The following is a 55443-nucleotide window of genomic DNA, read 5'->3' as shown; positions in this document are numbered from 1 at the left end:
TATTTATGGTTTTTACAGCACCTTGTTTATTATCATTACAACGTATCCCTGTAGGGGTTCTTGCTTCATGAGACCTGTTAGAGCCCTCTCTCAGTGCTTCATACTCATAATGATCAAGAATGTTTGAATGTTTGTATTTAGCCTCTTCAACTGCGGTGTTGATATCAACGCCTTTAGCGTTGGAAAATTTAGCATCCATTGCCGCATTTAATTTTTTTTCGTGCTCTCCAGATGTCCCATATAAATACTGTGATGAAACAACTTTAATGCTGTTGTTTGCCGACATTGCAACAAGATAAACAGACTCTGTTGCTTGAAACAGAGTGTCCATTTTGGTTTTTCTGAGTATTGAAGGGGTTATTTTAGGGAAGTCCAGTCTGGTCAATAGTTTGTTGATGCTTGCATGGGGGGAACTACCTATTTCAGAGTAAAGCTTTATCTGACCATCTTTACTATAGTAGGGGAAGAGAGGGCTGTTGCTATCACCATTTGCCATGCTTTTAGCTACATTTAACCAGCTTTCAATGAAGTCCTTTGCGTGTTTACTGAAACCAAGTGCGTTATCTTGCTCTTGGTGTTGAGCTCTACCTTTCACGGAATTCAGAATGTACTTTCCACCCTGCACCTCTTTGAAATTAACGTCTGAAATTTTCATCTTAGCTAAAGGCGTTGTATTCATTCCCGTAAACAAATAGCACAGCATCATTGCTATTTTTGTGATGGGGTTGTTTTTATGCCCTGAGCTGGGTTGTACTGCTCTTGAAAACGCAGCAAAATGGGCAACTCTGTCACTGCCTTTTATCCCTTTTTTTTGGGCTATTAGTTCTAGCAATTCTTTATCATAAAGCGGATGTTTTTCAGGCATTGTGCCAGCATTATAGTGTTCTAAAAGCTTAAAGTACGAGTTAAAAAACCTTTTTGTGATCGGTTTTAATTCTCTCTCAATATCAAGACTTTTGTGGGGTGTCGTGTGTCCTGAAACATTTGATATTTTAGGAAGTCTTTTGGTATCCTGCGTCCTATTTAATTGCTTTAAAAGCCATGAAATATTTGTTCTGTGCCTCCCCCAGACAGGTCGAGAAAGTAATCCCTTACTGTTTTGCCTCCCACACCATGTCATGAATCCATCAATTAGTTCCCAGTGAAACATGTCTTTATCGATTAATTCAGTGTCGTTACTATCATCCACCCACCTAACGTATTTTATTAGCGTTTCATATCTAGAGGCTGTGGTAGAGGTGACGTTCTCACTTAGCAAAGAGTATATTTGACGCACAAAACTGCTTCGTTTCATGTCAGTGAACTGACTAGTTTCAACCTTTCTGAAACCTCGAAACAATACTGGACAGGCTTTAAAAGCAAACCTTTCAAAACGAAGAATACTGCCGTTTACACATATAACCATATCGGCTAAATGTAAGGTTTTAACTTCGGCCTTGCCTTTTATTAAGTTTTTACCTGGAAGTAGATATTTTCTCTTTCTGGTATTATGTTTTGGCATTATTGGCTCTCCATACCACTTATATCAGCATCTTCAAATGCACCTATAAATTCAAGGATATCTTCATAAATTTCATCGCCTGTAGGTTCGTCTTGAGCGATTTTAAGGTATATTAACGTTACGGACTCTTCACCGTGCCCAAGGCACTCACTCACTAAAGCAAGTGCTTTGTCAGGAGTTACACGCCTCAAAAGGAGCCTAAAAAGTGATACCGCAAATGTAGCTCTAAGATTGTGTATAGTTGCTGTTAGGTTAAACCCAGACAATATATTTACAGTGGCTCTAATTTCATTCCATCTGGCGTTGGCCTCGGGAAGTTTAGTGAAAAGTGGGACACCAGTTTGGCTAATGAATAAATACTCTTTTGTATCATCTACTCCATCCTCCCCATCAAAGTATCCTAGTTCGCCTTTTTGACGCTTAAGTTCACAATGTTCTTTGAATTTCGAGATACGCTTCTTATATCTATCACTTCTAGTGTATTCGTACAAAAGGTGCATAATTCGGGTGGGGATGATTGTTTGCCTAGATTTATTACCTGATCCAGCGGTTTTTGTTAATGAGCCGTATTGACCGCCAACACCAAGCTTCATTGCTTTCTTATCTTCACCAGGCTTTGCCACTTGACCTTTGTGAAGGCTAGCCACTTCTTCCTTTCTAAGCCCTGTGTATCGTGCGACAAGAAAGAACAGGCAATATTCAATTGATAAGTTGGAAGTAGTTGTTTCACCAGCAACTTTTTTGATAACTCGACGTGTATTGGTGAGAATATCCTCTACGGCAAGCCATTCTTTATTTGTTAGGGGTTTTAAATCTCGTCTAGCTGATGATAGTGCGCCACCGTCATTACGTTTAGATTTTCCTAAATTCAACCGCAGATCTGTTGTGTGTATATCTTTACTCAAGTAGGCACCGATGCTTGTACTGCCTCCCTGATATTGTATAGAAACAACCTCGTGCTCAAAGGGAGGATTGTTAAACTTGTAGCCATTTCTAATGTGGAAAGAGTAAAACTTAACTACAGCACCCATATATGCAATTGCTGTAGTTCTGGCTATCGCATGGTTTGGGGTGTCAGGCTCAAGTACAGCCTTTATTAGAGCCTCTCGGTATTGGTACGTAGCTTTATCACTTTTTCTAAATGGGAATTTATCCCAGCTAGGTCTAGGCAGATCAATAAATTCTTCGTAAAGGTCTTCGTCGTATTCAGAGTCCCACAAGCGCTGTAATTCTAATAAGAATGAAAAGTAGTGAACTAAGCCTTTACTGTATTGTTCTGACTCTTGCTTATTGTCATTTAGGTGGTGTGCTAGTAAAAAGCGATTAACTTGTTCCATTGGTTCGTATGAGACTATATCGCCATTAGTGTTTCTACCAACCAAATTCAACAAAACAACCTTTTTAATATGCTTAGGTTGTTGTCGAGAGTATTTAATAGATAGTTCACCATTTTCATCAGGCGTAATTAGAGGGGTTCTATACGTGAATGGTTTTATTTCTGTTGTTTTGATCTCGTATACGATTGCCATGTGGTGATATCCAATTCATTCAGTCTGTAAACACAATAGTGGACATTCTCACATTGTCAAACGTGTATAGTTAGAGAGTGGAAGTAAAAGTGTATGGGTGATTGTTTGATAACACCACCACCGGTCGGCCACATAAATCAGGACGAAAGACCGTTTCGCAGGAGGCGTAAAAGCTATTAACATCGCAGAGCGCGAACATAATCAACTGACCGCTTTAATGATAAAGGTCACCACCCCGAATATGTCGAGCGTGTCTTCACTGCCGACAGGTATAGGTCGATAGGCGCCGTTCATGGGGATTAACTGCACTGTCGGGCGCAACTGCAACCGTTTTACGGTGAACTCTCCTTCAATTGCCGCAATTACAATGTCACCGTGGTCAGCGTTCCGTGAGCTATCCACCACCAGCAGGTCACCGTCGCTGATGCCTGCTTCAATCATTGAATCCCCCGAGGCTTTGACAAAATATGTTGAGCTGGGATGAGAAACGAGCAACTCATTAAGATCGATACGCTGCTCAATGTAGTCCGCCGCGGGGCTGGGGAATCCACACGGCACTAAGTAACTGAAAAATGGGAGAGGAATAATTTCGCGCAACTCTGTAGGTCTGAAAAATTCCATAATCCATACCTCGAATACTGTTTTTATATACAGTAGTGTTATTTGAACATGCGCGCAAGATACCGGAGTCGCTACGACTGTTTAAATCTTCGTCGCTTCGTTTGTAAGTTTCTCTCTCAGTTCAAATTATGGGTTTTGTAAATTTTCCGGTTGTATTGTCATGTGCGCATATTTAAGCCAGCCTGGAGGCCAGATTTTCTGTACAGCGTCGACAGTCCCGCAGCGTAAGTTATCGCCACGCGCCAGCGCGTTTCCCTCACAGCAATTAATCTTCTGCCCGGCGCCCATGTCTACAGGGGAACATGTCGGGCAACAGGCCGGGTGCGACGATGACCGAGGACGACGGCGTTAAGTCGCCGCGAGTGACATCAATATTAATCCAGATGGGGTACGGCGAAAGAGCGGGGCAGAAAACCAGGAGTTGACTTATGATCGAAAAGTAAAAATAACACCATCCCTGGCCCCCTCTTCTGGCAGAAAAAGCATAAGATGGCGATACGTTTTTCACGTAATATTCTAACAGAATATTCTAAGTGTATTCTAAGTGTGAGACTGATCGCTGAAAGAAGATGAGCTAAGTGTTTGAATTGTGGCGGAGAGAGGGGGATTTGAACCCCCGGTAGAGTTGCCCCTACTCCGGTTTTCGAGACCGGTCCGTTCAGCCGCTCCGGCATCTCTCCGTATATTGCAATGATGCCAGGTAATTTGGCATTTTAACAGACCCTATTCGGGTAATTTTGTTCAAGTGACGAGTTTACGAGCAAAACGATGATTAAGTGGCCCTGGAAAGCACAAGAAATAACCCAGAACGAAGACTGGCCGTGGGATGATGCGCTGGCTATACCTCTTCTGGTAAACCTCACCGCGCAAGAACAGGCTCGGCTTATTGCGCTAGCCGAACGTTTTTTGCAGCAGAAAAGACTGGTAGCGCTACAGGGATTTGAGCTCGACTCGTTAAAAAGTGCACGTATTGCGTTAATTTTTTGCTTACCGATCCTGGAGCTCGGTATTGAGTGGCTTGATGGTTTTCATGAAGTGCTCATTTATCCCGCGCCCTTTGTGGTAGATGATGAATGGGAAGATGACATAGGTCTGGTGCACAGCCAGCGTGTCGTACAGTCGGGGCAAAGCTGGCAACAAGGGCCCATTATTCTGAACTGGCTGGATATCCAGGACTCGTTCGATGCTTCGGGTTTCAATCTCATTATTCATGAAGTCGCGCACAAACTGGATATGCGTAATGGCGATCGCGCCAGCGGCATCCCTTTCATCCCGTTGCGCGATGTGGCTGGCTGGGAACACGATCTCCACGCGGCAATGAATAATATTCAGGATGAAATCGATCTTGTTGGCGAAAGCGCTGCCAGTATAGATGCCTATGCCGCCACCGACCCTGCTGAATGTTTTGCCGTGTTGTCAGAGTATTTTTTCAGCGCGCCAGAACTGTTTGCTCCACGTTTCCCGGCACTATGGCAGCGTTTTTGCCAGTTCTATCGCCAGGATCCTTCTCAGCGCTTACGGGTAAGCGCTGCCGAAGGCGACTACGGCGAGGAATCCGAACATTAATTCCTCACTTTGTGGGTTAATTAACCAATTGAATTGGCGCGTTAATTTTACTGTTGACACGTTATAGCCGGCCCAGTATTATGCGCCTCGTTGAAACAATTCCTCTGTAGTTCAGTCGGTAGAACGGCGGACTGTTAATCCGTATGTCACTGGTTCGAGTCCAGTCAGAGGAGCCAAATTTAGGGAAGCAGACGTTCACTGACGTCTGCTTTCTGCATTTATATCAACTGATTAACCCCTTCTTCAGGTTCACTCTCGTTTACTAAAAACCACTCGAAGCTATACCCTTTTGCTGGTAAAGCTGGTTCGATTTGCGTTTTACCAGCACGCGGAGGGAACCGTCATGTCACTGACTGATACTAAAGTAAAAAATGCCAGACCAGCGGAAAAGGCCGTCAAGCTCGCTGACGGGTTTGGCCTCTATCGATTCAAAATACTGGCAGTCAGGCTATCGCTTTAATGGCAAACAGAAGGTGTTTTCTATTGGGGTTTACCCTGCGGTTTCTCTTGCTGATGCCAGACAACGCCGTGACGAGGTCAAAAGGCTGCTGGATCAGGGGATTGACCCGAACGCAAAAAACAGGCTGATGAAAAAATCCTTCAGGAAAAGCGCGATAAAACCCGCTCGTCCCGTGTCGTCGCCAAAAGCTGATGCACCATAATTCTGCCTATGATATTGACGGAAAACTTTTCGCCTGCACCAGAAATTTATCTGCCATTTCCGCTACCGGCGTCAGACTGCCTGTATCAACCATTTTCACAAAATATTTCACGTCTAAAGTTCATTCTACTCCCTGCCCTTAATCTCTACGGCGTTATGTCTCAGAATTATTTGCCAAGTGCCTGCCAGTTTTTCACGTTTCATCAGACGCTGGTACATAGCCATTGCGGTAAGGTCACAGCATTTGACTTGTGCAATTACAGACAAAGTTGCGCCATGCCGGAGCAAAGTAGGAATTAGATCAAAACTTCAACGCTTTGTTGTTTTTGTCAGCAAACAAACGCGCAACCTTATTTCCCCCTTTGACAAGCCGATCGCACATCGTTACTATGCGCCCCGTTCACACGATTCCTCTGTAGTTCAGTCGGTAGAACGGCGGACTGTTAATCCGTATGTCACTGGTTCGAGTCCAGTCAGAGGAGCCAGATTTTAGTTTCGGGACATCCTGGCGAGTCCGGAGACGTTTAAAAAACAAGAAATTATCTTTACCCGGTTGATCTGATAAGGTTTGCCGGGTTTTTTTGACATCCATAGTTTTTGGGGCTTAATCGGGCCTCACGGTTCGTTGAGTAAATGGAGCCCCCTCCTATGGCATTAACCGATACCGCTGGCGGCACGCAGACCGATCCGGGTACAGGAAAACCGTCAGAAAATCCACCCGCCGCTCCCAATAAGCCCACTCCACCGAAAGAAGAAACGCCGCCCGGCGCGCCGGAGAAATACGCGTTCACCGCCCCTGAAGGTCAGGAACTCGATACCAGCGCGCTGGCGCAGTTCGAACCAGTGGCGCGTGAACTGAACCTGACGCAGGAGCAGGCGCAGAAGCTGGTGGACGTCTATCCGAAAGTGCTGGCGGGAGTGCAACAACAGCAAGCGGAGTCATGGCAGAAGCAAACAGAAGACTGGGCTGCGGCAGTTAAAGCCGATAAAGACATTGGCGGTGACAAGCTGGCGTCTAATCTTGGCGCAGCTCAGCGGGCTATCGACACGTTCGGTACCAAAGAACTGAAAGAGTATCTCGATGGTACCTGCGCCAGATCTCTGGTCAATGCTGCACCGTGACGGAAGCGATTCCACCCGGCACCTGTTACCACATCAGCGCCTTTTACTTTACGGGCTGCGGCCTGCAAAGACGTCCGGCTTTGCTGCCGCGTGACCGTCAATCTGCGCCAGAATCCGCGATCTTTCGCGCCCGGCACTCAACCGGTGCGTCACTTTCGTCGCGCAAAGCGACAAAGTGACGCACAACCACTACACCGCGCCATGCCCCTGTTTTCGGGGTTCCGGCGTTCATTCCCGAATCTGACACGCCTTTTTGGGGCCGCTGTCAGCAAGAAAGAAGAGAAAAAGATCGATACCGAGGGGGGGGCTGATGCCCCGGAGAATTTCTGCTCACGCAGGCAGCCTGTACCGCGTACAGTCTGAAACTCCCTATACCTCAACAAACTGCCACTCCGGCGTAAAGGTATCGTTCTGGCGCAGCCAAAGAGCATACGCCGGAGACTGTTCGTGTTCTCAAAATCACAGGAGAAGTGTATGGGCAAGTTAGGTGGTGAAATGAAGGCACTGGCAAAGCACTGTGGCGGTAGCCATAAAACGGTGAACGATTGCATTCATATCGTGCAGCGTTTCGATCACCACTTACGGGCTTTGAACGTCCATATCCAGCGGGTTGCGCAGATTAAGGTGCGCCACATTGAAAGCTATATTCATGAAAGGTTGGCGCAGGGGATCGGCAAACGCACGCTGCAAAATGAAATGGCCTCGCTGCGCGCTGTTCTGCAACAGGCCGGGCGTAAACAGGTGGCAGAGCATGAGTGGCTGACTAATAAATCGCTGGGTCTGGCTGGTGCATCGCGCAGCGGGACGCGACAGGCGATCACGCCGGAACATTATCATCATGTGCTGGAGACGGCCCGCATGAAAGCTCCGGGACTGGCGGCGGCGCTGGAACTGGCGAGGCTGATGGGCTTACGTTCACAGGAAGCGGTGCAGAGCGTGCAATGGATCTGGGGCATGGGGACGGGCGTGGGCGGTATGTGGCGCAGGTGTATGGGCAAATTTGACAGCTGGCTAAGAGCGAGCAGCGGATGGAGCAGGTTACCACCGTTCACAGTTAGTGAAAGACTGGGCGGAGGTGGTAAATATCAGGCTGCATTACCTTCCCCCTTACAGTCCAAACCTGAATCCGATAGAACGAATGTGGAAATTAATGAACGAACATGCCCGGAATAATCGCTACTTCAGCAGTACGCGAGAGTTCAGGGACGCAATATCTGTCTTTTTTAACCAGACGCTGCCGGATATAGCGGACTCACTGACATCCCGAATTAAAGATCACTTTCAGGTGCTCACTCCCGCATCTTGAGGTTTATTGGGTATATAATCGTTAATAATCATCAGCGCGTTATTATCAAATTAAAAACAACGCGCTCGTAATACTTAAATTATTCTTACTGGTAACTGAAGAAAACTCTCTCCTGCCAGAATATGCTCCTCGCATCCTTTACATTAACTCTTTGTTTCTATAGCATGAAATAAGTTTCAGGGGGTTATTATTCATACAAGGAGAACATCTTGAAGAAAATATTCATAACAATTATAGTTTCATTATATTGCGCGAATATATGTGCAAAACAATCCCCCAGTACAGAATCCAAACCCGTTAATTTCATCGCCCAAATTGAAAATATCGATTTTAATAAAACCGCCATTAGCAGTGACCTGAAACTTTTACTCGCCGACCGTTATTATTTTAAAGATAAAACACCCTGTAATACTAATACCCTTTCTGCGCGCGCAGAATCAATGGGACTGACGACAGAAGAATATATTAATAAAATACGCAGTTTAAGACCGGCTATTCTCGATGACCGTTATTTTTACCTGACGGTCGATCAGTGCGATGCTGGCGGCACGCCCATGCTGACTGGAATCGAGCTATGTACCGAAGCGCTGTGCGGTGCCGAATACATGAAAAGATCGTCTGACTTGTGGCTGGATGATGAACTGCAACCGACGGTTAAACGTCAGGCAACAACAGTAGTCCATATGCCCCTCCCCTATGACAAAGAGAAAAAATTATGGAAAGTCACCGGCTGGTATCTGGAATCCTCAGAAGAAACAGGGGAGGTGATGCAGAGTAAACAGATAGCCTTTGAAGGCTATACCAACGAAGAAAACTTCGCTAACCGACAACGTGTTTCTGTATTTAAATCTTTCTATGAAAGCGGCAATCTCAAAAGTATTTATCATTATAATGCGCAAAATAAGCGTGACGGAAAAGCTGAAACTTACTTTGATGAAAAAGACAAAATAGCGGAAACGCTGACGTTTAAAGATGGTCAACCCGAAGGGGAATACATCGTATACCATGAAAACGGAGCCGTTGAAAGTAAACGTTACTTTGCCCAAGGTAAAATTAAAGATGGCGAATGCCCACATTTTTATGATAACGGCGTTTTAAAACAAAAACACAGCTATTTAAATCAGAAACTGGAAGGCCCGGCATTTGAATATTTCCCTGATGGGAAAATAAAGGGGAAATATTCATACAGTAAAGGCACCATTGTCGGCACCAGTACGGAATATTATTCTACCGGTAAAATTCGTGGTGTTTACCACAGAAATAACCAAGGTGAAAACGACGGAACGTTCGAACAATACAGTGAAGAGGGCAAACTCCTTTCTAAAGCGACCTATAAAAATGGCAAACAGCTTTCTGCTCAGAGCTGGTATGAAAATGGGCATCCCAAAGAAGAATCCTCTTTTGATAGTGAAGGCCGTAAACATGGTGCGGTCAAAGAATGGTTCAGCAACGGAAAGCCTGCCTCATCCAAAATGTATAAACATGATGTGTTAGACGGGGATTTCGAAAAGTGGTACGAAAATGGTCACCGCGAATCAGTCTATCCCTATAAAAACGGTATGCTAAATGGGGACGCTAAGCACTGGAATGAACAGGGCAAACTCACCTATACCACCGAATATAAAGACGATAAAAAGCAGGGAGCCGATCGCCGCTGGAGCGAACGTACCGGTAAACTTGTTGAAGAGGTTATGTTTGCTAATGATGAAAGAAACGGCCTGAAAAGAGAGTTTAACGATCGTACGGGTAAGGTCTTAAGTGCGCTGCCCTATGTCGATGGCGACAAGGAAGGTACAGAAGAAGCCTATGATGAAGACGGCATAAAATACATCCGTTGTTACCACAACGATGAAGAGCTTTCAGAGCTATATGCGCCGACTGACGTCACCAATAAGGCAAAGCAGGGTGACAGCACTGCGCAATATCATTTAGGTAAGTATGAGTTTGAATGCACAAACTACGATGCGGCGATGAAATGGTTAACTCAGTCCGCAGAGCAAAATCATCCCGGCGCGCTTCTCTTTTTGGCCTATGCGTACAACGACGGTGATGGCGTAGCGCAAGACAGTAAAAAATATCTCTCCTATTTATTCAAAGCGGCAGAGCTTGGCGAAAGTGATGCGCAGTTAGAAGTGGGATATTTAAATCTTATCGGCGAAGGAATGCCGAAAAACCTGCCGGAAGCCTATAAGTGGATTAAAAAACCCGCTGACCAGGGAAATGCTCAGGCGCACTATAACCTTGGACTCATGTACAGGAATGGTGATGGCGTTGAGAAAGACCTCAACAAAGCCAAACTTCATCTTACAGCGGCGGTAAAAGGCGGCGTCAAACCTGCACTGGCAGCCTTAAAGGAATTAACGCCTCAAACTAAGTAAATATGACTTTGCTGTAAAGAGGCTATTCAAACGGAACTGAAAGGATACACGTTGCTATGAAATTTAAATTCGCCACATTACTCACAGCCGCCACGGTTTTTTACTCTTATCAGAGCGTTGCACAAAGTCAGCAATCGCCTGATGTCTGGTCAGTTGTCGAACAGAAACTGCAAAATGCCGTCCCTTTAAATGAAAACACCACTTTTAAATCGCAGGCAGCCTGGTTTGAATTACACAGGGAACTGTTTATGTACGGCCCGATGAGCCGTGCGGATGCATTACTGAAAAAGCTGGACACACAATCGAATGATGCGAAGTTTTCGCTAAACCATGAGGCCTCGTGGATCGCTGAAAATAATAGCCCGGATGCCGCGATGGTTTTCCTGTCCAAAATTGGTCTCGATAAACCGTCGAGCATTACCGCCTACGAGAGCTACGTTGATGGCTGGGTTAATCGCAAACAGCCTGAAAAAGCCTTAGCCCTTCTTAGCAAAAATGCCGACGCGAGGAATTTTTATTTAGCCACGGTTTTAGAATCCTGTCACTCAGAGCCTGATAAAACCGCCGCTATTTATAATGAAAATTAGGTAATGACTCCAACTTATTGATAGTGTTTTATGTTCAGATAATGCCCGATGACTTTGTCATGCAGCTCCACCGATTTTGAGAACGACAGCGACTTCCGTCCCAGCCGTGCCAGGTGCTGCCTCAGATTCAGGTTATGCCGCTCAATTCGCTGCGTATATCGCTTGCTGATTACGTGCAGCTTTCCCTTCAGGCGGGATTCATACAGCGGCCAGCCATCCGTCATCCATATCACCACGTCAAAGGGTGACAGCAGGCTCATAAGACGCCCCAGCGTCGCCATCGTGCGTTCACCGAATACGTGCGCAACAACCGTCTTCCGGAGCCTGTCATACGCGTAAAACAGCCAGCGCTGGCGCGATTTAGCCCCGACGTATCCCCACTGTTCGTCCATTTCCGCGCAGACGATGACGTCACTGCCCGGCTGTATGCGCGAGGTTACCGACTGCGGCCTGAGTTTTTTAAATGGCGGAAAATCGTGTTGAGGCCAACGCCCATAATGCGGGCGGTTGCCCGGCATCCAACGCCATTCATGGCCATATCAATGATTTTCTGGTGCGTACCGGGTTGAGAAGCGGTGTAAGTGAACTGCAGTTGCCATGTTTTACGGCAGTGAGAGCAGAGATAGCGCTGATGTCCGGCAGTGCTTTTGCCGTTACGCACCACCCCGTCAGTAGCTGAACAGGAGGGACAGCTGATAGAAACAGAAGCCACTGGAGCACCTCAAAAACACCATCATACACTAAATCAGTAAGTTGGCAGCATCACCGAAAATTACGCTGATAAAATTGTTGTTCCTTATACTCAGCTAAAAATGCTGCTTATTATTGCGAAGCAGTACCATGCCAAGGGCGACACCGCAAAGGCGTTGGTTTACGCAGATAGCGCGCTGAAAATGTTTGATACGGCTATTGCTCAACAACCGAGTGCTGAAGCCTACCGTTATCAAGAGTATCTCGACCTGATGGAGATCTATTACGCCACGGGTAATAAAGAGAAGGCGATGGCGTTGTCTGCGAGATTGCGCAAAGCAACCGGCAATAAAGGAAGCTATTTCCAGTATTCATTACCGGGATTGCTCTCTTTTTATAAGAAAAACGAGCTGACACAGAATTATCAGGAGACGCTTTCAACCTGTGTGACGCAGGTCGATAAAATATTCAATTTTGCCCCTTCGCCGCGCATTGAAATGGAGCTGATTGATTTATTAAGCAAGCTTGATGATGTTGCGCTGATGAATAAGCGTATCGATTTGCTGATGAGCGCGCCGGAATATACCTGCTACGACGACAGGTATTGCTACGAGTACAAAATCAAAGCGCTGAAGAATCTCTTTCAGCATAAGCAGAATGCTGTGGCGGAAAAGCATATCGCAACCCTCTCCGCCGAGGCGCAAACCCTGACGTTCGCCGAATGGGAAGATGCAACAAATGAAATAAGTGAAGTACTCAAAGAAATTGGCCATCCTGAGGCAGCGCAAAAATTAGCCGTCAGCGCCGAGGCGATTTACCTCAGCCAAGCAAAAGCCTGGCCTGATGAAGATATGTCGCGTTCCTTTCAAAGACTTGCAGAGCTTTACGGCTATGGCAACGACACGGTGAATGCCAAACGGGTGTTACACCAGCACGTTCCCTCTCTCGAAGAGGAGGCGATGATCGACCACTACATGAATGCAAAACAGTGGAGTCAGGCAAGGGAATTGATGATTAACGCAGATAGGGTCGATAATAAAAACCTGATGCTGTTACGCCAGATTTGTTCTGAAAACACGCCCGAGTGTCAGGAACATATTACCTTTACGCTGAAAAAATTAACCACGCAGGCGTCGATTACCCGCCAGGACGACACCGGTAATCAGCAGCTTTATCAGATTGGGAATATTTTTCACAGATTGGGTATCATACCGGGAGCGGAACAGCAGGCGCTGATTCAGGCGTTGTATAACAAGGCCGCAGAGCCTAAAAAAGCCACGCCTTAATCGATTTACCCGCCCGGCCACCTTTCTCACATGCGGGAAGGCGGCGGGCGGGAAAAATCAATCGCGGAAGTTTTTGAACTGGAACGGCTGGCCCAGATTGCCGCCGCGCATCAGCACCATCGCTGCCTGCAGATCGTCGCGGGATTTACCGGTCACACGCACTAACGTAAATTCGAATCCAAACCCACAGAGATTACCGCAAGATATTAATGTTGACCCAACACCGCCTGCCGGAAGACCCGCGCTGGAACGCCCTGCACGAGGAGTTCAGCTTTGACGACGACGACAACCTGCTGGGCATGAACATGCCGCCCGAAGGTGGCGAGCATCAGGCGAAAGTCAAAGGCGACCGCCTGCTGCTACAGGGCAGACCACCACTATGAGTACGACGAGTTCGGCAATCCCATCGCTGACCGCTGGGGCAAGGCGCAGTGCCGGAAGCACCGATTTGAATGGAACGGCGAGCACCGGCTGGTGCGCTTTACCGACGTGCGCCACTATGATGATGAAGGCTTTCCGCGCCACTCGTGGCGCTATGAGTTCGATAATGGCGTGACCACCCTATATCCCTGTCCGACGCGAAAATCCTCAGTATCAAGCCTTCTGATAATCCCTTTAAGCTGATCGATTCTCACGGTCGGTATCTGCTTGTTAATCCGGGCTTGTGGGTCCAGGCGCTCAAGGAGCGTGAAGTGCGGCGCAATGTTTTCGCCTTCCGGCGCGTTTCCTGACGTAGACGCGATTATCGGCGACAGGTCTCCGGCGATGGTGATGAAGCCGCGGCACAATAAGGCCTTAACGGGATACAGAACCGCCTCCCGCTAAGGCTTCATTCAGCCACTTTCCATATCACATAAATACGCCTCTTCCGCTCCTGTCCAGCAGCAGGCGACAGCTCATTTCGTTAGCGAAACGGTGGCTCATTAAACGTGCGTAATTTACGTGAGTGCAAACGATCACCTTCTGCGCGTAGTAAATCAATAGCACGAATACCAATTTGCAAATGTTCTGAAATAGCCCCCTCATAAAACCGGTTTGCCTGCCCGGGCAGTTTAATTTCACCGTGTAAAGGTTTGTCAGAAACACAAAGCAGCGTGCCGTAAGGCACGCGGAAGCGATAGCCCTGGGCTGCAATCGTCGCGCTCTCCATATCAATCGCGACCGCGCGGCTAAGGTTGAATCGCAGCGCCGATGCGGAATAACGAAGCTCCCAGTTACGATCATCCGTGGTGACGACCGTTCCCGTGCGCAGTCGCTGTTTCACCTCTTCACCGGGCATTCCGCTAACCGCTTTGGTGGCGTCGTACAGCGCACGCTGTACTTCCGCAATGCTTGGAATAGGAATATCAGGCGGCAGAACGGCATCCAGCACATGATCATCGCGTAAGTAGGCATGGGCCAGCACATAATCACCAATCGCCTGACTTTCTCGTAACCCTCCACAGTGCCCAATCATAAGCCAGACGTCAGGCCGCAACACGGCCAAATGGTCGCAAATCGTTTTAGCATTTGAAGGGCCGACACCGATATTTACCAGCGTAATCCCCTGCCCATCTGCCGTTACCAGGTGCCAGGCGGGCATCTGATGCTTCTTCCAGGCCAGATCGGAAATAGCCTCTTCCGGCGCTTCCGTTTCTGCCGTGATCCAAATTCCGCCGGCACAGGAAAGCGCGATATAGGGACTGTCAGGATCAAGAATTTGGCTGCATCCCCAGCGCACAAACTCATCGACATAGCGGGTGTAGTTGGTAAACAAAACGAAGGGCTGAAAATGTTCAACCGGCGTACCGGTATAGTGCCGTAACCGGGCCAACGAGAAGTCAACACGACGCGCGTCGAAGTGCGATAGCGGATAGAATTCGCCGGGGTGGAACAGACCGTCTGCCGTCTCATCGCCAATCTGCGCCAGTTCTGTGGTAGGAAAATGGCGCGTTAGCCCGGCGCTCATAGAACGATCCAGCGTCAGAGCCGAGCCATCGATCACATAAGGATACGGGATCTCATGGTGCGAGGCCTCTACCGCAATATGCGCGCCATAATCATGGTAAACGAGGTTAAGCTGTTCCAGAAGATAAGCGCGAAATAGCGCAGGCCGCGTAACGGTAGTGGTATAACAGCCGGGATGAGTAAAGCGTCCAAAAGCGCGTGTTTTAGGCGGGTTCGGTGTCGCGCCATCCCAGCTTACAGACAGCGAAGGATAAACAAACAGTCCGTTAAGCCTGGCGTGGGGATCGGGCAGCGTACCGTTATCAACATAGTCAGCGATGGCTTCACGGAGCGCGTTAACCGACTGCTCGTATAGCTCCTCCAGGCGATCCAGCGCCTGCTCGGGCGTTAGGTTTGTGCCTTTATTTTCCATATTATTCTCCTTAGCGTTCACAGGTGAGGCACGTCATTCGATAGTATGACAGCAAAGGAGGAAACTAAAGGGGTTAGCGTAAGGGTGGCGACAGTAAACATGAACCCTTTAAAAAGAAAAGAGAACTATCTTAGCGCCACCATCATCGCTCAAAAAGAAGGGTACTGGTACAGCCATTTGTTAAGTTCATTACAATTAGTCATATAACCATTTCCCGGCTTTTGCTGACTCGATCAGCATGCTGATAGTGAAATCTGGGACGGGTACAGGTTCCGTTTTCTTGAACGGATGCCATGAAAAAGGGTGATTAGGAAAATAGGTTTCTATTCTGAAGTTACCTCGCTCGACATTGAGTTCCTCGAAGAATTTATTCATGAGATCTTCGGCTTCAAGTTCATCAATGCTCAGATCAGTATCAAGGTCAATCTCTGGTGTTAATTCCACTTGCTTAATGTTGAAAAGATATGTGCCAGCATAAGGCCGTACAAGCTCGTAAACTTGCTGTTCAATATTGTCTACCATAACTTATCATTGCCCCGAGCAATGGTATTGTAGTCGCGTATAGTGCAATATGTTATTTGTGACACATCTGCGGCAAGGATAATTTCCCCGATCAAAGGAATGGAACGTCCAACAAACGGCGCAATGTTACGAACCATAACACGTCTGGCTGTCCATGGGGTGTAACCGCCTAACCATGTCGGAAGGGATATTCCAAAGGGAAATTTTGACTTTTTAAACACTGCACGTGCAGTCCTGGACGCGTATGATGTGCCTTTAGTCGCTCCAGCGGGTTTCGCCCTTGTCCAAAGATTATTACGACCTGATGCCAAAGCAACAACAGCCCCGAAATCTGCAACACCAATCCCAAACTGGCTTGCGGTATTCTCACAAAAAATCATAACAGAAGTTCGGCAGCAGTCAGATTGGATTTTCCTGCATAGAAGTATGTTCCATTTAGTTCTTCTACTGTATCCATTAGAAACTCTATAGTTACTATTTTGGTTTACTTATTGTACATCCTTGTTTCGAATGAAAGAAATCAATCTTTTGGGAAAGAACGGATCAAGATCACTGGAAATATCTGAAATCAGATGAAAGAGACAGTCGCGATTCCCACCAGGGGCATCACCTGGCAAGCTTGTGTGATCGCTCCGTTTGAACCGAACACATCTATATGTCAGCATACTGATACGGGTTTGATCTTGCGGATAGCGGTATCGGTTAATGCCATACGTGGGGGCTCCATTTTCTCAGCGAACCGTGAAGCCTCCGATTAAGCCCCCAAAAACCATGGATGTCAAAAAACCCGGTAAACCTTCTCAGGTCAACCGGGTAAAGATAATTTATTGTTTTTTAAACGTCTCCGGACTCACCAGGATATCCCGAAACTAAAATCTGGCTCCTCTGACTGGACTCGAACCAGTGACATACGGATTAACAGTCCGCCGTTCTACCGACTGAACTACAGAGGAATCGTGTGAACGGGGCGAATATTAACGAGGTGCCCCTGGCTTGTCAAAGCCTGTTTTCACAAAAAAAGTTCGTTTGCTGCTTTATTCCACACTTCGGTTAAAATTCACCGTTTCCTGATGATTTTCACAGCAAAAAGCGCTTACTCCCTCTTTACGCGCGGGTATCTCCACAGCCAGCGCCCGCTTATCAGACGCCAGTAAAACAGTGCGCCACGCACGGCCCAGTCAAGAAACATCCCCAGCCAAACCCCTACAACCCCCATACCCAGCACAATACCAAGCGTATACCCTGCCACAACGCGACAGCCCCACATCCCCAGCATCGATACCCACATCGCAAATCGCACATCGCGCGCGCCTTTAAAACCCGACGGCAACACCCACGCGGCCGCCCAAATTGGCATAAAGGCAGCATTAAGCCAGAGCAGAACTTTCACTACCTCTTTTACGTCCTGCTCCTGGGTATAAAATGAGGCAAACAGACCCGCAAACGGCGCCGTCCCCCAGGCAATTGCCGTAAGTACGATAGTCGACATCCAGAATACATGGCGCAGTTGACGCTCTGCCTGACCAATTTGCCCGGTACCAAGACGCTTACCGGTGATAATAGTCGACGCCGAACCAAGGGCGTTACCCGGCAGGTTGATAAGCGCCGCCACGGAAAAGGCAATAAAGTTACCCGCAATAACGTTAGTGCCCATTCCGGCGACAAACATTTGCGTCAGTAGCTTGCCACCGTTGAACAGCACTGATTCAATGCTCGCCGGAATACCGATACCCATCACTTCCCAGATAATGCCGAAATTCAGCGGCTTCAGATAGCTTTTCAGCGGAATGCGCAGCGCCGGATTAAAACCAATCATCAGCACCCAAATAATCGCTACCGCGCCGATGTAGCGCGAAATGGTTAATCCCAGCCCCGCGCCGGCAAAACCCAGCCCTTGCCAGGAGAAAGCCCCGTAAATCAGGATGCTGCTGATAATAATATTGAGAATGTTCATCCCGCCGTTAATCATCAACGGGATTTTCGTATTCCCTGCCCCACGCAGCGCGCCGCTACCGATTAGCGCAATTGCCGCAGCCGGATAACTCAGCACCGTCAGTTCAAGGTACGTTAACGCCAGCCCCTTTACTTCTGGCGTCGCCTCGCCTGCGACAATATTAATAATTTCACTGCCGAAATAATGAATGACCACTGCCAGCACAACGGCAAATAGCGTCATAATCACCAGCGACTGGCGCGCCGCCGCCCTTGCGCGTCGCCTGTCGCGCTTGCCGAGGCTAAAGGCGACCACCACCGTAGTACCAAGATCGATAGCCGCAAAAAAAGCCATAATTACCATATTAAAACTGTCGGCAAGCCCCACGCCCGCCATTGCTTCCTTGCCCAGCCAACTGACGAGAAAAGTACTGAGCACGCCCATTAGCAAAACACAGGTATTTTCCAGAAAAATAGGGATAGCAAGTGGGGTGATTTCACGCCAGAACAACACTTTGTAGCTCTTGCGTTTGGCATACCAGGGCGTACGGACGACAGCCTGGCGTAAGGCAGTGGAGACGTTCAAAATGGACCTTAAAGAAGAGAGTTGAAACCACATTTCAATAATGAGCGAGAAATCGTAAGGCTGCAAAGCTTTTTGCAGAAAAAATGTCTGCAAATGCAACAAAGTGATGAGATAACCCGCAATCGAATCTGTAAGAGGTTAAATGGGGTTTGACAAAAATTTTTCCGCCGCTAATATACGACCCCACACGATTCCTCTGTAGTTCAGTCGGTAGAACGGCGGACTGTTAATCCGTATGTCACTGGTTCGAGTCCAGTCAGAGGAGCCAGATTTTAGTTTCGGGACATCCCAGCGAGTCCAGAGACGTTTAAAAAAACAAGAACTTATCTTTACCCGGTTGACCTGATAAGGTCTACCGGGTTTCTTGACATCCATAGTTTTTAGGGGCCTAATCGGGGGCCTCACGGTTCGCTGAGAAAATGGAGCCCCTGCCATGACACTCACTACTAATACAGATACTCCAGCCCATGAAAACCAGCAATGCGACAGGATATTTAAAGGCCAGGCCTGCCCGCGCTAATGTTGACCGGCATTCCGGAACGGCGCTCCAGCACCTCATTAACCCGCGAAGTATCAACGTCATCCCCTTTGATAAACGTGCGCAGCACTGGCGTAACGGGCAATGGAACTTTTTTGTCTGACTCAAATTCAGCACGGTTGCGAGAAAGCGGTTCGTGTACCTCCAGCCAACGACTGCCATCCGGCTCTACCGAAAATTTAACGGGCCTGTCGATAATCTGAACGCGGGTTCCTACAGGAACATGGTCGAATAAATATTTAATATCGTCATTGCGTAAACGGATACAGCCCTGACTGACGCGAAGGCCAATGCCAAAGTTAGCGTTAGTGCCATGGATGGCATATAACCTGCCGATATATATTGCGTATAGCCCCATAGGGTTATCCGGCCCCGCAGGCACCATCGCGGGCAGCGTTTTTCCCTCTTTAGCATATTCCCGACGCGTATTAGCCGTTGGCACCCAAACCGGGCCATCTTGTTTGCGTTCAACCGCAGTTACCCAGTTGCGCGGCGTTTCACGGCCAGCCTGACCAATACCAATAGGTAGCACCTCAACCGTATTCGTGCCTGCGGGATAATAATAAAGGCGCATCTCGGCGACGTTTACCACAATACCTTCACGAACGGTGTCAGGCAGAATCAACTGCTGCGGCACCACCAGTGTGGAACCAGACTGAGGTAAAAACACATCCACGCCGGGATTCGCTTCAAGCATATTACTCAGCCCTTGACCGTAGCGGGCGGCAAATGACTCTAAGGGCTGAGTATTGTTCTGCGGTACGGCGATTGTGACAGGCTGTCCTACCAGACGACTGCCTTCGGGCGGCAACGGATAGCTTATAGCCAGCGAGAAATGGCTTACCAACAAGACGAAAAACGGAAAAAAAGGTGTGATACGACGCATTATATCCCTTCCTTTGTCGCGGCAGGTGTGCGTTAAGTATAGCTTTTTTCTCACATGGCTGGTGTTGTGCGCCCGGGTTATGTTGCGTTTGCGTTCCCCTCCGGCAGGACAATATTACTGGCCGCCAACTCCCCCATGTTGTGGAACATGGCGCACGCGGCTTCCACGATCGGCATCGCCAGCGCCGCGCCGCTTCCTTCACCTAACCGCATCGCCATATGCAAATAGGGTTCCATAGACAAATGCGCGAGCGCGATGCGGGCGCCCTTTTCCGCCGAAAAGTGCGACGGGATCAGATAAGGTCTCACCGCAGGCGCAATCTGACAGGCCGCCAGCGCTGCCGAGTAGGAAAGAAAGCCATCCAGCAATACGGGTAAGCCACACCTTGCCGCGCCAAGCATCACGCCGGTCATCCCGACCAGATCAAAACCACCCACCTTCGACAACACATCAATGCCGTCGCGCGGATTGGGCTGATTAATCGCAATCGCCCGCCGCACGACGTCCACTTTATTATCGATGCGGGAAGGCGGAAGATTCGCGCCAATCCCCACCACCTCTTTTGCATCACTTCCTGTAAAAACGCTGACCATCGCGGCGGCTGGCGTAGTGTTCGCCATTCCCAGCTCCCCTACGCCAAATAAGGTCACGCCGCGTTGCGCCAGGTCGCAGGTGTAGCGGGAAACCTCCAGCAAAAGCGCCTCAGCCTGCAAGCGACTCATCGCCGGGCCAACGGCAATATTTCCGCAGCCGCGCGCGACGCGCATATTAACTACGCCAGGAATAGGTTCGGCATCAATACCGACATCAATGACATGCACCTTCGCACCGGCCTGAGCGGCAAGCACGCATACGCCGGTTGTTCCCCGCGTCATATTCGCCGCCTGAATCGCCGTCACGATTTTGGGCGAAACCGCTACGCCTTCATCCCAGACGCCATGGTCGGCGCACATCACCAGCACCGCCTTTTCACCTACCTGCGGCGTACCGTTAAGACCCGGCATACCCGCGAGCTGAACGGCTAAGGTTTCCAGTCTGCCCAGGCTGCCCGGCGGTTTGAGCAGGCCGTCAATATGTTGCTGCGCACGCGCCATCGCCTCGGCGTCCGGCGCAGGAATGTCACGGAGTAAAGCGTGTAGTGTCTGCATAAGATGTCTCGTCCGTAATAATCGGCTCATAACAGAGCCAGCAGAAAGATCAATTCACCAAGTTCGATCGCCGCGCCCAGCGTATCGCCGGTTTGACCGCCAAGCGTACGTTTAAGCAACTGGCCAAGGATGAAAATCGCCGCGCATGTGACCACCATTGCGGCCAACCCTTGCATACCAGGCAGTAATACCGTGGCGACGATTACCGCCAATCCCAGAGTAATGCAGGTTTGCCGTCCGCTGACTTTACCGATAAATACATTGCCAAGCCCCTCTTCACGGGCGTAGCGATGACGGTACATCAATAAAACGGCGCTGCCGCGTCCGGCCGCACAGGCCGCCGCCAACGCCGCCAACATTGGCGTTCCACGTAACGCCAGTTCGCTGACCACCAGAATTTTTGCCAGTAGCACAAAAATAAGCGCCAGCCCGCCATGGGTTCCCAGACGACTATCACGCATAATCTCCAGCATTCGCTCACGGCGGCGCGCGGAAAAAATGCCATCGCAGGTATCGGCCAGCCCATCCAGGTGAAAACCACCGGTCAGCAGCGCCAGCGCCAGAATACAGAACAACGCCGCTAGCGGAATACCACACCAGGGTTGCAGGAGGATGAAAATCAGGCCGCTTACGCCCCCCAGAATCAACCCGATAAAGGGAAACATCACGATCCCACGCGAATACTGCTCGAAATCCAGTCCCTGCGACCAGCGTGACGGCACGGGCAAGCGGCTAATAAAAGCGAGCATGGCCCAAAACAGCTTACTCATTTAATTTTGACTCCAATACCTGAGACTACCAGCCAGACCTCATCCGCCGCTGCCGCCAGTCGTTGGTTGACCCGACCGGCAATATCACGAAAATGGCGCGCCAGACGGTTTTCCGGGACGATCCCCATTCCCACCTCATTTGTCACCAGTACCACTTTCGCCGGGCAGCGCTGGCAGGCTGCAATTAAAATCTGAATTTCATCGTCAATGGCGCGCTCCATCGCCGCGTAATCCCACTGTTCGGGATCGTTCTCGCCTCCCAGCGCAAACAGCAGATTCGTCACCATGGTGGTAATACATTCCAGCAAAATCGCGTCGTCAGGGGCAAGATCCGCGGTAATCAACGTATCAAGATGCCGCCAGCATTCTGCGGTCCGCCAGTGTGCCGGCCTGCCATCTTTATGATGCTGAATTCTCGCCGCCATCTCGTCATCAAGAATCTGCGAGGTGGCGATATACAGTACCTGCGGCGCATCGCCAATTAAGGCTTCAGCATGACGGCTTTTACCACTACGTGCCCCGCCCGTCACCAGAATCATCATACCGGCTCCTGATGTTGTTGCATGATGGTATAAATTTTATCAATATCAATATGTTGCCGCATCGCTTCCGCCAGCAGATCAAATTGCCGCGCTTTATGATCCGCATAACAAAAAGTCGTTTCCCACGGCGCAAGCCCCTTTCGCGCCCGTAACCCATTGACCACCGCACGGGTAAAGGCATCGCTGTCAAACAGGCCGTGAAGGTAAGTGCCAAACGCCAGTCCGTCGGCGGTGACCGCGCCATCCGCCACAGAGCATCCATTTTTCTGTAACGTCATGGCCGTACAGCATCCTTCCTGCAGCACCGTTTCCCCCATGTGAATTTCATAACCGCGTACCGGTAGCCCCGCCGCGGCAGCCAGCCAGCCGGGCAGCTCGCCTGACATTGTCGCGTTAACCTGCGTCGTGGTTTTATCCTGTGCAAAGCGAGTGATTGTATTAAGCAGCCCCAGGCCCGGCTGCGTACCCAGCCCCGACTCCACCTCATCCACAATGGTGTCGCCCAGCATCTGGTAGCCGCCGCAAATCCCCATCACCGGCACGCCCTGCCGATGTGTCTGCAATACCGCATCCGCCATCCCGCTTTCGCGCAGCCAGGCGAGGTCGCTCAGCGTATTCTTACTGCCCGGCAGGATCACCAGATCAACGTCAGTCAACGCTTCCGGGCGGCGAATATAGCGTATGCGCACATCCGGCTGCGCCGCCAGAGCGTTAAAATCCGTAAAGTTAGAAATATGTGGCAGTTGCACAATGGCAATAGTGATATCACGGGGGGCGTTACCGCGATATTTATCGTTTTGCAGCGCGACGCCATCTTCATCTTCCAGATCCACATCCAGCCACGGCATCACTCCCAGGACCGGGACGCCGGTAAGCGATTCGATTTGTTCGATACCGGAATAGAGTAGCGCCACGTCGCCGCGGAATTTGTTGATAATGACGCCCTTTACTCTGTCACGCTCCTGTTTATGCAGCAGCGCCAGCGTGCCATAAATAGCGGCGAATACGCCGCCCCGGTCGATATCCGCCACCAGAATAACCGGACACTGGGCCATTTCCGCCATTCCCATATTGACGATATCGCGATCGCGCAGATTGATTTCCGCCGGGCTTCCGGCGCCTTCCAGCACAATAACGTCATATTCCTGCGCCAGGCTGTTATAGACCGCAAGGATTTGCTCACGCAAACGCGGTTTATAGTCATGGTAACTAACCGCATCCATATTGGTCGCCACTTTCCCCATCAGCACGACCTGCGCCTGGCGATCGCTGGTCGGTTTGAGCAGCACCGGGTTCATACGCACATCTGGCGTGATCCCCGCGGCTTCCGCCTGAAAAATTTGCGCCCGCCCCATCTCTTTACCATCCGGCGTAATACCAGAATTAAGCGCCATATTTTGCGATTTAAACGGCGCGGTACGCAGACCATCCTGATAAAAAATGCGGCATAAACCCGCCGCCAGCACACTTTTGCCGACGTCGGATGCCGTCCCCTGCAACATAACTGCCTGCGTCATGACGCCTCCCTGAATGCGCACTTTTGCATTCGATGAAAAAACTCCGTTTCTGTTTTACACAGCGGCAGTCCCAGTTGAGTATGAAGTTTGACCAGCCAGGGCTGGGTTAGCCCCGCGTGTTCCATCGCTTCCGTACACGCGAAAACCTCGCCAGGCGCGCCATGCGTCAGGATCTGGCCCTGGCGTAATACGTATACGGCATCGCTAATTTCATAAATAAGATCGATATCATGGCTGGAGATAATGACATGATTGCCCTGCGCCACAATCCGCCTGATGATAGCAATCATCTGAGTGCGCCCTGCGGGATCGAGACCAGCAGTGGGTTCATCCAGCAATAGATAGCGCGCCTGTAGCACCAGCGCTCCGGCGATAGCCACACGTTTTTTTTGCCCATGACTCAAACACTGAATGGGCTGATGGCGAAAATGTTGGGCGTCAACCAGCGTTAGCGCCTCGTCGACGCGGCGCGTGATTTCCGCCTCCGGCACCCCCAAATTACGTAAACTAAATGCAATATCGCTATCGATATCAGTATAAAAAATCTGCTGTTCAGGGTCCTGAAAAACCGTCGCAACTTGCTGGCGCAGCGCCAGTAGTCCGCGCTTGCTGTAATCCAGCGGTTTTCCCTGCCACAACACGGCCCCTTTTTGCGGACGCAACAAGCCGCTCAGGTTCATAAAAAGCGTAGACTTCCCACAGCCGTTCGCGCCCACCAAACCGGTAACAGGCGAAAGCGAAAAATCCATATTTAACCCTTTAAGTACCGGCTCATTCTGATAACGAAACCACAGGTCTGAAGTGGCAAGCATAATAGTCCTTACAGGTGAAAATCACCCTGATACAGTTTGATATCCAGCGTGGTGGTCATTTGCTGATAACGCATTAACACCCGCGTAAACAGGAGTCCAGCCAGCATCGCCAGAGATCGATAGCCGTTCGGCAGGCTGCAATAACCAAAACGCAGCGTTTGCGCACGACGGATTGCCACCGCCTCATCCAGAAGAATAAAGAGAAAGCGCCACGTTAACAGGATTTGCTCGGTAAGCAGGCGTGGAATATGCGCGCGCTTAAGCAAGCTAATTAACTGCGGAAACGGTAGGTTCATCACCAGCCACAACGTCGCGGACAGCGCCGTCAGGCTACGCCAGAACGTTTCATTCGCCGTAACCACGCCCGCACGGGTAATCCCGATCCAGTACGGCCCAACAGATATGCCAGCCAGCAGCATTTGCGGCTCGCGGCTGATGCTGAAGATAATCGTTATCACGCCGACCAACAAAAATCCAAAAGGTATCGCCATCCATCGACACCAGCGCCAGAGGGATATGCGCAATAGCCAACAGCTCAATCCGGCAATGATCAGCAGCTCAATGCCCTGCCCTACAGGCGGCAGAACAAACGCCAGTATCATCATCGCCAGCCACAGCAAAAACTTGCGCTGCGGCGCAACGTGTGCCCAGCGGCTTTGATAGCTGAGTCGATCAAGCCCGGTCATCACGGCGTTGTTTACCTTTGCAATACCCCAGGATATAAAAAATCACCGCCGCGCCAAGAGAGCCCTGAAGGGTAAACAGCAGGCTTTCAATTTCACCGCTGGCAGGTTCATATAACGGCTGAAACCAGGGTTTATACTGCGGCGCAATAGCCTGAATCTGGCTTTCCGCTTCGCCGTCTGAACCGCCATATTCACCGCCATGGTTAATAAAAAACGGCAGAATCACCAGCGCCACCACCATCGCTAACAACATCAACGTTTTTTTCATTTTAATGTCCTTGTACGGTAATCACTTGCCGTTTGGTTAACTGGTCATAAATCATGACGGTTAATAAACCTTCAGCAATGGCGACAGGAATCTGTGTGAGGCAGAAAATCCCCATAAACTTCACAACAGACCCTGTCGCTCCGGCATGGGGATCGGGAAACGCAACGCCAAGCTGGACTGAAGTCACAAAATAGGTCGCCAAATCCGCCAGTATCGCGCACAGAAAAACGGCGACATCACGGCGCAGTCCGGCACGGCAGGCCATTTTCCACACCAGATAACCGACAACCGGGCCAATCACCGCCATCGACATTCCATTTGCGCCAAGCGTCGTCAGGCCACCGTGCGCCAGCAATAGCGCCTGAAACAACAGCACAACCGCGCCGAGAATCGCCACCACCCCGGGCCCGAACAAGATAACCGCCAGACCAACGCCGGTCGGATGTGAACAACTCCCCGTTACCGACGGAATTTTGAGCGCGGACAGGACAAAAATAAACGCGCCGCACAGCGCCAGCAGTACCTTCTGATGATTATCCTCCTGCACAATACGCCGTAAGCGCACCAGTCCATACCACAAGCAGGGTAAAAACAGTAGCCACCAGGCCAGCGCCCACACTGGCGGTAAAAAGCCCTCCATGATATGCATCGCAAACGCCTGTTGCGGGACAACCATCAGCAATAGCGCTGCAGCCAGTCCACTGAAAGACAACTGTCGAAGCTGCTGTTCAAGTTTCATTCTGCATACTCCCACTGTTTATTGAGCAGAATGGTCGAAAAATAGGGCAACGGTCGATCATCGTTGACCTCGTGGAGATGGCGCCAGCACTGCTCGCCGGGCAGTGTGGCCTCGGACATCATTAAGGCGCATTCCAGCAGGCCAGCCTGCGCCAGCAAAGCTTTAATACGGGCGAACCGGCCATACACTTTCATCAACACCAGGCTATCATGCTGTTGTAGCGCCTGGGCTATTTCCGCTTCCGGCGCGGTACAAGAAATAACCGCCAGCGATTGCCGTTCTATGGCGAGCGGCATTTTCGCGCGGGCGGCTATCGCGGCGAAGGACGTGACGCCGGGGACAATCTCCAGCCACTCCGGGCAGCCGATTCGCTGGAGTAAAAAAATCCAGGTACTGAATAGCATCGCATCGCCCAGGGTAATAAAACCGACCTGTTTACCCGCTTCCACCTCTGCGGTAAGCGCGGCGGCAACCTCGTTCCAGACCGCTTCTTTCTCGGCGCCGTCAGCGCTCATAGGGAAATGGCAACAACGTACTTCCGTCTGCTCGCCGAGATAGTCGCGCACAATCGACAGCGCCAGACTATCGCCCCCCTTACGACCGGCGGGCGCATACAGAATGTCCAGCGAGCCAAGAATCCGCGCTGCGCGGACGGTTATCAGGTCGGGCGCGCCTGGCCCGGTACTTAATGCGTATAATTTACCGTTCATGCCGCCTCCTCTACCGCCATGTTCAGCGCCTGGTGCAAATGCGCGACAAACATCGCCCGGATAGCCGGGTTTTCTCCCAGCCCGCTCAGCCACGGCGTCGCCGGAATGCCCGCCGCGTTAAAGCGCATTTTCCATGAGTCGCCGTCGTCTGAAGCCATATCATTAATGGCGTGATCGCCCGCCACCAGCATTAATGGCATCAAATGTACGCCGGTGACGCCTTCGTCACGCAGGCTGTCGATCAGGATGTCGACCTCCGGGTAGCTTTCTACGGCGCCGACGCGCGCCGGAAAGCGCTGCGCGGTCATCATATGATCGAGACAGGCATAAGCTGCGAATGCGTGATGGCTGGCGCCGTGGCCCATAAAAACGACTTTCTCCGTTTGTCTGAGCGATGGCATCTGTTGTCGCAACGCCTGCATTAGCTGCACATAATCGTTATGGCTGCTCAACAGCGGCACGCCCAGCGTCAGGCGAGTGAATAACGGACGCAAGAGTTGTACTTCACGGACAATTTTTTCATATTCGTCGCCGTTAATAATGTGCAACGACTGAATCGCCACGTCCTGATATCCCTGTGCGGCAAGCTTTTGCAAAGCCTGTAATGGCGTATCGATGTCGATACCGTCACGCTGGCGAAGCTTGCGAATGATCATTCCGGAAGTGAAGGCGCGAAACAGGTCGCGATCGGGACAGGACGCCGCCAGATCACGTTCGCACGCCACAATGTTTTTTTCACAGGTGTCGTGATAGCTGGTGCCAAAACTGACCACCAGAAGCGCTTTTTTCATTTTTACTCCTTAGCTGCGGCCAGCCAGCGCGATAAACGCTGCGCAAAGGCGGCCTGGCTTTCCAGTAACTCATCACCCGTCACAAGCGGCGTCGGGCGCGCAATAACGATGCAAGGAATGCCCGCATCCAGACAGGGCTGAACTTTTTCCTGATATCCCCCCTCCGCGCCGGACGCTTTGGTAATGACCACGTCGGCCCGGCACTGGTGGTAAAACGCGGCGTTAAAATCAGCGCTGAACGGCCCACACAGAGCGAAAATTTCTCCAACGCCGAACCCCAGTTCGCTGCAGCGTTGAATCACCTCCGCCACGGGCAGTACGCGCGCCAGCAACGTTTTTTCCGCCAGCCCGGCACGCCAGACGGCCAGATCTTTACTGCCGGTCGTCAGTAACACGCGCGGACCAAAACGCCTCGCTATCTCGCAGGCATCGGCAATACTGCGCGCCGTATAGAGAAGCGGATGCGTCAGATTGCTAAGCTGCTCCGGACGCTGATAACGACTTAACAACACGCCTGCCGTTTCACAGGCGCGAAGGAGGTTATGGCTGACCATTTCTGCATAAGGATGCGATGCATCTATTACCCAGCGAGTACGGTTTTCTTTTAGCCAGGCGACCATCTGCCCGTACTCCAGACGACCACAGCGCACCTGCCCTTTAATGTCGCCCGCCAGCGCTTTTCCGGCTGGCGTCGCCACGGATAAGGTGTACGCGACGTTCGCCGCATCCAGTTGTCGGCATAACGCGCGCGCATCGCTGGTGCCGCCCACCACCAGCACATCCCCCTCATTCACAGCGTGTAACCTCGCGGCGTTATCATCAGCCCATCCTGAACATAGGTCGTTTTATTACCAACGATGACCAGACTGGTCATATCTACCGGTTCAAAATCCATATCGCCGAGCGTAGTCAGCCATTTTTCCTCTTTCTTACGTCCGGCGGATTTCACCACGCCAACCGGCGTTTGCGCGCTTTTACTGGCGGCAAGCAGGTCAAACGCGCGCGCCAGATGCCCTTCGCGGCCGCGGCTGCGCGGGTTGTAAAAACAGATAACAAAGTCTGCCTCTCCGGCGGCAACAATACGTTTTTCAATTACCGGCCACGGGGTCAGCAGGTCGCTGAGGCTGATATGACAGAAGTCGTGCATCAGCGGCGCACCCAGCAGCGAGGCGGCTGCGATACTGGCGGTCATCCCCGGAATAAGGCGAACCTCTACATCCAGCTTCTGCTTGCTCACCAGCTCCAGCACCAGTCCCGCCATGCCGTAAATACCGGCGTCGCCGCTGCTAATCAGCGCCACGTTATGCCCGGCCTGCGCCAGCTCAATCGCCGCCTGGCAGCGTTCAATCTCTCTGCACATCCCGGTTTTGATCACCTGCTTATCGCCGGTAAAGGCTTTCACCAGGTGGGTGTAGGTTTTATAACCGACGACGATTTCCGCCGCCTGAAGCGCCTCAATCGCCTCCATCGTCATCATTGCCTGCGAACCGGGGCCAATACCAATTACGCTCAACATCAGTGTGCAACTCCTAAAGTAATAGTGACGCCCTGTTCTCGCAGGGTCTCGCCTAACAATTGTCCCTGGCTTAATAACCACGCTGCCGGGCCGGATACGCTGCCAACGCCCACCGTTTTTCTGACGAAGCCAGAACCGGGAAAATGGTGTTCGAATTCGCGTAACGCTTCGGCGGTAAAGGTTTTAAAAGGCACGCGGCAGCAGGAGGCGAGCTGAATAAGCCCCGGCTCCCCTTTTTTGAGCGTGACGCTGCCAATCGCTTTTAACGCCAGCGGATCGAGTTTCTGCGCTTCAAGCTGGCGCGCCAGTAATGTCGCTAACAGGGGAAATGGCGTATCGCGGCGGCAGCCAATTCCCGCCACCACGCGCTGGGGCACCAGTTTCCAGTGCGGTACGGGAAGCTCAGGGAGGTCATTACGCAAAGAGACGCAGATAAGCGCATCCAGTTCAGGCAGCCGCTGCAAATCATCAACAGGGATAAAACCGCGAATATCACACTGGCCGATCTCTTCCGTTAGTTCGGCATCCCACCATAACCCCACACGTTGATGACTGACCAACATCTGGTTAACGGTTTTTACCGCCGTTCGAAGATCGGACATGCGGGCGTTAAGCTGGAAAGCTAAGGTGTCCAACGCGGACATCTCATTGACATCCGTTGCCGTGGTAATCACCGGATCGGCGCCTAACATTCCTGCCAGGTAGCGCGTCAAGGCATTGGCCCCGCCCGCATGACCGGAAAGCAGGCTAATGACATGCTGACCTCGTTCATCAATGACGACCACCGCCGGATCGCTGAACTTGTCGTTCACTAACGGCGCCAGGACACGAACGGCAATGCCGGTCGCGCCGATAAAAATAAGCGCGGTATAAGTGGTAAAAGCCTGCCGGGCGGTATTAGCGAATCCGCCATCGAAGGGAATAAATCCCTCTTCCCGCAGTTTTTCACTGGTAAAGCAGGTTAACGGCAGCATCGCGGCGAGTCTCTTTGCCAGCGCCACGCCGCCGGGCGTCAGGCAAAACAACGCAATGGATTCAGGCTTTACGGTATTCATGGCTAAAGTCCGCTGCATAAAGTCTTGAGTAGTGATACTCCTTACCCAGAAAATTCCCGACCAGGATTAGCGCCGTCTTACGGATGCCAGCATCACGTACTTTGTCGCTAATATCCGCTAACGTGCCGCGAACGGTCTGACTTTCCGGCCAGGTAGCCTTATAAATGACCGCGACAGGCGTAGTTGCCGGATAACCGCCGGCAATGAGACGTTCCGCCACCCGGTGAATACGCTGAACGGAGAGATAAATCGCCATCGACGTCTGGTGACTGGCGAACGCCTCCAGTTGTTCGCGCGCCGGTACTGGCGTACGCCCTTCCAGACGGGTAATAATGAGACTCTGCGATACCTCCGGTACGGTATATTCCACACCCAGCTCCGCCGCAGCGCCGAGAAACGCGCTGACGCCAGGCACTACCTGCCAGTCGATACCACGGCGAGTTAACTCCTCGCCTTGCTCACGTACGGAGCCGTACAGCGAGACATCGCCCGTTTGCAAACGCACCACCGTTTTTCCCGCCTTCACGCCCGCCGCCATCAGCTCGATAATCTGCTCAAGATGCAGTTCGGCGCTGTCGTAGCGTTCTGCCTGCGCGGGGCAGTAATCCAGCAGTTCGGTATTGATCAGCGAACCGGCATAGATAACTACCTGCGCCTGTTGCAGCAGGCGGTAGCCTTTAAGCGTGATCAGCTCGCGATCGCCCGGCCCGGCGCCGACGAACCATACACAGCGTGGATCAAATGTCTCTGACATGGTTTTCTTCCTTCTGACAGGCGATAACAAAAACAGGATTGTTCGGTTTGAAATAGTGCCCCGCCCCCAGCGGCGTTAACGATGAAAGCTGAAGCTGTACACAGTCCATTCGACATGCGCCGATGTGCGCAAGATGCGCCAGCGCGCTATGAAGGTTTTCCTGCAAGATAAAGGTCATCACCAGACGGCCACCGGGATGCAGATGGCCCATCGCCCAGTCAATCAGCGCCGTCAGATGTCCGCCGCTGCCGCCCATAAACACCGCATCGGCTTTCCCGGTTATGGTCATTGGCGCTTCGCCGGGGAGAATATCGATATTGCCGCAGGCAAAGCGCTGACGATTCTCATCAAGCAGCCGTAGTGCGGCAGGATTACGCTCGATAGCCGTCACCTGCAACGAAGGAAATTGCAGCGCCGCTTCAATTGAGACGCTTCCCGTTCCCGCCCCGACGTCAATCAGGTGACTGGCGCGGTGGAGCTCAAGTTTCGACAGTGCCAGCGCCCGTACCGCCTCTTTGGTCATTGGCACGTTCTCGCCGCGCAGAAAAAGCTCATCTTTCATCAAGGATCACCACTGCATTCATTTCATAGTCGGCGTTGACCGCACTGACGGGTAGCCAGTGGATCCGCTCATTTTCCATCGCCAGATTTTCACCAATCACCATTAAGCGATGCCCTTTGCCCCGCGCGACCAGTTCCCGCGCGATTTCTCGCGGCCCGCAGCGGGCATCCGTGACCATCGCCACTTTGCGATGGTTCGCTAACTGCTCGAAGCTGACGCAACGACCGTGGCTACTGGTCAACCACATGTCATTCATATCAATTCCAGCCTGTGCGCACAGATACTGTACGGCGCTGATGCCAGGGATAATGCGAACCTGTTCGATACCAAAATGCGCCACCAGGCGTGTACCGATGCCATAAAACAGCGGATCGCCGGAGGCCAGCACCACGATCCCTTTATCCCGACGGGCGGCAATCCATGACAACAACGCGCCAATATCCGCGCCCAGCGTAAATCGTTCGCCGCCAAACGCCGGAAACTGCGCCAAATGCCGTTTACCGCCTGCCAGCGCATCGGCGTGGTCTATCGCTTCCAGCGCCGCAGGCGTCATCAAATGCCGTCCAGCGGGCCCCATTCCCACGACCGTTAGCATTGCAGCTCCTTAGCAATCTCGTCGACGGGACGATTACTGCCGAGAATATGGTTATCAAAAGAAAACAGGATGGCGTCGCAGACAGGCGGCGTTTTGGTAAAACGCAGCATCTGCATGACTCGCAAACAAATACGCCTGGCAAGATGGTTATAGATATGCCCGAAGCCATATGCTTCAATGTGCTCCATTGCCGCTTCGGTGGTATCGCAATCGCTGACCAGGGTGAGTAACTCCAGCGGCGCGCCCAGTAAAGCTAAATGCGCGACCAGCGTTTCCATGCGCGCATCGGCAATATGGCTATGGGTATGAAAGATCCCGGCGGCGATTTTGATCAATTTTCCAGGATGACCCACCAGCACTATCTGGCAAAATCCCAGCCGTACCGCCTCTTCAATCATGTAGCCGACAAAATTGCTCATGGTGACGACTGCCTGTGTGTCGACGCCCATTTGTTCGCGAACAAACCGTTCGCCGTGGTTGCCCGGCACGAGTATCACCCGCGTTAATCCTGACGCCCGTTTGATCTCCAGTTCCAGCGATAGCGAGCGTTTCCAGCTTTCTTCCGACATCGGCGTCACAATGCCGGTAGTGCCAATAATGGAAATGCCGCCAAGAATGCCAAGCCGCGAGTTATACGTTTTTTGCGCCCGCGCTTCGCCTTCCGGGGCAAAAATCTCCACATCGGCCCCACGCGCCGGGCCTATCGCTTCGCGCACCGCTGACTCAATGGTATGGCGCGGCGTACGATTGATGGCGGCGCTCCCGAGCGGCAGTCCAATCCCTTTACGCGTTACCGTACCAATACCTTCGCCGCCAGTGAGCGTAATCTCACCGCTGTCGTTGAGCGTAACGCGGGCAAAAATCAGCATTCCGTGCGTGGCATCCACGTCATCGCCGCCATCTTTACGAATTGCGGCTATCGCCTGCTGGCCTTCAATGTGCGGCGACTCCACGTTCAGGCATAGCGTGACGCCCGACGGCGTGACGATGGAGACCTGATGAATCAGATGTTGACGTAATACCATCAGCGCGGCGACTTTTGCCGCCGCCGTCGCGCAGGAACCGGTGGTATATCCTTTACGTAACGCTTTACCGTGGTGCCAGACCGGCGCGTCAAAAGAAAGCTCGCTCATCAGGCCTCCCGGAGGTGATAGAGCAACGCATTGACGATAGCGGCAGCCACGTTACTGCCGCCTTTACGCCCTAACGCGGCAACCGCGGGGAAATGGCTATGGGTGAGTGCCTCTTTGGACTCCGCCGCGCCGACAAAGCCTACCGGTACGCCCACCACGCCGCTCACCGTCACGTTATGTTCAAGCAAACGGAACAGGGCCGTCGGCGCATTACCGAAAACAAAGAGCTTGTTTTTCTCCTCCTCGGCGATAGCGATATCGACGGCGGCCATTGAACGGGTAATCCCCTGCGTTTGTGCGGCGCGCACCACGCGCGGATCGCTGATATAACAGCGACACTCGCCGCCAAACGTCGCCAGTAATCTTTTATTAATGCCGGACAGCGCCATCGTGGTATCGGTATAAATAATGCACGGATGGCGTAACGCATCACAAAGCTGCTCCAGCGCATCGGCAGAGAACCACAAAATGTCCAGCCAGTCGAAATCGGCGGTGGTATGAATAACCCGCTTGATAATGGCCTCATGGAGCGGACTGGCGAAACGGTAATCAGGACGCGTTTCGCGAATAATGTCGCTAATAATGGTGAAACTGTTGGCCTCAATGGTTTGGGGCTGCTGGATATAATGCATACTGTCGTCCTCAGGCCACGCCAGATAACCCGCACCGCGCCGCAATTAACAGCGCCAGCGCCAGGGTTGAAGCGACCCACATCAATCGAATCGTTCGGGAAATATCGTCCACGGAAATATCGCGCTGCGCGTCGCCTATCCAGGGCTTGTCCACACGCTCGCCAAAGTAGTTATTTGGGCCACCGAGCTGGATTCCTAAGGCGCCGGCCACACACGCTTCCGACCAGGCGCAATTTGGGCTACTGTGGTTATAACGGTCACGCCAGCCAATACGCAGCGCCCGCCAACCACTCAGGCGACACAGTCCTGCCGCAATGCCCAGCAACAGCCAGCTCAGTCGGGCAGGAAGATAGTTCGCTACGTCGTCCATACGGGCGCTGACCATACCAATCGCCCGGTATTTTTCATGTTTGTAGCCCACCATTGAATCCAGGGTATTGACGGCTTTGTAGGCCATCGCCAGCGGCGCGCCGCCGAGAAAGAGGAAAAAGAGCGGCGCGATAATGCCGTCAACGGTGTTTTCTGCAACCGTTTCCACCACGGCGCGATTGATCTGCGCTGGCTGAAGTTGCGACGTATCGCGCCCGACGATCCAGGAGAGTTTTATTCGGCTTTCCGCAAGGTCGTTCTTCCGTAACGGTCGTTCAACCTCCTGCGCGGCGTGGGCCAGAGAGCGTCCGGCCAGCGTGGTAAAGATCATCCAGACTTCGACGCTCCAGCCAAACCAGGGGTGAATCCGCTGCGCCAGCGCCAGTACGCCCCATGCCACGCCCCAGGTCGCCCCGACAACCACAACCCACATTACGCCGCCGCCAATCCGCAGCGCTTTATCGCCGGGACAATAGCGACGCACAATACGCTGCACAAACGTGATTAAACGACCTATCCAGCGTACCGGATGGGGCCAGTGTTGAGGGTCGCCGATGATAAAATCCAGCACCCAGGCGATACACCAGGCAAGAATCGTCATAATACGCGCCTCGCCGCCGCCAGCCAGTGCTGCAACATTTCCGGACGCTGGGCGAAATGGACGTGCAGATAGCTGGCAAACGTGTTGCCTGTCTGCCAGCCGCCAGTCCATTCCTGTAACACGCGGCCATCGCGAACCTTACGACAGGCCATAACGGCGGGTGTTTCGGGGATAAAATCTGAGTAGTGAAATTCATGGCCGCGCACTATCTCGCCAGGCGCCGCCAATAGCGTTGGCTGCATAGCCTGCGCCTCACAATAACCAAAGCGGGTGAGTCGCTTACCCATTTTGCTGTGACCGGGGATAATATTCGCCATCTGATGAATTTCCCCGCCGCTATCCTCCAGAGTGCTCCCCAGATACATCAGACCACCACACTCCGCGTAAATCGCCACGCCGCGCTGATGCGCCGCCCGCAAATGTTTTAACATCACCGTATTTGCCGCCAGATCCGCGGCGTATAATTCAGGATATCCACCGCCCAGCCAGATCATCTGACAATCAGGCAATGCGCGGTCATGCAGTGGGCTAAAACGCACAATGTTAACGCCGGCACGCTCCAGCAAATCGATGTTATCGGGATAATAAAAGTTAAAGGCCTCATCATCCGCCAGAGCAAGCGTCAGCCCTGCCCCCGCTGTGTTATCGGGGCGTTCAGGCCACATTCCCGCCGGAAGCGCGGATAACACGCTCAGCGAGAGTAGCGCATCCACATCCACTGTTTGTTCCAGCGTGGCGGCAAAATCATGCCATGATTGCTGATTGACGAGGGATTCTCTGGCAGTAATCAACCCCAGGTGGCGTTCAGGTAATGCGACGCCGTCGCAAGGAGGGACATACCCCAGTACCGGCAGTGAGCAATAATGTTCAATGGCATTTTTGAGGAGCTGATAGTGGGCGTCGCTAGTGACGCGATTCACAATCACGCCCGCGAGGTTGAGGGTCGGGTCGAAGTGCTGAAATCCCATAACGGTAGCCGCAAGCGACGTTGAAACAGCCTTGCCGTCCACCAGTAGGATGACCGGGCAACCAAGCTGTTTGGCCATCGCGGCTGTGCTGCAGTAATTGGGGTCGACGCCATAGCCGTCATACAACCCCATGACCCCTTCAATGACAGCGATATCCGCCTGCCGCATTTGTTCGCAAAATAAGGCGTTGAGAACAGGAGGAGGAAGCATGAAACTGTCAAGATTACGGGACGCCACGCCACAGATAGCGGTATGCCAGCCGGTATCAAGGTAATCTGGCCCAACTTTAAACGGCTGTACGCGCAGCGCGCGTTTTTGCAGCAGCCTCAACAAACCAAGCGTCACCGTGGTTTTGCCGCAACCGCTTCCTGTGCCTGCAAGAATAAATGCGTGATGCCTTGCCGCCATTACCCTGATCCTGTTCAGGGTGGTAGGGGTATACAGGTACGCGCATGTTCAGTCTTTCGACTGTACGCGTCTTCGCAACCCACTTCCCACCGAAGTTGTTGGTTATCACCGACAGGCAGGTCTTCTGGCTTAGCGTCCTCCTCGCCCGTCCTTCCCAATCTTGCGATCAGTGGTCTTTACGGGGTCGTCAGCATCACAGCAGCGGGGGCTGCGGGGGATTTTCACCCCCTTCCCTACCACAAATGTGGCAAACCTGTTGGTTTACGTTATGGCTGTACGGCACACCCATAACGACAATTAATAATGTGCTACGTTTTACATTTCTGTGAGCAATAGCCTGAGCGGTTGCTCATCTGACGTTAATCTACTCATCCTTACCGGTATATTGACGATAAAACGTATCGACAAAGCGTAATAAAACTTATCTTTCCTGACACTGTACTTCATCACAAAAATAAAAACTGGTGCAGTTTATGCCCTAAATTTTATTATTTTGTTGCGCTATGACAATTTATTGTTACACCAGATAAATTTTCTTTCTGAAATGATTAAGATACAAAAGACTATCAAAAATCGGCAATAGCAAAATATTGCTATTCATAACGATGGAGGATGAGAATTCTCATTTATCTGCTGGCGATAAGCCTGCGGCGTAACCTGATAGGTCTGGCGGAAGACTTTGCAAAAATAGCTGGTTTGCGAAAAGCCTAAATTACGCGCAATACTGGCAATACTCCAGTCACTATGGCAAAGCAATTCTCTGGCGCTAACCATTCTCTGGCGGTTTACCCACGCATTAAATCCGATTCCCTGATATTTCTTGAATAGCTTACTGAAGTAATAGGGGCTGAGATAGACATGTGAGGCGACATCCTCAAGACGAAGATCGTCGGACAAATGCGCATCAATATAGCGAAGCGCTTTTTTCATTTTACTGTCATGCGGAGTGGGACCACGAGTGGTTTTATTTGCCTCCGATTGCTGCGGATTGTCTTTGATAACCACGAAATTGAGCTGTTTTTTCAGGCAATTCTCAACAATCAGTTTAAGAAGATCGGCGGAAGCGATAACGCGTGAATAGTCCATCTCTGGCACATTCCGAAATTCATTCAAGAGCTCAGGGTCAGCCTGCCAGCGATCGTCAACATTAAGAATGTTTACCAGCTCCACGTCATTACTTAAACGAACCTGCCCGCATAAAACAAAGCCAACTAAATGCCCTGCGATTACCAGCGGAATAGAAAAATCCGTTAGACCGGCATGACAACGATAAATACAGGGTTGATCGGACTTCGATGCCTCCAGTCCCCCGCAGCGATCGCTCATACGACAACGTGTACTATGCTGGGGATGCTGCCGCATCAACTGACAAAACGGCGTGAAATTGAATAGCTCAGATATTTCATCACCATGAATATTGACAACCACAACCGCCAGACCGGTGGCTTGTGCAAAATCCTGTGCGATTTTATTAATGAGTTCTGAGTTCAGAGCGCTCGCAGAAATCATGATAAAACCCCTCAGTTAATTTATTGTTATAAACAAAACACATTATTTACATTCACTTTTTATTACCATTATCCTGGCCCTGATAAAAAGTACAATGACAATATCAAAAGTCTCCCATTGCTGGGAGACGTTTTGATCAGTTCGTGAAAGCAGATCACGAAATTATCTCACCTGTTTTTACGATACATCATTGCTGTGAATCTGGTTCGCATTTCCTTACAGTTCACAGCGGTTACAAGGTAAATTCTTACCAATAAAATAGCGATATATGGCTGCTCCGGCACAGGCGCCGATAACAGGCGCGACAATCGGCACGATAAAATAAGGGATCTCTCGCCCACCGCTCATCGCCATGTTCCCCCACCCCGCTAACCATGTGAACAGTTTGGGACCGAAATCACGCGCCGGGTTCATTGCAAAACCGGTAAGGGGTCCAGTAGACGCGCCGATAACGGCAACCAGTATCCCAATAAGCAAAGGCGCAAGCGGCCCTTTAGGAATGCCATTGCCATCATCCGTCAATGCCATGATCATGCCCATCAGAATCGACGTAATGACCACTTCCACCAACGCAGCCTGCCATACATTTAGCGCTGCGGCCGGATAGGTACTGAAAATGCTGGCTAATTGCAAACTTTCGACGCTACCGCGCACCATATGATGCGCAGTCTCAAATTCAGTAAAAAGGCTACTATAAAGCACATACGCCAGCAGAGCGCCGCCAAAAGCGCCGGCAAACTGGGCAATAATATAAGGCAATACTTTCTGTTTGGGGAAGCAGGCAAACAGCCACAGCGCAATCGTCACCGCAGGGTTAAGATGTCCGCCGGAGATTCCGGCAGTAAGGTAAACGGCCAGTGAAATTCCAAGCCCCCAAATAATGCAAATCTCCCATAATCCGAGGCTGGCGCCTGCGACTTTGAGCGCGCTCAAACAACCGATACCAAAAAACAAAAAGAGTCCGGTGCCTAAAAATTCCGCACCACATTGCGCCTTTAGAGAATCATTCATGTGACACCTTCTGAGCAAAGTTCGTGTCCTGGCCAGCGCAAGTTTCGGCTGGCGGTAGAGTACAGCTAACCTCACTATAAAAAGTGCCGCCTGTAAATTGTTGGCAACCTGCGAACCTGTCTCCCGGAAAAATCGTGTTGCGATAGCAAAATTTTGCTTTTCCGATATTTTTAGCAGCCCATCATACGGGAGATTCGAGCTATAAAATACGCCTGTGAAAATAATAAAATATTGCACAAGCCAACTTATCAATTTCGAATAAGCATCACATTTTGCGTCTTTCGCCATATCAAATAAAAATACTCTCGTCACTAACAAAAATGTAAAAATGAAATAATAAAAACAAAATAATCATATAGACAATAATAAATTAAATGTAATTTATCAATAAGTTATAAAAGCAAAAGACAATTTAGTCATATTGCTTTCCCATTATTTTCTGATGCTCAACAGCAAGTCAGCCATTCTTTTTCCTCGCATCTTCTTATAGTCCCAACTATCGGAACACTCCATGCGAGGTCTTTATGCAACAAGAAGCACTAGGAATGGTAGAAACCAAAGGCTTAACCGCAGCCATAGAGGCCGCTGATGCAATGGTTAAGTCAGCCAATGTGATGTTAGTGGGCTATGAAAAGATTGGCTCCGGGCTGGTAACCGTCATCGTGCGCGGCGATGTTGGCGCGGTCAAAGCGGCCACCGATGCAGGTGCCGCAGCCGCACGCAACGTGGGTGAAGTGAAAGCCGTACACGTCATCCCACGCCCTCACACCGATGTAGAAAAAATCTTACCGAAGGGAATTAGCCAATGAGCAGCAATGAGCTGGTGGAACAGATCATGGCGCAGGTGATTGCCCGTGTGGCAACGCCGGAACAACAGGCCATCCCTGGTCAACCCCAACCTATACGAGAGACGGCTATGGCAGAAAAAAGCTGCAGTTTAACGGAATTTGTCGGGACCGCCATTGGCGATACCCTGGGCCTGGTTATCGCCAACGTCGATACCGCCCTGCTGGACGCGATGAAACTTGAGAAGCGCTATCGTTCCATCGGCATTCTCGGCGCCCGCACCGGCGCAGGCCCGCACATTATGGCGGCGGACGAAGCGGTGAAAGCCACCAACACCGAAGTGGTCAGCATTGAGCTGCCGCGCGATACCAAAGGCGGCGCGGGCCACGGTTCGCTGATTATTTTAGGCGGTAACGACGTTTCCGACGTCAAGCGCGGTATCGAAGTCGCGCTGAAAGAGCTGGACCGCACCTTCGGTGATGTTTACGGCAACGAAGCCGGACATATCGAGCTGCAGTACACCGCTCGCGCCAGCTATGCGCTGGAAAAAGCGTTCGGCGCGCCGATTGGCCGCGCCTGCGGCATTATCGTCGGCGCTCCGGCTTCCGTCGGCGTACTGATGGCCGATACCGCGCTGAAGTCAGCCAACGTTGAAGTCGTGGCGTACAGCTCTCCGGCGCACGGCACCAGCTTTAGTAACGAAGCTATTCTGGTGATTTCCGGCGACTCCGGCGCGGTCCGTCAGGCGGTGACCTCCGCCCGCGAAATCGGCAAAACCGTCCTTGCGACCCTCGGTTCTGAACCGAAAAACGATCGTCCGTCCTACATCTGATACCCACGAGGCTGATTCATGAGATCGAAAAGATTTGAAGCACTGGCGAAACGCCCTGTGAATCAGGACGGCTTTGTTAAGGAGTGGATCGAAGAAGGCTTTATCGCGATGGAAAGCCCGAACGACCCAAAACCGTCGATAAAAATCGTTAACGGCGCGGTAACCGAGCTGGACGGAAAACCGGTTAGCGAATTCGACCTGATCGACCACTTTATCGCCCGCTACGGCATCAACCTGAACCGCGCCGAAGAAGTGATGGCGATGGATTCGGTCAAGCTGGCTAACATGCTGTGCGATCCGAACGTCAAGCGCAGCGAAATCGTTCCGCTAACCACCGCGATGACCCCAGCGAAAATTGTCGAAGTGGTTTCGCATATGAACGTGGTTGAGATGATGATGGCGATGCAGAAAATGCGCGCCCGCCGTACTCCATCTCAACAGGCGCACGTCACCAACGTTAAAGACAACCCGGTGCAAATTGCCGCCGATGCCGCCGAAGGCGCATGGCGCGGGTTTGACGAACAAGAGACGACGGTTGCGGTAGCGCGCTATGCGCCGTTCAACGCCATCGCGCTGCTGGTTGGTTCTCAGGTAGGTCGTCCGGGGGTACTGACTCAATGCTCGCTGGAAGAAGCCACCGAGCTGAAGCTCGGCATGCTGGGCCACACCTGCTACGCCGAAACCATCTCCGTTTACGGCACCGAGCCGGTCTTCACCGACGGTGACGATACCCCATGGTCGAAGGGCTTCTTAGCCTCTTCCTACGCCTCTCGCGGCCTGAAAATGCGCTTCACCTCCGGCTCCGGCTCCGAAGTGCAGATGGGCTACGCCGAAGGCAAATCCATGCTGTATCTGGAAGCGCGCTGCATCTATATCACCAAAGCCGCGGGCGTTCAGGGGCTGCAAAACGGCTCCGTAAGCTGCATCGGCGTACCGTCTGCCGTGCCGTCAGGCATTCGTGCCGTGCTGGCGGAAAACCTGATCTGCTCTTCGCTGGATCTGGAATGCGCCTCCAGTAACGACCAGACCTTCACCCACTCCGATATGCGTCGTACCGCTCGCCTGCTGATGCAGTTCCTGCCGGGTACCGACTTTATCTCCTCCGGTTATTCCGCGGTGCCGAACTACGACAACATGTTCGCCGGTTCCAACGAAGATGCGGAAGACTTTGACGACTACAACGTTATCCAGCGTGACCTGAAAGTGGACGGCGGTCTGCGCCCGGTTCGCGAAGAGGACGTTATCGCCATCCGTAACAAAGCCGCCCGCGCGCTGCAGGCCGTGTTTGCCGGAATGGGACTGCCGCCGATTACCGATGAAGAAGTTGAAGCCGCGACCTATGCCCACGGTTCGAAAGATATGCCGGAGCGCAACATCGTCGAAGACATCAAGTTCGCCCAGGAAATCATCAATAAAAACCGCAACGGTCTGGAAGTTGTGAAAGCGCTGGCTCAGGGCGGGTTTACCGACGTGGCCCAGGACATGCTCAACATCCAGAAAGCCAAGCTAACCGGCGACTATTTGCACACCTCCGCCATTATCGTCGGCGACGGACAAGTGCTCTCTGCGGTTAATGACGTCAATGACTATGCCGGTCCGGCAACAGGTTATCGCCTGCAGGGAGAACGCTGGGAAGAGATTAAAAACATCCCTGGCGCTCTTGATCCCAACGAGATTGATTAAGGGGTGAGAAATGGAAATTAATGAAAAATTGCTGCGCCAGATAATTGAAGACGTACTCCGCGATATGAAGGGCAGCGATAAACCCGTCTCGTTTAATGCGCCTGCGGCATCCACAGCACCACAGACCGCTGCGCCTGCGGGCGACGGCTTTCTGACCGAAGTGGGCGAAGCGCGCCAGGGCACTCAGCAGGACGAAGTCATTATCGCCGTCGGCCCGGCATTTGGCCTGGCGCAAACCGTCAATATCGTCGGCTTACCGCATAAGAGCATTCTGCGCGAAGTCATTGCCGGTATTGAAGAAGAAGGCATCAAGGCGCGCGTGATTCGCTGCTTTAAATCTTCCGACGTGGCGTTCGTCGCCGTTGAAGGTAACCGCCTGAGCGGATCCGGCATCTCCATCGGCATCCAGTCGAAAGGTACTACGGTTATCCACCAGCAGGGGCTACCGCCGCTCTCCAACCTGGAGCTGTTCCCGCAGGCACCGCTGCTGACGCTGGAAACCTACCGTCAGATTGGTAAAAACGCCGCCCGCTATGCGAAACGAGAATCACCGCAGCCGGTCCCTACGCTCAATGACCAGATGGCACGCCCGAAGTACCAGGCAAAGTCGGCCATTTTGCATATTAAAGAGACCAAGTACGTCGTGACGGGCAAAAACCCGCAGGAACTGCGCGTGGCGCTTTGATAAAGGATAACTCCATGAATACCGACGCAATTGAATCGATGGTCCGGGACGTATTGAGCCGCATGAACAGCCTGCAGGGCGATGCGCCAGCAGCGGCTCCTGCGGCAGGCGGCACGTCCCGCAGCGCAAAGGTCAGCGACTACCCGCTGGCGAACAAACACCCGGAATGGGTGAAAACCGCCACCAATAAAACGCTGGACGACTTTACGCTGGAAAACGTGCTGAGCAATAAAGTCACCGCTCAGGATATGCGTATTACCCCGGAAACCCTGCGCTTACAGGCCTCTATCGCCAAAGATGCGGGTCGCGACCGGCTGGCGATGAACTTCGAACGCGCCGCCGAACTGACCGCGGTACCGGACGATCGCATTCTTGAAATCTACAACGCCCTTCGTCCGTATCGTTCAACGAAAGAAGAGCTGCTCGCTATCGCCGACGATCTCGAAAACCGTTATCAGGCAAAGATTTGCGCAGCTTTCGTTCGTGAAGCGGCAGGGCTGTACGTTGAGCGTAAAAAACTCAAAGGCGACGATTAAGGATTTCGTATGCGATATATAGCTGGCATTGACATCGGTAACTCATCAACGGAAGTCGCACTGGCGCGGCAAGATGAGACTGGCGCACTGACGATTACACACAGCGCGCTGGCGGAAACCACCGGGATCAAAGGCACGTTGCGTAACGTGTTCGGCATTCAGGAAGCGCTCGCCCTCGTCGCAAAGCGCGCGGGGATCAATGTCAGAGATATTTCGCTCATCCGCATTAACGAAGCCACGCCGGTGATTGGCGATGTGGCGATGGAAACCATTACCGAAACCATCATCACCGAATCGACAATGATCGGCCATAACCCAAAAACGCCGGGCGGAGCAGGCCTTGGTGTGGGTATCACGATTACGCCGGAGGAGCTGTTAACCCGCCCGGCGGACTCGTCCTATATTCTGGTGGTATCGTCAGCCTTTGATTTTGCTGATATCGCCAATGTTATCAACGCCTCAATGCGCGCCGGATACCAGATTACCGGCGTCATTTTGCAGCGCGACGATGGCGTACTGGTCAGCAACCGGCTGGAAAAATCGCTACCGATTGTCGATGAAGTTCTGTACATCGACCGCATTCCGCTGGGGATGCTGGCGGCGATTGAAGTCGCCGTGCCGGGAAAGGTTATCGAAACCCTCTCTAACCCTTACGGCATCGCCACCGTATTTAATCTCAACGCCGATGAGACAAAAAACATCGTCCCGATGGCGCGCGCGCTGATTGGCAACCGTTCCGCCGTGGTGGTTAAAACGCCATCCGGCGACGTCAAAGCGCGCGCAATACCCGCCGGTAACCTGGAGCTGCAGGCTCAGGGTCGTACCGTGCGCGTGGATGTTGCCGCCGGTGCCGAAGCCATCATGAAAGCGGTGGACGGTTGCGGCAAGCTCGACAACGTCACCGGCGAGGCCGGGACCAATATCGGCGGCATGCTGGAGCACGTGCGCCAGACCATGGCCGAACTGACCAACAAGCCGAGCAGTGAGATTTTCATTCAGGATCTACTGGCCGTTGACACCTCGGTTCCGGTGAGCGTCACCGGCGGTCTGGCCGGGGAGTTCTCGCTGGAGCAGGCCGTCGGCATCGCCTCGATGGTGAAATCAGACCGTCTGCAGATGGCGATGATTGCCCGTGAAATTGAGCAGAAGCTTAATATCGACGTGCAGATCGGCGGCGCTGAGGCTGAAGCCGCCATTCTGGGCGCGCTGACCACGCCGGGTACCACCCGACCGCTGGCGATCCTCGACCTCGGCGCGGGCTCCACCGATGCCTCCATCATCAACCCTAAAGGCGAAATCATCGCCACCCATCTCGCCGGGGCAGGCGACATGGTCACGATGATTATTGCCCGCGAACTGGGGCTGGAAGACCGCTATCTGGCGGAAGAGATCAAAAAATACCCGCTGGCTAAGGTCGAAAGCCTGTTCCACTTACGCCACGAGGACGGCAGCGTCCAGTTCTTCCCGACGCCGCTGCCTCCCGCCGTGTTCGCCCGCGTCTGCGTGGTGAAACCGGACGAACTGGTGCCGCTTCCCGGCGACTTAGCGCTGGAAAAAGTGCGCGCCATTCGCCGCAGCGCTAAAGAACGCGTCTTTGTCACCAACGCCCTGCGCGCGCTGCGCCAGGTCAGTCCAACCGGCAACATTCGCGATATTCCGTTCGTGGTGCTGGTCGGCGGCTCGTCGCTGGATTTCGAAGTTCCGCAGCTGGTCACCGATGCGCTGGCGCACTACCGCCTGGTCGCCGGGCGAGGAAATATTCGCGGCAGCGAAGGCCCAAGAAACGCGGTGGCCACCGGCCTGATTCTCTCCTGGCATAAGGAGTTTGCGCATGGACAGTAATCACAGCGCCCCGGCTATCGTCATTACCGTTATCAACGACTGCGCCAGCCTCTGGCACGAAGTGCTGCTGGGCATTGAAGAGGAAGGCATCCCTTTCCTGCTTCAGCATCACCCGGCTGGAGATATCGTTGACAGCGCCTGGCAGGCGGCGCGCAGCTCGCCGCTGCTGGTCGGCATTGCCTGCGATCGACACTCGCTGGTCGTGCATTACAAGAATTTACCCGCATCGGCGCCGCTTTTTACGCTGATGCATCATCAGGACAGTCAGGCCCAACGCAACACCGGTAATAACGCGGCACGGCTGGTCAAAGGGATCCCCTTTCGGGATCTCCATGCTTAATCACAGGAGAACGGCAGTATGAATAACGCACTGGGACTGGTTGAAACAAAAGGGCTGGTCGGCGCCATTGAAGCCGCCGATGCAATGGTTAAATCCGCCAACGTACAGCTGGTGGGCTACGAAAAAATTGGTTCTGGCCTGGTGACCGTCATGGTTCGCGGCGATGTCGGCGCGGTTAAAGCAGCCGTAGATGCCGGCAGCGCAGCGGCAAGCGTCGTGGGTGAAGTGAAATCCTGCCACGTTATCCCGCGTCCGCACAGCGATGTTGAGGCCATTTTACCGAAATCAGCCTAATCGATGGCGAATAAGGAGCACCGCGTGAAGCAATCACTGGGATTACTTGAAGTTTGTGGTCTGGCACTGGCTATCAGCTGCGCCGATATCATGGCGAAATCCGCTTCTATCACGCTGCTCGCCCTCGAAAAGACCAATGGTTCAGGCTGGATGGTGATTAAAATTACCGGTGATGTGGCCTCCGTTCAGGCGGCTATCACCACCGGTGCGCATTTCGCCGAACAGCGGAATGGCCTGGTGGCCCACAAGGTTATCGCCAGGCCCGGAGAAGGGATCCTGCTCGCAGAGACACCCTCCCCCTCCGTCATTGAACCTGAGCCTGAAGCGTCAGAGATAGCTGATGTCGTTTCTGAAGCGCCAGCCGAAGAGGCCCCGCAGGAATCAGAACTGGTCAGCTGCAATCTGTGTCTGGATCCAAAATGTCCGCGCCAGAAGGGCGAACCTCGTACGCTTTGCATTCATTCCGGCAAGCGAGGTGAAGCGTAATGGATAAAGAGCTTCTGCAATCAACGGTCCGTAAAGTTCTCGACGAGATGCGCCAGCGGCCTATTCCGCTGGGCGTCTCAAACCGTCATATCCACCTGTCCGCACAGGATTATGAGCGGCTGTTTCCCGGCCATCCCATCAGCGAGAAAAAAGCGCTGCTGCAGCCGGGACAATACGCCGCGGAGCAAACCGTCACTCTGGTGGGACCGAAAGGGCAGCTCAAAAATGTGCGCCTGCTCGGCCCGCTGCGCTCGGTAAGCCAGGTGGAAATTTCGCGTACCGATGCGAGAACGCTGGGGATTGCCGCGCCGCTGAGAATGTCCGGCAACCTGAAGGGGACGCCGGGCATCCGCCTGGTCAGCCCCTTTGCCGAACTGGAGCTGCCTTCCGGGGTTATCGTCGCGCAGCGGCATATCCATATGTCGCCGCTTGATGCGCTGATCCTGCGGGTTTCCCACGGCGATATGGTCTCCGTGGCGATTGAAGGCGACGATCGCGGGCTGATTTTCAACAACGTGGCGATTCGCGTTTCACCGGACATGCGCCTCGAAATGCACATTGATACCGATGAAGCCAACGCCGCTGGTGCCGATAACCCGCATGCCTTTGCCCGGCTGGTAGGCCCGCGATGAACGGCGAAACCCTGCAGCGCATTGTCGAGGAGATTGTCTCCCGGCTGCATCGCCGTGCCCAGAGCACGGCGACGCTGAGCGTTACGCAACTTCGCGATGCCGACTGTCCAGCACTGTTCTGTCAGCACGCGTCGCTGCGCATCCTGCTCATCGACCTGCCGCTGCTGGGTCAGCTTGCGGATGCAGAAACCGGCGATGCCGCCGCCCGGAAAATTCACGACGCGCTGGCGTTTGGCATCCGCGTACAGCTCAGCCTGCACAGCCAGCTGCTGCCGGTTATCCCGGTAAAAAAACTGGCTCGTCTGCCGCTGGTATTCACCGATGAGCACGGACTGCCGCTGGTTCTGCATGCGGGTTCGGTGCTGAGCTATCGCGATGTCGCGCTGCTAAGCCGGGGGCGTGTGGTTGTCCACCGCAAATGCATCGTGACCGCCATGGCGCGTGACGCGGCCAATGCGCGGAATATTCAATTAATTAAGCAGGAGTAAATCATGCATCTGGCACGAGTCACGGGCGCGGTTGTCTCCACGCAAAAATCACCTTCTTTGATTGGGAAAAAGCTGCTGCTGGTGCGTCGGGTCAGCGCCGATGGCGAACTCCCCGCCTCGCCCACCTCCGGCGATGAAGTGGCCGTGGACTCCGTCGGCGCGGGCGTCGGCGAACTGGTTTTGCTCAGCGGCGGCTCCAGCGCCAGGCACGTTTTTTCCGGGCCAAATGAGGCCATTGACCTCGCCGTTGTCGGCATTGTAGATACGCTTTCGTGTTAAGGGGCGGTTATGGCGATTTATACCCGAACAGGTGACGCTGGCACCACATCACTGTTTACCGGCCAGCGGGTGAGCAAAACCCACCCGCGGGTTGAAGCCTACGGCACGCTGGATGAGCTGAACGCCGCGCTGAGCCTGTGCGCCTGCGCCGCTGCGGATGAAAACCACCGCACCTTACTCGAGGCCATCCAGCAGCAACTTTTTTGGTTTAGCGCAGAGCTGGCCAGCGACAGCGAGCAGCCATCGCCCAAACAGCGCTACATCAGCAGCGAAGAGATTTCGGCCCTGGAAGCCGCTATCGATCGGGCGATGGCCCGCGTCGAACCGCTGCACAGCTTTATTTTACCCGGACGCTGCGAAGCCGCGAGCCGCTTACATTTTGCCCGCACGCTGGCGCGCCGCGCCGAACGCCGTCTGGTTGAACTGGCAACTGAAGTCAACGTACGTCAGGTGCTGATGCGCTATATCAACCGCTTATCGGACTGCCTGTACGCCCTGGCCCGCGCGGAAGATAGCGATGCGCACCAGGCCAACATCATCCGTGAAGTTAGCAAGCGCTATCTGGCTGCCTGCCAGCCGCCCCACAGCAAGGAGACGACGCCAGTGGCCCTCTCATTCCACGATCTGCACCAGCTCACCCGCGCCGCCGTTGAACGCGCGCAGCAACTGCAGGTTCCGGTAGTCGTCAGCATCGTTGACGCGCACGGCACGGAAACTGTGACCTGGCGGATGCCGGACGCCCTGCTGGTCAGCAGCGAGCTGGCGCCGAAAAAGGCCTGGACCGCAGTGGCGATGAAAACGGCGACCCATGAGCTGAGCGATGTCGTTCAGCCGGGCGCCGCGCTTTACGGTCTGGAAAGTCATTTACAGGGAAAAGTGGTCACCTTTGGCGGCGGTTACGCCCTGTGGCGCGACGGCATATTAATTGGGGGTCTTGGCATCAGCGGCGGCAGCGTTGAGCAGGACATGGACATAGCACAGACCGCCATCGCGGCTATTAACGTGGGAACTCATCAATGAATACTTCTGAACTCGAAACCCTGATTCGCACCATTCTTAGCGAGCAATTAACCACGCCGGCGCAAACGCCGGTCCAGCCTCAGGGCAAAGGGATTTTCCAGTCCGTGAGCGAGGCCATCGACGCCGCGCACCAGGCGTTCTTACGTTATCAGCAGTGCCCGCTAAAAACCCGCAGCGCCATTATCAGCGCGATGCGTCAGGAGCTGACGCCGCTGCTGGCGCCCCTGGCGGAAGAGAGCGCCAATGAAACGGGGATGGGCAACAAAGAAGATAAATTTCTCAAAAACAAGGCTGCGCTGGACAACACGCCGGGCGTAGAAGATCTCACCACCACCGCGCTGACCGGCGACGGCGGCATGGTGCTGTTTGAATACTCACCGTTTGGCGTTATCGGTTCGGTCGCCCCAAGCACCAACCCGACGGAAACCATCATCAACAACAGTATCAGCATGCTGGCGGCGGGCAACAGTATCTACTTTAGCCCGCATCCGGGAGCGAAAAAGGTCTCTCTGAAGCTGATTAGCCTGATTGAAGAGATTGCCTTCCGCTGCTGCGGCATCCGCAATCTGGTGGTGACCGTGGCGGAACCCACCTTCGAAGCGACCCAGCAGATGATGGCCCACCCGCGAATCGCAGTACTGGCCATTACCGGCGGCCCGGGCATTGTGGCAATGGGCATGAAGAGCGGTAAGAAGGTGATTGGCGCTGGCGCGGGTAACCCGCCCTGCATCGTTGATGAAACGGCGGACCTGGTGAAAGCTGCGGAAGATATCATCAACGGCGCGTCATTCGATTACAACCTGCCCTGCATTGCCGAGAAGAGCCTGATCGTAGTGGAGAGTGTCGCCGAACGTCTGGTGCAGCAAATGCAAACCTTCGGCGCGCTGCTGTTAAGCCCTGCCGATACCGACAAACTCCGCGCCGTCTGCCTGCCTGAAGGCCAGGCGAATAAAAAACTGGTCGGCAAGAGCCCATCGGCCATGCTGGAAGCCGCCGGGATCGCTGTCCCTGCAAAAGCGCCGCGTCTGCTGATTGCGCTGGTTAACGCTGACGATCCGTGGGTCACCAGCGAACAGTTGATGCCGATGCTGCCAGTGGTAAAAGTCAGCGATTTCGATAGCGCGCTGGCGCTGGCCCTGAAGGTTGAAGAGGGGCTGCATCATACCGCCATTATGCACTCGCAGAACGTGTCACGCCTGAACCTCGCGGCCCGCACGCTGCAAACCTCGATATTCGTCAAAAACGGCCCCTCTTATGCCGGGATCGGCGTCGGCGGCGAAGGCTTTACCACCTTCACTATCGCCACACCAACCGGTGAAGGGACCACGTCAGCGCGTACTTTTGCCCGTTCCCGGCGCTGCGTACTGACCAACGGCTTTTCTATTCGCTAACTGAGGTCGCGATGAATACCTTCTCACTACAAACGCGGTTGTACAGCGGTCAGGGCAGCCTGGCGGTGCTCAAGCGCTTTACCAATAAGCACATCTGGATAATCTGCGATGGCTTTCTGGCGCACTCTCCGCTGCTGGATACCCTGCGTAACGCGCTGCCCGCAGATAACCGCATCAGCGTCTTTAGCGAGATAACGCCGGACCCCACCATCCACACAGTGGTTCAGGGCATTGCGCAAATGCAGGCTCTGCAACCGCAGGTGGTGATCGGTTTTGGCGGCGGCTCGGCAATGGACGCGGCGAAAGCGATTGTCTGGTTTAGCCAGCAGAGCGGGATCAACATCGAAACCTGCGTGGCGATCCCGACCACCAGCGGCACCGGCTCGGAAGTGACCAGCGCCTGCGTAATTAGCGACCCGGATAAAGGCATCAAGTATCCGCTGTTCAACAATGCGCTGTATCCGGATATGGCGATCCTCGACCCGGAGCTGGTGGTCAGCGTACCGCCGCAGATTACCGCCAACACCGGCATGGACGTGCTGACCCACGCCCTGGAGGCCTGGGTGTCACCGCGCGCCAGCGACTTTACCGACGCGCTAGCGGAAAAAGCCGCCAAACTGGTGTTCCAGTATCTGCCCACGGCGGTGGAAAAAGGCGACTGCGTGGCGACGCGCGGGAAAATGCACAATGCCTCAACGCTCGCCGGGATGGCCTTCAGCCAGGCGGGGCTGGGGCTTAACCACGCGATAGCCCACCAGCTTGGCGGGCAGTTTCATCTGCCGCATGGCCTGGCCAACGCCCTGCTGTTAACCACGGTTATCCGTTTTAACGCCGGCGTTCCGCGCGCCGCCAAACGCTACGCGCGGCTGGCCAAAGCCTGCGGTTTTTGCCCGGCAGAAGCCAATGATATCGCGGCGATCAATGCGCTGATTCAGCAAATCGAACTGCTTAAGCAACGCTGTGTCCTTCCCTCACTGGCCGTTGCGCTTAAAGAAGGAAGATCCGACTTTTCCGCACGCATTCCGGCGATGGTGCAGGCTGCGCTGGCTGACGTTACGCTGCGCACTAACCCGCGCCCGGCCAATGCCGAAGCCATTCGGGAACTGCTGGAGGAACTGCTATGAGCACCGCCATCAACAGCGTTGAAATGTCCCTTAGCGCCGATGAAATTCGCGAGCGCGTTCGCGCAGCGGGCGTTGTCGGCGCGGGCGGCGCAGGTTTTCCCGCTCACGTCAAACTACAGGCGCAGGTAGAGATTTTTCTGGTGAACGCCGCCGAATGTGAACCGATGCTCAAAGTTGACCAGCAACTGATGTGGCAGCAAGCTGCGCGCCTTGTGCGCGGCGTACAGTACGCCATGACGGCAACCGGCGCGCGCGAAGGGGTGATAGCCCTGAAAGAAAAATACCGCCGGGCCATCGACGCCCTCACCCCACTGCTGCCAGACGGTATCCGCCTGCATATCCTGCCGGATGTATATCCGGCAGGCGATGAGGTGCTGACTATCTGGATGGCAACCGGTCGTCGGGTCGCCCCGGCTGCGCTACCGGCCAGCGTCGGCGTGGTCGTCAATAACGTGCAAACGGTGCTAAATATTGCCCGAGCGGTCGAGCAGCGGTTTCCGGTCACTCGTCGCACGTTGACCGTGAACGGCGCGGTCGCCAGACCGTTGACCGTTACTGTTCCCATCGGCATGTCGCTGCGGGAAGTACTGGCGCTGGCGGGCGGCGCAACGGTCGACGACCCTGGTTTTATTAACGGCGGCCCGATGATGGGTGGCCTGATTACCTCTCTTGATAATCCGGTGACGAAAACTACCGGCGGCCTGCTGGTGCTCCCCAAAAGCCATCCGCTTATCCAGCGGAGAATGCAGGACGAGCGCACGGTGCTTTCCGTCGCGCGCACCGTCTGCGAACAGTGCCGACTGTGTACCGATCTCTGTCCGCGACACCTGATCGGCCACGAACTCTCTCCGCACCTGCTGGTGCGGGCGGTGAACTTTCATCAGGCTGCCACGCCGCAGCTGCTGCTGAGCGCCCTTACCTGTTCGGAATGCAACGTTTGCGAAAGCGTGGCCTGTCCGGTGGGGATCTCGCCGATGCGCATCAACCGCATGTTAAAACGCGAGCTACGGGCGCAAAACCAGCGCTACGAAGGGCCGCTGAATCCGGCCGACGAGATGGCGAAATATCGCCTCGTGCCGGTGAAGCGGCTGATCGCCAAACTGGGACTAAGCCCCTGGTACCAAGAAGCGCCGCTGGTTGAAGAAGAACCGTCAGTAGAAAAAGTCACTTTGCAGCTGCGCCAGCATATTGGTGCCAGCGCGGTAGCGAACGTTGCGGTGGGAGAACGCGTGACGCGCGGGCAATGCGTTGCTGATGTCCCGCCTGGCGCGCTCGGCGCACCCATTCACGCCAGCATCGACGGCGTTGTATCGGCCATCAGCGAACAGGCCATCACTGTTGTAAGAGGTTAACCATGTCTCAGGCTATAGGAATTTTAGAACTCACCAGCATCGCCAAAGGCATGGAGCTTGGTGATGCCATGCTGAAAAGCGCCAACGTCGATCTACTGGTCAGCAAGACCATCTGTCCGGGGAAGTTTTTACTGATGCTGGGCGGCGATATCGGCGCTATCCAGCAGGCCATTGAAACCGGTACGTCGCAGGCCGGCGAGATGCTCGTCGACAGCCTGGTGCTGGCGAATATTCATCCCAGCGTACTTCCGGCCATCAGCGGCCTGAACAGCGTCGATAAGCGCCAGGCGGTAGGTATCGTCGAAACCTGGAGCGTGGCGGCCTGCATTAGCGCCGCAGACCGGGCGGTGAAAGGCTCAAACGTCACCCTGGTGCGGGTGCATATGGCCTTCGGTATCGGCGGTAAATGCTACATGGTGGTGGCGGGCGACGTTTCTGACGTCAATAACGCCGTGACGGTTGCCAGCGAAAGCGCGGGCGAGAAAGGGTTGTTGGTTTACCGTTCGGTGATCCCACGCCCGCATGAAGCCATGTGGCGACAGATGGTGGAGGGGTAATGGAAAGACAACCGACAACGGATCGCATGATTCAGGAATACGTGCCGGGGAAACAGGTCACTCTCGCGCACCTGATTGCTAATCCAGGGAAAGATCTCTTTAAGAAGCTGGGCCTGCAGGATGCAGTGTCCGCCATTGGCATCCTTACCATCACGCCGAGCGAAGCATCGATTATCGCCTGCGATATCGCCACCAAATCCGGCGCGGTGGAAATTGGTTTTCTCGATCGCTTTACCGGTGCCGTGGTGCTGACCGGCGACGTTTCTGCCGTCGAGTATGCCCTCAAGCAGGTAACGCGCACGCTGGGCGAAATGATGCAGTTCACCACTTGCTCGATCACCCGGACGTAAAGTCATGAAGCGTTTGATGTTTATCGGCCCCAGCCAGTGCGGAAAAACCTCGCTGACCCAAAGCCTGCGCGGCGAAGCGCTCCATTATAAGAAAACTCAGGCCATTGAATGGTCGCCGATGGCCATCGATACGCCGGGCGAATATCTGGAGAACCGCTGCCTGTACAGCGCCCTGCTGACCAGCGCCTGCGAGGCCGACGTCATCGCCCTGGTGCTGAATGCCGACGCCCAGTGGTCGCCCTTTTCTCCGGGTTTTACCGCCCCGATGAACCGCCCGACGATTGGCCTGGTCACCAAGGCCGATCTCGCCGAGCCGCAGCGTATTTCGCTGGTTGCGGAGTGGCTTACGCAGGCTGGCGCACAGCAGATTTTTATTACCAGCGCGCTGAATAACTCGGGTCTCGACGCCGTGCTGGATTTTCTGAATTCGAAGGAACCTTTATGTCTTACAAAATAATGGCCATTAACGCCGGTAGCTCATCGTTAAAATTTCAGCTGCTGGAGATGCCGCAGGGCGACATGCTCTGTCAGGGGCTGATTGAGCGTATCGGTATGGCAGATGCGCAGGTGACAATTAAGACGCACAGCCAAAAATGGCAGGAAACCGTCCCCGTTGCCGATCATCGCGATGCGGTAACGCTGCTTCTGGAAAAGCTGCTGGGTTATCAAATCATTAACAGTCTGCGGGACATTGATGGGGTGGGCCATCGTGTGGCGCACGGCGGTGAGTTTTTTAAAGACTCGACGCTGGTCACGGATGAAACGTTAGCGCAAATCGAACGTCTTGCTGAACTGGCCCCGCTTCACAACCCGGTAAACGCGTTGGGTATTCACGTTTTTCGTCAACTGTTGCCTGATGCCCCTTCCGTAGCCGTGTTTGATACGGCATTTCACCAGACGCTGGATGAACCCGCCTATATTTACCCGCTTCCCTGGCATTATTACGCTGAACTGGGGATTCGCCGTTATGGCTTTCATGGCACCAGCCATAAGTATGTCAGCGGCGTTCTGGCGGAAAAGCTGGGCGTACCACTCAGCGCATTACGGGTGATTTGTTGTCATCTTGGAAACGGTAGCAGCATCTGCGCCATCAAGAACGGGCGTTCGGTCAATACGTCGATGGGCTTTACGCCGCAGTCAGGCGTGATGATGGGCACCCGTAGCGGAGATATTGATCCCTCTATTCTGCCGTGGATAGCCCAGCGCGAAAGCAAAACGCCGCAACAGTTGAATCAGTTATTAAATAATGAGTCAGGCTTGCTGGGCGTTTCTGGCGTGTCGTCTGATTACCGCGATGTCGAACAGGCAGCCAATACCGGTAACCGGCAGGCTAAACTCGCTCTCACTCTGTTTGCCGAACGCATTCGCGCCACCATTGGCAGCTATATTATGCAAATGGGAGGACTGGATGCGCTGGTATTCACTGGGGGCATTGGCGAGAACTCAGCGCGCGCCAGATCGGCGGTGTGCCATAATTTGCAATTTTTGGGCTTAGCCGTTGATGAAGAGAAAAATCAGCGTAATGCGACATTTATCCAGACGGAGAACGCCCTGGTGAAAGTCGCCGTCATCAACACCAACGAAGAGTTAATGATCGCAC

Annotated in this window: 56 protein-coding genes, 5 tRNA genes, 8 pseudogenes and 1 riboswitch (2 of these 70 only partly in view); of the genes and pseudogenes, 33 read left to right on the top strand and 36 right to left on the bottom strand. The window is 53.2% G+C overall.

Going from position 1 to position 55443, the window contains the following annotated elements; all coding sequences use genetic code 11:
• The 5 genes and pseudogenes from QEN31_RS09450 to QEN31_RS09430 all read right to left on the bottom strand — a co-directional run.
• On the bottom strand, positions 1 to 1501 hold the 5' portion of the coding sequence (locus QEN31_RS09450; RefSeq protein WP_099949651.1) for a hypothetical protein. The gene continues 350 nt to the left of window position 1, outside the view; the window shows 1501 of its 1851 coding nt (coding positions 1–1501); its start codon is at positions 1499 to 1501; the stop codon falls past the left edge of the window.
• The gene (locus QEN31_RS09445) at positions 1501 to 3030 is read right to left on the bottom strand and encodes a tyrosine-type recombinase/integrase (protein ID WP_001459668.1); all 1530 of its coding nucleotides are present in this window, start codon (positions 3028 to 3030) and stop codon (positions 1501 to 1503) included. The genes QEN31_RS09450 and QEN31_RS09445 overlap by 1 nt, the downstream gene beginning before the upstream one ends.
• A gap of 100 nt (positions 3031 to 3130) precedes the next feature.
• A pseudogene (locus QEN31_RS09440) lies at positions 3131 to 3229 on the bottom strand (Y-family DNA polymerase); the annotation flags it as partial.
• Positions 3230 to 3231: 2 nt separating this feature from the next.
• Complete coding sequence (locus QEN31_RS09435) at positions 3232 to 3651, bottom strand: translesion error-prone DNA polymerase V autoproteolytic subunit (RefSeq protein ID WP_000394196.1); 420 nt, start codon at positions 3649 to 3651, stop codon at positions 3232 to 3234.
• Between the two features lie 590 nt (positions 3652 to 4241).
• Positions 4242 to 4331 (bottom strand) — tRNA-Ser (locus QEN31_RS09430).
• Between the two features lie 88 nt (positions 4332 to 4419).
• Here QEN31_RS09430 and mtfA point away from each other — a divergent pair.
• The 5 genes and pseudogenes from mtfA to QEN31_RS09405 all read left to right on the top strand — a co-directional run bounded on the left by mtfA (position 4420) and on the right by QEN31_RS09405 (position 7000).
• A complete protein-coding gene (gene mtfA, locus QEN31_RS09425; protein ID WP_000598920.1) occupies positions 4420 to 5217 on the top strand; it encodes a DgsA anti-repressor MtfA in 798 nt (265 codons plus the stop codon).
• 100 nt (positions 5218 to 5317) lie between these two features.
• Positions 5318 to 5393: transfer RNA gene (locus tag QEN31_RS09420), tRNA-Asn, on the top strand.
• A gap of 167 nt (positions 5394 to 5560) precedes the next feature.
• Positions 5561 to 5866 (top strand): annotated as a pseudogene (locus tag QEN31_RS09415) (Arm DNA-binding domain-containing protein); the annotation flags it as partial.
• 421 nt (positions 5867 to 6287) lie between these two features.
• A tRNA-Asn gene (locus QEN31_RS09410) sits at positions 6288 to 6363 on the top strand.
• A gap of 163 nt (positions 6364 to 6526) precedes the next feature.
• Entirely contained in the window at positions 6527 to 7000 is a 474-nt protein-coding gene (locus tag QEN31_RS09405; RefSeq protein ID WP_001219015.1) for a peptidase, read from the top strand.
• A 97-nt stretch (positions 7001 to 7097) separates the two neighbouring features.
• Here the strand turns inward: QEN31_RS09405 and QEN31_RS09400 are convergent, their stop codons facing one another.
• Positions 7098 to 7232 (bottom strand): hypothetical protein, encoded by a 135-nt coding sequence (locus QEN31_RS09400; RefSeq protein WP_001524547.1) that lies wholly within the window; start codon positions 7230 to 7232, stop codon positions 7098 to 7100.
• 242 nt (positions 7233 to 7474) lie between these two features.
• On the opposite strand from QEN31_RS09400, the pseudogene QEN31_RS09395 reads away from it, so the two are divergent.
• From QEN31_RS09395 to QEN31_RS09380, 4 genes and pseudogenes are all read left to right on the top strand, one after another.
• Positions 7475 to 7942, top strand: a pseudogene (locus tag QEN31_RS09395) (phage integrase N-terminal domain-containing protein); the annotation flags it as partial.
• Between the two features lie 85 nt (positions 7943 to 8027).
• A pseudogene (locus QEN31_RS09390) lies at positions 8028 to 8306 on the top strand (transposase); the annotation flags it as partial.
• Between the two features lie 683 nt (positions 8307 to 8989).
• Complete coding sequence (locus QEN31_RS09385; protein WP_099949743.1) at positions 8990 to 10684, top strand: SEL1-like repeat protein; 1695 nt, start codon at positions 8990 to 8992, stop codon at positions 10682 to 10684.
• A gap of 56 nt (positions 10685 to 10740) precedes the next feature.
• A pseudogene (locus QEN31_RS09380) lies at positions 10741 to 11268 on the top strand (hypothetical protein); the annotation flags it as partial.
• A 17-nt stretch (positions 11269 to 11285) separates the two neighbouring features.
• On the opposite strand, the gene QEN31_RS09375 reads toward QEN31_RS09380, so the two are convergent.
• Positions 11286 to 11983 (bottom strand): IS1-like element IS1B family transposase gene (locus tag QEN31_RS09375; protein ID WP_095033700.1). Its coding sequence is split into 2 segments (ribosomal slippage): positions 11286 to 11734 and positions 11734 to 11983, totalling 699 coding nucleotides; the frame shifts between segments, so codons are not numbered across the junction.
• Between the two features lie 55 nt (positions 11984 to 12038).
• On the opposite strand from QEN31_RS09375, the pseudogene QEN31_RS09370 reads away from it, so the two are divergent.
• Positions 12039 to 13247 (top strand): annotated as a pseudogene (locus QEN31_RS09370) (hypothetical protein); the annotation flags it as partial.
• A gap of 57 nt (positions 13248 to 13304) precedes the next feature.
• Here QEN31_RS09370 and QEN31_RS09365 read toward each other — a convergent pair.
• A pseudogene (locus QEN31_RS09365) lies at positions 13305 to 13409 on the bottom strand (DUF520 family protein); the annotation flags it as partial.
• Positions 13410 to 13456: 47 nt separating this feature from the next.
• Here QEN31_RS09365 and QEN31_RS09360 point away from each other — a divergent pair.
• Positions 13457 to 13630 (top strand): hypothetical protein, encoded by a 174-nt coding sequence (locus QEN31_RS09360; protein ID WP_000957535.1) that lies wholly within the window; start codon positions 13457 to 13459, stop codon positions 13628 to 13630.
• A gap of 521 nt (positions 13631 to 14151) precedes the next feature.
• Here the strand turns inward: QEN31_RS09360 and QEN31_RS09355 are convergent.
• Positions 14152 to 15606, bottom strand: coding sequence for an AMP nucleosidase (locus QEN31_RS09355; protein ID WP_000428191.1), 1455 nt, complete (start codon positions 15604 to 15606; stop codon positions 14152 to 14154).
• A gap of 45 nt (positions 15607 to 15651) precedes the next feature.
• Here QEN31_RS09355 and QEN31_RS09350 point away from each other — a divergent pair, with 45 nt between their 5' ends.
• Complete coding sequence (locus QEN31_RS09350) at positions 15652 to 15813, top strand: hypothetical protein (RefSeq protein ID WP_014343862.1); 162 nt, start codon at positions 15652 to 15654, stop codon at positions 15811 to 15813.
• On the opposite strand, the gene QEN31_RS09345 is transcribed toward QEN31_RS09350, so the two are convergent.
• The 4 genes and pseudogenes from QEN31_RS09345 to QEN31_RS09330 all read right to left on the bottom strand — a co-directional run bounded on the left by QEN31_RS09345 (position 15802) and on the right by QEN31_RS09330 (position 18679).
• Positions 15802 to 16128, bottom strand: coding sequence for a DUF1493 family protein (locus QEN31_RS09345; protein ID WP_000228158.1), 327 nt, complete (start codon positions 16126 to 16128; stop codon positions 15802 to 15804). The two genes, QEN31_RS09350 and QEN31_RS09345, sit on opposite strands and share 12 nt — an antisense overlap.
• Positions 16122 to 16585, bottom strand: a pseudogene (locus QEN31_RS09340) (STM2901 family protein). The gene QEN31_RS09345 and the pseudogene QEN31_RS09340 overlap by 7 nt, the downstream one beginning before the upstream one ends.
• Before the next feature lie 420 nt (positions 16586 to 17005).
• A tRNA-Asn gene (locus QEN31_RS09335) sits at positions 17006 to 17081 on the bottom strand.
• Positions 17082 to 17221: 140 nt separating this feature from the next.
• Entirely contained in the window at positions 17222 to 18679 is a 1458-nt protein-coding gene (locus QEN31_RS09330; protein WP_001669456.1) for an EmmdR/YeeO family multidrug/toxin efflux MATE transporter, read from the bottom strand.
• A 159-nt stretch (positions 18680 to 18838) separates the two neighbouring features.
• Between QEN31_RS09330 and QEN31_RS09325 the strand changes: the two genes are divergently transcribed.
• Positions 18839 to 18914, top strand: a tRNA-Asn gene (locus QEN31_RS09325).
• 226 nt (positions 18915 to 19140) lie between these two features.
• Here QEN31_RS09325 and ldtA read toward each other — a convergent pair.
• The 23 genes from ldtA to pduF form a co-directional block, all read right to left on the bottom strand.
• On the bottom strand, positions 19141 to 20070 hold the full coding sequence (ldtA, locus tag QEN31_RS09320) for a L,D-transpeptidase (RefSeq protein WP_001252816.1): 930 nt from the start codon (positions 20068 to 20070) through the stop codon (positions 19141 to 19143).
• A 77-nt stretch (positions 20071 to 20147) separates the two neighbouring features.
• On the bottom strand, positions 20148 to 21218 hold the full coding sequence (gene cobT / locus QEN31_RS09315; protein WP_001193983.1) for a nicotinate-nucleotide--dimethylbenzimidazole phosphoribosyltransferase: 1071 nt from the start codon (positions 21216 to 21218) through the stop codon (positions 20148 to 20150).
• Positions 21219 to 21244: 26 nt separating this feature from the next.
• Positions 21245 to 21988, bottom strand: a complete 744-nt coding sequence (cobS, locus tag QEN31_RS09310) for an adenosylcobinamide-GDP ribazoletransferase (RefSeq protein ID WP_000039997.1) — start codon at positions 21986 to 21988, stop codon at positions 21245 to 21247.
• Positions 21985 to 22530: a bifunctional adenosylcobinamide kinase/adenosylcobinamide-phosphate guanylyltransferase gene (cobU, locus tag QEN31_RS09305; protein ID WP_000973145.1), complete on the bottom strand. Its 546-nt coding sequence runs from the start codon at positions 22528 to 22530 to the stop codon at positions 21985 to 21987. The genes cobS and cobU overlap by 4 nt, the downstream gene beginning before the upstream one ends.
• The gene (locus tag QEN31_RS09300; RefSeq protein ID WP_000189662.1) at positions 22527 to 24047 is read right to left on the bottom strand and encodes a cobyric acid synthase; all 1521 of its coding nucleotides are present in this window, start codon (positions 24045 to 24047) and stop codon (positions 22527 to 22529) included. Before QEN31_RS09300 ends, cobU begins: the two co-directional genes overlap by 4 nt.
• Positions 24044 to 24859 carry an energy-coupling factor ABC transporter ATP-binding protein gene (locus QEN31_RS09295; RefSeq protein ID WP_000881552.1) on the bottom strand — a complete coding sequence of 272 codons (816 nt, stop codon included), beginning with the start codon at positions 24857 to 24859 and terminating at the stop codon, positions 24044 to 24046. Before QEN31_RS09295 ends, QEN31_RS09300 begins: the two co-directional genes overlap by 4 nt.
• Before the next feature lie 8 nt (positions 24860 to 24867).
• Positions 24868 to 25545 carry an energy-coupling factor ABC transporter transmembrane protein gene (locus QEN31_RS09290; RefSeq protein WP_000147137.1) on the bottom strand — a complete coding sequence of 226 codons (678 nt, stop codon included), beginning with the start codon at positions 25543 to 25545 and terminating at the stop codon, positions 24868 to 24870.
• Entirely contained in the window at positions 25532 to 25813 is a 282-nt protein-coding gene (locus QEN31_RS09285; protein WP_000753212.1) for an energy-coupling factor ABC transporter substrate-binding protein, read from the bottom strand. The genes QEN31_RS09290 and QEN31_RS09285 overlap by 14 nt, the downstream gene beginning before the upstream one ends.
• Before the next feature lies 1 nt (position 25814).
• On the bottom strand, positions 25815 to 26552 hold the full coding sequence (gene cbiM / locus QEN31_RS09280) for a cobalt ECF transporter S component CbiM (RefSeq protein ID WP_099949649.1): 738 nt from the start codon (positions 26550 to 26552) through the stop codon (positions 25815 to 25817).
• The gene (locus QEN31_RS09275) at positions 26549 to 27262 is read right to left on the bottom strand and encodes a cobalt-factor II C(20)-methyltransferase (protein ID WP_064239824.1); all 714 of its coding nucleotides are present in this window, start codon (positions 27260 to 27262) and stop codon (positions 26549 to 26551) included. The genes cbiM and QEN31_RS09275 overlap by 4 nt, the downstream gene beginning before the upstream one ends.
• Positions 27259 to 28053 carry a sirohydrochlorin cobaltochelatase gene (gene cbiK / locus QEN31_RS09270; RefSeq protein WP_000709784.1) on the bottom strand — a complete coding sequence of 265 codons (795 nt, stop codon included), beginning with the start codon at positions 28051 to 28053 and terminating at the stop codon, positions 27259 to 27261. Before cbiK ends, QEN31_RS09275 begins: the two co-directional genes overlap by 4 nt.
• 2 nt (positions 28054 to 28055) lie before the next feature.
• On the bottom strand, positions 28056 to 28847 hold the full coding sequence (locus tag QEN31_RS09265; protein ID WP_001001975.1) for a cobalt-precorrin-6A reductase: 792 nt from the start codon (positions 28845 to 28847) through the stop codon (positions 28056 to 28058).
• Positions 28844 to 29569, bottom strand: coding sequence for a precorrin-3B C(17)-methyltransferase (locus tag QEN31_RS09260; protein WP_000953646.1), 726 nt, complete (start codon positions 29567 to 29569; stop codon positions 28844 to 28846). The genes QEN31_RS09265 and QEN31_RS09260 overlap by 4 nt, the downstream gene beginning before the upstream one ends.
• Positions 29569 to 30624: a cobalt-precorrin 5A hydrolase gene (gene cbiG, locus QEN31_RS09255; RefSeq protein ID WP_001098914.1), complete on the bottom strand. Its 1056-nt coding sequence runs from the start codon at positions 30622 to 30624 to the stop codon at positions 29569 to 29571. The genes QEN31_RS09260 and cbiG overlap by 1 nt, the downstream gene beginning before the upstream one ends.
• Positions 30605 to 31378 carry a cobalt-precorrin-4 methyltransferase gene (locus tag QEN31_RS09250; RefSeq protein WP_000004870.1) on the bottom strand — a complete coding sequence of 258 codons (774 nt, stop codon included), beginning with the start codon at positions 31376 to 31378 and terminating at the stop codon, positions 30605 to 30607. Before QEN31_RS09250 ends, cbiG begins: the two co-directional genes overlap by 20 nt.
• Positions 31362 to 31940: a decarboxylating cobalt-precorrin-6B (C(15))-methyltransferase gene (locus QEN31_RS09245; protein WP_000650985.1), complete on the bottom strand. Its 579-nt coding sequence runs from the start codon at positions 31938 to 31940 to the stop codon at positions 31362 to 31364. The genes QEN31_RS09250 and QEN31_RS09245 overlap by 17 nt, the downstream gene beginning before the upstream one ends.
• On the bottom strand, positions 31930 to 32535 hold the full coding sequence (locus tag QEN31_RS09240; RefSeq protein WP_000958833.1) for a cobalt-precorrin-7 (C(5))-methyltransferase: 606 nt from the start codon (positions 32533 to 32535) through the stop codon (positions 31930 to 31932). The genes QEN31_RS09245 and QEN31_RS09240 overlap by 11 nt, the downstream gene beginning before the upstream one ends.
• Positions 32529 to 33668, bottom strand: coding sequence for a cobalt-precorrin-5B (C(1))-methyltransferase CbiD (cbiD, locus tag QEN31_RS09235; protein ID WP_001292908.1), 1140 nt, complete (start codon positions 33666 to 33668; stop codon positions 32529 to 32531). Before cbiD ends, QEN31_RS09240 begins: the two co-directional genes overlap by 7 nt.
• The gene (locus QEN31_RS09230; RefSeq protein WP_000558988.1) at positions 33668 to 34300 is read right to left on the bottom strand and encodes a cobalt-precorrin-8 methylmutase; all 633 of its coding nucleotides are present in this window, start codon (positions 34298 to 34300) and stop codon (positions 33668 to 33670) included. The genes cbiD and QEN31_RS09230 overlap by 1 nt, the downstream gene beginning before the upstream one ends.
• Positions 34301 to 34310: 10 nt before the next feature.
• The gene (gene cbiB, locus QEN31_RS09225) at positions 34311 to 35270 is read right to left on the bottom strand and encodes an adenosylcobinamide-phosphate synthase CbiB (RefSeq protein ID WP_000153648.1); all 960 of its coding nucleotides are present in this window, start codon (positions 35268 to 35270) and stop codon (positions 34311 to 34313) included.
• On the bottom strand, positions 35267 to 36646 hold the full coding sequence (locus QEN31_RS09220; RefSeq protein ID WP_000741259.1) for a cobyrinate a,c-diamide synthase: 1380 nt from the start codon (positions 36644 to 36646) through the stop codon (positions 35267 to 35269). Before QEN31_RS09220 ends, cbiB begins: the two co-directional genes overlap by 4 nt.
• Positions 36647 to 36743: 97 nt before the next feature.
• Positions 36744 to 36918, bottom strand: a riboswitch (cobalamin riboswitch).
• A 325-nt stretch (positions 36919 to 37243) separates the two neighbouring features.
• Entirely contained in the window at positions 37244 to 38155 is a 912-nt protein-coding gene (gene pocR, locus QEN31_RS09215) for a transcriptional regulator PocR (protein WP_000622326.1), read from the bottom strand.
• Positions 38156 to 38371: 216 nt separating this feature from the next.
• Positions 38372 to 39166, bottom strand: coding sequence for a propanediol diffusion facilitator PduF (pduF, locus tag QEN31_RS09210; RefSeq protein WP_001000023.1), 795 nt, complete (start codon positions 39164 to 39166; stop codon positions 38372 to 38374).
• Positions 39167 to 39690: 524 nt separating this feature from the next.
• On the opposite strand from pduF, the gene pduA reads away from it, so the two are divergent.
• The 20 genes in view from pduA to pduW are tightly spaced (at most 18 nt apart) and all read left to right on the top strand, a layout consistent with a single transcriptional unit that may run on beyond the window.
• On the top strand, positions 39691 to 39975 hold the full coding sequence (pduA, locus tag QEN31_RS09205) for a propanediol utilization microcompartment protein PduA (RefSeq protein WP_001183618.1): 285 nt from the start codon (positions 39691 to 39693) through the stop codon (positions 39973 to 39975).
• Positions 39972 to 40784 carry a propanediol utilization microcompartment protein PduB gene (gene pduB, locus QEN31_RS09200; protein ID WP_000097497.1) on the top strand — a complete coding sequence of 271 codons (813 nt, stop codon included), beginning with the start codon at positions 39972 to 39974 and terminating at the stop codon, positions 40782 to 40784. Before pduA ends, pduB begins: the two co-directional genes overlap by 4 nt.
• Positions 40785 to 40802: 18 nt before the next feature.
• A complete protein-coding gene (pduC, locus tag QEN31_RS09195; protein WP_001256896.1) occupies positions 40803 to 42467 on the top strand; it encodes a propanediol dehydratase large subunit PduC in 1665 nt (554 codons plus the stop codon).
• Positions 42468 to 42477: 10 nt separating this feature from the next.
• Positions 42478 to 43152 carry a propanediol dehydratase medium subunit PduD gene (gene pduD, locus QEN31_RS09190; protein WP_000405048.1) on the top strand — a complete coding sequence of 225 codons (675 nt, stop codon included), beginning with the start codon at positions 42478 to 42480 and terminating at the stop codon, positions 43150 to 43152.
• Positions 43153 to 43166: 14 nt separating this feature from the next.
• Positions 43167 to 43688 carry a propanediol dehydratase small subunit PduE gene (pduE, locus tag QEN31_RS09185; protein WP_001090597.1) on the top strand — a complete coding sequence of 174 codons (522 nt, stop codon included), beginning with the start codon at positions 43167 to 43169 and terminating at the stop codon, positions 43686 to 43688.
• A 9-nt stretch (positions 43689 to 43697) separates the two neighbouring features.
• Complete coding sequence (gene pduG, locus QEN31_RS09180) at positions 43698 to 45530, top strand: propanediol dehydratase reactivase alpha subunit PduG (protein ID WP_001268876.1); 1833 nt, start codon at positions 43698 to 43700, stop codon at positions 45528 to 45530.
• On the top strand, positions 45520 to 45870 hold the full coding sequence (gene pduH / locus QEN31_RS09175; protein ID WP_000377961.1) for a propanediol dehydratase reactivase beta subunit PduH: 351 nt from the start codon (positions 45520 to 45522) through the stop codon (positions 45868 to 45870). Before pduG ends, pduH begins: the two co-directional genes overlap by 11 nt.
• Before the next feature lie 18 nt (positions 45871 to 45888).
• Entirely contained in the window at positions 45889 to 46164 is a 276-nt protein-coding gene (gene pduJ, locus QEN31_RS09170; protein WP_001057755.1) for a propanediol utilization microcompartment protein PduJ, read from the top strand.
• A 3-nt stretch (positions 46165 to 46167) separates the two neighbouring features.
• On the top strand, positions 46168 to 46650 hold the full coding sequence (gene pduK, locus QEN31_RS09165) for a propanediol utilization microcompartment protein PduK (protein WP_001284388.1): 483 nt from the start codon (positions 46168 to 46170) through the stop codon (positions 46648 to 46650).
• The gene (locus tag QEN31_RS09160) at positions 46650 to 47282 is read left to right on the top strand and encodes a phosphate propanoyltransferase (protein WP_000356709.1); all 633 of its coding nucleotides are present in this window, start codon (positions 46650 to 46652) and stop codon (positions 47280 to 47282) included. Before pduK ends, QEN31_RS09160 begins: the two co-directional genes overlap by 1 nt.
• Positions 47279 to 47770 (top strand): propanediol utilization microcompartment protein PduM, encoded by a 492-nt coding sequence (pduM, locus tag QEN31_RS09155; protein WP_001012956.1) that lies wholly within the window; start codon positions 47279 to 47281, stop codon positions 47768 to 47770. The genes QEN31_RS09160 and pduM overlap by 4 nt, the downstream gene beginning before the upstream one ends.
• Positions 47771 to 47773: 3 nt before the next feature.
• Complete coding sequence (pduN, locus tag QEN31_RS09150; protein ID WP_000549824.1) at positions 47774 to 48049, top strand: propanediol utilization microcompartment protein PduN; 276 nt, start codon at positions 47774 to 47776, stop codon at positions 48047 to 48049.
• 9 nt (positions 48050 to 48058) lie between these two features.
• Positions 48059 to 49069, top strand: a complete 1011-nt coding sequence (pduO, locus tag QEN31_RS09145) for a two-domain cob(I)yrinic acid a,c-diamide adenosyltransferase PduO (RefSeq protein WP_001029484.1) — start codon at positions 48059 to 48061, stop codon at positions 49067 to 49069.
• Positions 49066 to 50460 carry a CoA-acylating propionaldehyde dehydrogenase PduP gene (pduP, locus tag QEN31_RS09140; RefSeq protein WP_001097680.1) on the top strand — a complete coding sequence of 465 codons (1395 nt, stop codon included), beginning with the start codon at positions 49066 to 49068 and terminating at the stop codon, positions 50458 to 50460. Before pduO ends, pduP begins: the two co-directional genes overlap by 4 nt.
• 11 nt (positions 50461 to 50471) lie before the next feature.
• Positions 50472 to 51584, top strand: coding sequence for a 1-propanol dehydrogenase PduQ (pduQ, locus tag QEN31_RS09135; protein ID WP_001091448.1), 1113 nt, complete (start codon positions 50472 to 50474; stop codon positions 51582 to 51584).
• Positions 51581 to 52936, top strand: a complete 1356-nt coding sequence (gene pduS, locus QEN31_RS09130; protein ID WP_000100782.1) for a cobalamin reductase PduS — start codon at positions 51581 to 51583, stop codon at positions 52934 to 52936. The genes pduQ and pduS overlap by 4 nt, the downstream gene beginning before the upstream one ends.
• Positions 52937 to 52938: 2 nt before the next feature.
• A complete protein-coding gene (gene pduT, locus QEN31_RS09125; RefSeq protein ID WP_000075772.1) occupies positions 52939 to 53493 on the top strand; it encodes a propanediol utilization microcompartment protein PduT in 555 nt (184 codons plus the stop codon).
• Positions 53493 to 53843 carry a propanediol utilization microcompartment protein PduU gene (gene pduU / locus QEN31_RS09120; RefSeq protein ID WP_000441103.1) on the top strand — a complete coding sequence of 117 codons (351 nt, stop codon included), beginning with the start codon at positions 53493 to 53495 and terminating at the stop codon, positions 53841 to 53843. The genes pduT and pduU overlap by 1 nt, the downstream gene beginning before the upstream one ends.
• Before the next feature lie 4 nt (positions 53844 to 53847).
• Complete coding sequence (pduV, locus tag QEN31_RS09115; protein WP_000826277.1) at positions 53848 to 54300, top strand: propanediol utilization protein PduV; 453 nt, start codon at positions 53848 to 53850, stop codon at positions 54298 to 54300.
• Positions 54285 to 55443, top strand: the 5' portion of a protein-coding gene (pduW, locus tag QEN31_RS09110) for a propanediol utilization propionate kinase PduW (RefSeq protein WP_000120647.1). 56 nt of this gene lie beyond the right edge of the window; the window shows 1159 of its 1215 coding nt (coding positions 1–1159); it begins with the start codon at positions 54285 to 54287; its stop codon lies beyond the right edge, outside the window. Before pduV ends, pduW begins: the two co-directional genes overlap by 16 nt.

Origin of the sequence: Salmonella sp. SA15303 (genome assembly GCF_029962125.1) — a bacterium.
GTDB lineage: Bacteria > Pseudomonadota > Gammaproteobacteria > Enterobacterales > Enterobacteriaceae > Salmonella > Salmonella enterica.
Note: the sequence above shows the minus strand (reverse complement) of the source record. Positions and strands in the feature narration are given on the sequence as shown.

Bases quoted from the DNA above. Each gene is read 5' to 3' on its own strand.
- pduJ (WP_001057755.1), top strand. From the start codon at position 45,889: ATGAATAACGCACTGGGACTGGTTGAAACAAAAGGGCTGGTCGGCGCC.
- pduU (WP_000441103.1), top strand. From the start codon at position 53,493: ATGGAAAGACAACCGACAACGGATCGCATGATTCAGGAATACGTGCCG.
- ldtA (WP_001252816.1), bottom strand. From the start codon at position 20,070: ATGCGTCGTATCACACCTTTTTTTCCGTTTTTCGTCTTGTTGGTAAGC.
- QEN31_RS09295 (WP_000881552.1), bottom strand. From the start codon at position 24,859: ATGCTTGCCACTTCAGACCTGTGGTTTCGTTATCAGAATGAGCCGGTA.
- pduN (WP_000549824.1), top strand. From the start codon at position 47,774: ATGCATCTGGCACGAGTCACGGGCGCGGTTGTCTCCACGCAAAAATCA.
- pduG (WP_001268876.1), top strand. From the start codon at position 43,698: ATGCGATATATAGCTGGCATTGACATCGGTAACTCATCAACGGAAGTC.
- pduV (WP_000826277.1), top strand. From the start codon at position 53,848: ATGAAGCGTTTGATGTTTATCGGCCCCAGCCAGTGCGGAAAAACCTCG.
- QEN31_RS09230 (WP_000558988.1), bottom strand. From the start codon at position 34,300: ATGCATTATATCCAGCAGCCCCAAACCATTGAGGCCAACAGTTTCACC.
- pduH (WP_000377961.1), top strand. From the start codon at position 45,520: ATGGACAGTAATCACAGCGCCCCGGCTATCGTCATTACCGTTATCAAC.
- pduT (WP_000075772.1), top strand. From the start codon at position 52,939: ATGTCTCAGGCTATAGGAATTTTAGAACTCACCAGCATCGCCAAAGGC.
- pduA (WP_001183618.1), top strand. From the start codon at position 39,691: ATGCAACAAGAAGCACTAGGAATGGTAGAAACCAAAGGCTTAACCGCA.
- QEN31_RS09285 (WP_000753212.1), bottom strand. From the start codon at position 25,813: ATGAAAAAAACGTTGATGTTGTTAGCGATGGTGGTGGCGCTGGTGATT.
- pduD (WP_000405048.1), top strand. From the start codon at position 42,478: ATGGAAATTAATGAAAAATTGCTGCGCCAGATAATTGAAGACGTACTC.
- QEN31_RS09400 (WP_001524547.1), bottom strand. From the start codon at position 7,232: ATGAACGCCGGAACCCCGAAAACAGGGGCATGGCGCGGTGTAGTGGTT.
- pduB (WP_000097497.1), top strand. From the start codon at position 39,972: ATGAGCAGCAATGAGCTGGTGGAACAGATCATGGCGCAGGTGATTGCC.
- pduS (WP_000100782.1), top strand. From the start codon at position 51,581: ATGAGCACCGCCATCAACAGCGTTGAAATGTCCCTTAGCGCCGATGAA.
- QEN31_RS09220 (WP_000741259.1), bottom strand. From the start codon at position 36,646: ATGGCGGCAAGGCATCACGCATTTATTCTTGCAGGCACAGGAAGCGGT.
- QEN31_RS09360 (WP_000957535.1), top strand. From the start codon at position 13,457: ATGTTGACCCAACACCGCCTGCCGGAAGACCCGCGCTGGAACGCCCTG.
- cbiD (WP_001292908.1), bottom strand. From the start codon at position 33,668: ATGAGCGAGCTTTCTTTTGACGCGCCGGTCTGGCACCACGGTAAAGCG.
- mtfA (WP_000598920.1), top strand. From the start codon at position 4,420: ATGATTAAGTGGCCCTGGAAAGCACAAGAAATAACCCAGAACGAAGAC.
- pduP (WP_001097680.1), top strand. From the start codon at position 49,066: ATGAATACTTCTGAACTCGAAACCCTGATTCGCACCATTCTTAGCGAG.
- QEN31_RS09345 (WP_000228158.1), bottom strand. From the start codon at position 16,128: ATGGTAGACAATATTGAACAGCAAGTTTACGAGCTTGTACGGCCTTAT.
- QEN31_RS09300 (WP_000189662.1), bottom strand. From the start codon at position 24,047: ATGACGCAGGCAGTTATGTTGCAGGGGACGGCATCCGACGTCGGCAAA.
- pduK (WP_001284388.1), top strand. From the start codon at position 46,168: ATGGCGAATAAGGAGCACCGCGTGAAGCAATCACTGGGATTACTTGAA.
- QEN31_RS09240 (WP_000958833.1), bottom strand. From the start codon at position 32,535: ATGCTAACGGTCGTGGGAATGGGGCCCGCTGGACGGCATTTGATGACG.
- QEN31_RS09330 (WP_001669456.1), bottom strand. From the start codon at position 18,679: ATGTGGTTTCAACTCTCTTCTTTAAGGTCCATTTTGAACGTCTCCACT.
- pduM (WP_001012956.1), top strand. From the start codon at position 47,279: ATGAACGGCGAAACCCTGCAGCGCATTGTCGAGGAGATTGTCTCCCGG.
- cbiM (WP_099949649.1), bottom strand. From the start codon at position 26,552: ATGAAACTTGAACAGCAGCTTCGACAGTTGTCTTTCAGTGGACTGGCT.
- pduQ (WP_001091448.1), top strand. From the start codon at position 50,472: ATGAATACCTTCTCACTACAAACGCGGTTGTACAGCGGTCAGGGCAGC.
- pocR (WP_000622326.1), bottom strand. From the start codon at position 38,155: ATGATTTCTGCGAGCGCTCTGAACTCAGAACTCATTAATAAAATCGCA.
- QEN31_RS09355 (WP_000428191.1), bottom strand. From the start codon at position 15,606: ATGGAAAATAAAGGCACAAACCTAACGCCCGAGCAGGCGCTGGATCGC.
- QEN31_RS09160 (WP_000356709.1), top strand. From the start codon at position 46,650: ATGGATAAAGAGCTTCTGCAATCAACGGTCCGTAAAGTTCTCGACGAG.
- cbiB (WP_000153648.1), bottom strand. From the start codon at position 35,270: ATGACGATTCTTGCCTGGTGTATCGCCTGGGTGCTGGATTTTATCATC.
- QEN31_RS09260 (WP_000953646.1), bottom strand. From the start codon at position 29,569: ATGTTGAGCGTAATTGGTATTGGCCCCGGTTCGCAGGCAATGATGACG.
- cbiK (WP_000709784.1), bottom strand. From the start codon at position 28,053: ATGAAAAAAGCGCTTCTGGTGGTCAGTTTTGGCACCAGCTATCACGAC.
- QEN31_RS09445 (WP_001459668.1), bottom strand. From the start codon at position 3,030: ATGGCAATCGTATACGAGATCAAAACAACAGAAATAAAACCATTCACG.
- cobU (WP_000973145.1), bottom strand. From the start codon at position 22,530: ATGATGATTCTGGTGACGGGCGGGGCACGTAGTGGTAAAAGCCGTCAT.
- QEN31_RS09275 (WP_064239824.1), bottom strand. From the start codon at position 27,262: ATGAACGGTAAATTATACGCATTAAGTACCGGGCCAGGCGCGCCCGAC.
- pduE (WP_001090597.1), top strand. From the start codon at position 43,167: ATGAATACCGACGCAATTGAATCGATGGTCCGGGACGTATTGAGCCGC.
- QEN31_RS09245 (WP_000650985.1), bottom strand. From the start codon at position 31,940: ATGAAAGATGAGCTTTTTCTGCGCGGCGAGAACGTGCCAATGACCAAA.
- QEN31_RS09435 (WP_000394196.1), bottom strand. From the start codon at position 3,651: ATGGAATTTTTCAGACCTACAGAGTTGCGCGAAATTATTCCTCTCCCA.
- QEN31_RS09405 (WP_001219015.1), top strand. From the start codon at position 6,527: ATGGCATTAACCGATACCGCTGGCGGCACGCAGACCGATCCGGGTACA.
- cobS (WP_000039997.1), bottom strand. From the start codon at position 21,988: ATGAGTAAGCTGTTTTGGGCCATGCTCGCTTTTATTAGCCGCTTGCCC.
- QEN31_RS09290 (WP_000147137.1), bottom strand. From the start codon at position 25,545: ATGACCGGGCTTGATCGACTCAGCTATCAAAGCCGCTGGGCACACGTT.
- QEN31_RS09250 (WP_000004870.1), bottom strand. From the start codon at position 31,378: ATGTCAGAGACATTTGATCCACGCTGTGTATGGTTCGTCGGCGCCGGG.
- pduC (WP_001256896.1), top strand. From the start codon at position 40,803: ATGAGATCGAAAAGATTTGAAGCACTGGCGAAACGCCCTGTGAATCAG.
- cobT (WP_001193983.1), bottom strand. From the start codon at position 21,218: ATGCAGACACTACACGCTTTACTCCGTGACATTCCTGCGCCGGACGCC.
- QEN31_RS09385 (WP_099949743.1), top strand. From the start codon at position 8,990: ATGCCCCTCCCCTATGACAAAGAGAAAAAATTATGGAAAGTCACCGGC.
- QEN31_RS09350 (WP_014343862.1), top strand. From the start codon at position 15,652: ATGACAGCAAAGGAGGAAACTAAAGGGGTTAGCGTAAGGGTGGCGACA.
- cbiG (WP_001098914.1), bottom strand. From the start codon at position 30,624: ATGAATACCGTAAAGCCTGAATCCATTGCGTTGTTTTGCCTGACGCCC.
- pduO (WP_001029484.1), top strand. From the start codon at position 48,059: ATGGCGATTTATACCCGAACAGGTGACGCTGGCACCACATCACTGTTT.
- pduF (WP_001000023.1), bottom strand. From the start codon at position 39,166: ATGAATGATTCTCTAAAGGCGCAATGTGGTGCGGAATTTTTAGGCACC.